Genomic DNA, 47,853 nt, shown 5'->3' with positions numbered 1-47,853 from the left:
ACCAGGGCATGCATGGTGCGGGCATGTTAGGCGCTGGGGGCGCATCGCGGAAGTGACGAAAGTCACCCCGGCCGGTGGACACCGACGCCGCCGGTCAATTGGACTCATGGGCGGTACCGGCGGGGGGTATCTTCTGGCACCCTGTTCACCGAGGACGTTTTCATGGCCATGGGTCAGTTCGCCTACGCCAGCAACACCAACCGCTTCCTCGCCTGCGCCCCGCTGGCCGACCAGCCTTTTGCCGTCGCGGGCGTGCCATTCGACGGCGTGGTGACCAACCGGCCGGGCGCGCGCTTCGGCCCGCAGGCGATCCGCGCGGCCAGCCTGATGCTGTGCGACGGCATCCACCCGGTGTTCGACGTCTCGCCCCTGGCGCACCTGGGCGACGCGCTGGACCTGCGCCTGCCCAACGCCTCGCCGCTGCCCGAGGTGCGCCGCCACATCGAGGAACAGGCGGCGGCGCTGATGGCGAAGCACCATTGCGTGTTCCTGGGCGGTGACCACTCCGTGACGCTCTCGCTGCTGCGCGCCGCGAAGGCCCGGCACGGCGGCGAGCCGCTGGCGCTGGTGCACTTCGACGCGCATTGCGACACCTGGGCCGACCACTTCGGCGAACCGGCCGGCCACGGCACCTGGACCTACGAGGCCCTGCAGGAAGGGCTGGCGAGCCCGGCGCACACGGTGCAGATCGGCATTCGCTCCAGCGGCGAGCGCGCGGCGCGCGAGTACGTGGCCGACCAGGGCGGCCAGATCTTCACGGCGCGCGCGCTGCGCGGGCTGGACGGCGCGGGCCTGCAACCCGCCATCGAGGCGATCCGCGCGCGCATCGGCCAACGCCCCTGTTACCTCACGCTGGACATCGATTGCCTGGACCCGGCCTTCGCGCCCGGCACCGGCACGCCCGAACCCGGCGGCATGACGAGCTCGCAGGTGCTCACCTTCCTGGAAGCCTTGGCCGACCTGAACTGGATCGGCATGGACTGCGTGGAGGTGGCCCCGGCCTACGACCACGCCGAGCTCACCACCAACGCGGCGGCCACCTTCGTCTGGACCTACCTCAGCGGCCAGGTCGCCAAGCGGCAGAGGGGAGCCTGATGTCGCTCATCGGTTCGGACACCCAGCTCAACCAGAAAAGTTACTACGAGGCCAGCGTGCAGCGGCCCGAGGCGCTGCCGCCGCTGGAGGAAACCATCGAGGCCGACGTGGTGGTGGTCGGCGCCGGTTTCTCCGGCCTGAGCGCGGCGCTCGAACTCGCGCAGCGCGGCCTCTCGGTGGTGGTGCTGGAGGCCGATCGCATCGGCAGCGGCGCGAGCGGGCGCAACGGCGGTCAGGCCATCGTGGGTTACGCGAGTGGGCAGGGCCCGTTCGAGCAGCAGCTCGGCGCCGAGGACGCCAGGCGCGCCTGGGACATGTCGCTGGAGGCGCTGGACCTGATCGACGCGCGCATCGCCGAACACGGCATCGAGTGCGACCGCGTCAACGGTTATGTGTACGTGGCCGACTCGGCGCGCAAGGCGCAGGAGCTGCACGAGGAGATGGAGGGCCTCAAGCGGCGCGGCCTCGCGGTGGACTGGGCCGAGGGTGCCGACCTGCCGCGCCTGATCAACAGCCCGCGCTACGTGGCGGCCGCGCGCGAGCAGCGCTCGGGCCACCTGCACCCGCTGAAGTACGCGCTGGGCCTGGCGCGCGCCGCGCAGGCCGCGGGCGCGCGCCTCTTCGAGCACTCGCCCGTGACCGGCCTGCAGCGCGGCGCCACGCTGGTGGCGAGCACCGCGCGCGGCCAGGTGAAGGCGCGTTTCGGCGTGCTCGCGGGCAACTGCATGCTGCCCGAGTACGGCCCGCGCGTGGCGCCCGAGATCGCGCCGCGCATCATGCCGGTGGGCACCTACATCCTGGGCACGGCGCCGCTGGACCCCGAGCTGTGCGCGCGCCTGATCCCGCGCAACGCGGCCGTGTGCGACAACAACTTCGTGCTCGACTACTTCCGCTTCAGCGCCGACCACCGCATGCTGTTCGGCGGGCGCGTGAGCTACACCACCCGCACGCCGGTGAACCTCGAGGCCCTGATGCGCCAGCGCATGGGCGAGGTGTTCCCCGCGCTGCGCGAGGTGCCGATCGAGCACCTGTGGGGTGGCTTCGTGGACATCAGCATGAACCGCGCGCCCGACTTCGGCCGCCTCGGCGACAACCTGTATTACCTGCAGGGCTTCAGCGGCCACGGCGTAGCGCTCACCGGTCTGGCCGGCCGGCTGGTGGCCGAGGCCGTGGCCGGGCAGGCGGCGCGTTTCGACGTGTACGCGCGCCTCAAGCACCGCCGCTTCCCCGGCGGCGCGCTGCTGCGCACCCCCAGCCTGGCGCTGGGCATGTTGTGGCACCGCCTGCGCGATGTGATCTGAGTCAGCCGGCGAGGACCTGCCGCACGGCGTTGGCCAGCAACGGCCCGCAGCGCTCGATCTCGGCCAGCGGCGCGTAACCGTACCCGATCACCAGGCCGCGCAGGTCCTTGCGCTGCAGGCAGTAGGCCGAGAGCGGGCGCACCGTGAGGCCGTGCTGCGCGATGCGCTGCGCCAGCGCCCGGTCGTCCACCTCGGGCGGCAGGCGCAGGCACAGGTGCAGGCCCTGCTCGGCGCCGCTGATGCTGGGGCCGTCGGGCAGGTCGTCGCGCAGCACCGGTTTCAGGGCTTCGAGCAGGCACTGGCGGCGCTCGCCGTAGTTCTGGCGCGCGCGGCGCAGCGCGCTGGCGAAGTGGCCCATCTCGATGAACTCGGCCAGCGCGGCCTGCACCGGCATCTGGCCCGGGCGGTTGAGGTCGTAGTGGGCTTGCTTGAAGGCCGCCACCAGCGGCTTGGGCACCACCAGGTAGCCGATCTTCAGCCCCGGGTAGAGCACCTTGGAGAAGGTGCCCATGTAGAACACGCGGCCATCGGTGTCCAGGCCTTCCAGGCTGGAGATCGGCGGGCCGCTGAAACGGTACTCGCTGTCGTAGTCGTCTTCCAGCACCCAGGCGTCGTGCGCGCGCGCGGTGGCCAGCAGCTGGTGGCGCCGGGGCAGCGACATCACCGCGCCGGTGGGGTACTGGTGCGAGGGCGTGACGTAGATCAGGCGCGGCGGGCGCGCGTTGTCGGCCGTGCTGGGGTTGATGCCCTGCTCGTCCACCGCCACCGGGTGCAGGGCGAGGCCGGTGGCCATGAAGGCCTTGACCGCGCCCCAGTAGGCCGGGTCTTCCACCCACACCGTGTCGCCGTGGTCGGCCAGCAGGCGCGCGCAGAGCTCGAGCGACTGCTGGGTGCCGCTGGTGATGACGACCTGGTCGGCCTCCAGGTGCACGCTGCGGAACACGCGCAGGTAGTCGGCCACGGCGCGGCGCAGCGGCGCGTAGCCGCCCGAGTCGTTGTAGTCCAGCATGTCCGGGTAGGTCATGCGCCAGTGCTTGTTCTGCAGGCGCTGCCAGAGCGTGAGCGGAAAAGCGCTGAAGTCGGCGATGCCGGGCGTGAAGGGCTGCACCTCCAGTTCGGTGGCGCAGAAGGTGCTGGACAGCGCCAGGCCGCGTGTGGACAGGCGGGCGGCTTGCACCGTGGCGGCCGCCCGGCCCGGCCCCGGGCGCGCCGAGCGCCCTGGCGTGGTGCGCGGCACGTTGTCGTTGACGAAGGTGCCACTGCCCACGCGGCTGGCGAGGTAGCCCTCCACGCTGAGCTGGTTGATCGCGGCCACCACCGTGTTGCGCGAGAGGCGCAGGTCCTGTGCCAGATCGCGGCTGGACGGCAGGCGTTCGCCCGCGCCCAGCTTGCCGTCCAGCATGGCGCGGCGCAGCGCCTCGTAGAGCTGCCGGTGCAAGGGCAGGGCGTCCTGCGAGCCCAGGCGGCTCATTTCAGCCAGAAGAAATTCAGACAGCATGCAAAGCCTTATCCGGAGCGAAATCCCCCATCCAGGCGTACCGTGGAACCGGCTTGGCCGGGCCACAGGTGCGGTCCCCCCTCCGGGGGGAAGCCGCGTCAGCGGCGCAGGGGGGGGAGCCATTGGCACCATAACATGGGGCCAAATGGCCCTCTTTCCAATCCAATTGGCCCCCCACAATGAATGCCATTGTCTGGAGTCTTCATGAACAAGCCACCTTGCATGGTCTGGCTGCCTGCCGACCACCGCCTGATGGGCGATCACGGGCATCAGATGCCCTTTCTGTTGCTGGGTGACAAATACGCCCGGGCCGTCAAGGTCGGGGCGGACGCCCAGCCGGTGATGTTCCCGCTGGCCGACACCGGCCAGATCAGCGAACTGCTGGCCCTGGTGGACGGCGTGATGCTGACCGGCTCACCCTCCAACGTGCACCCCTCCCATTTCGACGAGGACGTGGCCGACCCCAGCCTGCCGCTGGATGCCGACCGCGACCTGCTCACGCTGGCGCTGGTGAAGGCCTGCGTGCACGAGGGCGTGCCGCTGCTGGGCATCTGCCGCGGTTTCCAGGAGATCAACGTGGCCCTGGGCGGCACGCTGCACCAGCGCGTGCACGAGGTGCCCGGCATGATGGACCACCGCGAACCCAAGACCGCGCCGCCCGACGAGCAGTACGCGCCGCGCCACGCCATCCGCTTCGCGCCGGGCAGCGTGTTCGAGGAGTGGGCCGGCGGCCCCGAGACGCAGGTCAACTCGCTGCACGGCCAGGGCATCAACCGCCTGGCCGCCGGGCTCGACGCCCTGGCGCACGCGCCCGACGGCCTGGTGGAGGCCTTCGGTGTGCGCGGCGCGCGCACCTTCGCCTACGCCGTGCAGTTCCACCCCGAGTGGCGCTGCTGGGAAACCCCTTTCTACGCCGCGATCTTCGAGGCCTTCGGCCGTGCCTGCCGCCAGCGCATGAACCTGCGCCTGCAGCACGCCGACCTCGCGCGCAGCGCCGCCAGCGCCAGCGCCTGACCCCCTTTTCGCTCTGCCGACCGCCTTACCCGAACGACAACACACCCACAGGAGATGGCACATGACAGCCCCCCAAAAGATGAGCTTCAACGATCTGGAGAACTGGCTCAACCAGAACCGCGTGACCGAAGTCGAGTGCCTGGTGCCCGACCTGACCGGCGTGGCGCGCGGCAAGATCCTGCCGCGTGAGAAGTTCACCGAGGACCGGGGCATGCGACTGCCCCAGGGCATCGTGGCCATGGGGGTGACGGGGGAGTTTCCGGCCAGCGGGCCGTACTACGACGTGATCGAGCCGACCGACCGCGACATGCAGCTGCGCCCGGACCCGACCACCGCGCGCATCGTGCCCTGGGCCACCGACCCGACGGCGCAGGTGATCCACGACTGTTTCGACCACGCCGGCAAGCTGGTGCCGTTCGCACCGCGCAGCGTGCTGCGCCACGTGTGCGACCTGTTCGACGCCGAGGGCCTGGACCCGGTGGTCGCGCCCGAGCTGGAGTTCTACCTGACCGCGCGCAACACCGACCCGAACACGCTGCTCAAGGCCCCCATCGGGCGCAGCGGCCGCGCCGAGACCTCGCGCCAGTCGTACAGCATCGACGCGGTCAACGAGTTCGACCCGCTGTTCGAGGAGATCTACGACTACTGCGACAAGATGAAGCTCAACGTGGACACGCTGATCCACGAGGCCGGCGCGGGGCAGATGGAGATCAACTTCTTCCACGCCCACCCGCTGGGCCTGGCCGACGAGGTGTTCTTCTTCAAGCGCACGGTGCGCGAGTCGGCGCTGCGGCACGACATGTACGCCACCTTCATGGCCAAGCCGATCGCGGGCGAGCCCGGCTCGGCCATGCACGTGCACCAGAGCATCCTGAACAAGGCCACCGGCAAGAACATCTTCAGCAACGACGACGGCACGCCCTCCGAGGCCTTCTACCACTACATCGGCGGCCTGCAGCGCTACATCCCGGCGGCCATGGTGCTGGTGGCGCCCTACGTGAACAGCTACCGCCGCCTCTCGCGCCACACCGCCGCGCCGATCAACATCGAGTGGGGCCACGACAACCGCACGGTGGGCATCCGCTCGCCGATCTCCAGCCCCGAGGCGCGGCGCGTGGAGAACCGCGTGATCGGCGCCGACGCCAACCCGTACGTGGCGATGGCCATGACGCTGGCCTGTGGTTACCTGGGCCTGAAGAACAAGATCAAGCCCAAGCCCGAGATGAAGGGCGACGCCTACCTCTCGCCCTACTCGCTGCCGCGCAGCCTGGGCGAGGCGCTGGACTGGCTGCGCCGCGAGACCGACCTGCACGACGTGCTGGGCAAGGAGTTCATCACCATCTACACCGAGATCAAGGAGCTGGAGTTCGACGAGTTCATGAAGGTGATCTCGCCCTGGGAACGCGAACACCTGTTGCTGCACGTCTGAGTTTGAAAGAAGAGCCCCGCATGAACACCTCCACCCTCATCGCCCCACCCGCGCTGGTCCGCCGCGCCGAGCAGCAGGACACCAAGGCCATCCAGGCGCTGGACAGCGCGCACTTCATCCACCCCTTCACCGACCACGGTGACCTGGCCACGCGCGGCTCGCGCGTGATCACGCGCGCCGACAACATCTACATCTGGGATTCCGAGGGCGCGAAGATCCTCGACGCCATGAGCGGCCTGTGGTGCGTCAACGCCGGCTACGGCCGCAAGGAGCTGGCCGACGCCGGTTACCAGCAGACCATGACGCTGCCGTTCTACAACGCCTTCTTCCAGACCACCAACGTGCCGGCGGTGCAGCTGGCGACCAAGCTGGCGCAGCTCGCGCCGCAGGTGGGCGGGCGCAAGTTCGAGCACGTGTTCTTCAGCTCCAGCGGCAGCGAGAGCAACGACACCAACGTGCGCATGGTGCGCCGCTACTGGGACCTGCTGGGCCAGCCGCAGCGCAAGGTCATCATCAGCCGCCACAACGCGTACCACGGCAGCACCATGGCGGGCGCCTCGCTCGGGGGCATGAGCGGCATGCACGCCCAGGGCGACCTGCCCATCCCCGACATCGTGCACATCGAGCAGCCGCATTTCTTCGAGAACGCCAACCCCGGCGAGAACGAGGCCGACTTCGGCCTGCGCGCGGCGCGCTGGCTGGAGGAGAAGATCCTCTCCATCGGTGCCGACAAGGTGGCGGCCTTCATCGCCGAGCCGGTGCAGGGCGCCGGGGGGGTGATCATTCCGCCGGAGACCTACTGGCCGGAGATCCAGCGCATCGTGGACAAGCACGGCATCCTGCTGATCTCCGACGAAGTCATCTGCGCCTTCGGCCGCCTGGGCCACTGGTTCGCCTACGAGAAGTTCGGCATCCGGCCCGACCTGGTGACCTTCGCCAAGGGCGTGACCAGCGGCTACATCCCGCTGGGCGGCGTGATGGTGGGCGACCGCGTGGCCAAGGTGCTGATCGAGAAGGGTGGCGAGTTCAACCACGGCTACACCTACAGCGGCCACCCGGTGGCCTGTGCGGTGGCGCTGGCCAACATCGAGCTGATGGAGCGCGAGAAGCTGGTCGAGCGCGTGAGGGACGACACCGGCCCCTACCTGGCCGAGCGCTTCGAGGCGCTGGAAGACCACCCGCTGGTGGGCGCGGCCCAGACCTGTGGCTTCGTCGCCGGCCTGGTGCTGGTGAAGGACAAGGCCAAGAAGCAGATGTTCGACGAGGCCCTGGGCGTGGGCATGCGCTGCCGCGCGCACTGCTTCAGGAACGGCCTGATCATGCGCGCCGTGGGCGACCGCATGATCATCGCGCCGCCGCTGGTGATGACGCGCGCCCAGGTCGACGAGATGATGGACCTCATCCACCGCTGCCTGGATGCGACCCTGGAAGAGTTGCGCGCCGAGGGCCTGCTGGCCTGACCAGGGCCCGTTCGCGCCTGAAAAAGTCGTGTGAACAGGCCCTAGAATGTTTTCCGGATATTCCACCAGCCCTGTGCCTGGTGGCGCTGTCCGGCGCTGGGTCTGAATATTGCTAGCACGTTCAGCCATGTCGGCCCCGCCCGGTTGAGTTCTTTCGGTCAATTACCTCCCTGGAGTGAGCAACACCATGAAAAAGCAAGTCCTGGTTCTGGCGATGTCGGCGATCCTGCTGGCCGCCTGTGGCAAGAAAGAGGAGCCCGTGGCCGCGCCCGCGGCACCGGCGCCTGTGGCGGCCGCCCCCGCCGCACCGGCCGGCCCGGTGCTGGACGATGAAAAGGTCGTCAACGTCTACAACTGGCCCGACTACATCACCGAGTCCCTGATCGCCGACTTCGAGAAGGAATACGGCGTCAAGGTGAACTACGACACCTTCGAGAACAACGAAGCGCTGCACGCCAAGCTGGTGGCCGGCAACTCGGGCTACGACATCGTGGTGCCCACCGCCGACTTCGGCAAGCGCCAGATCGAGGGCGGCCTGTACCAGCCCATCGACAAGAGCAAGCTCAAGAACTACGGCAACCTCGACCCCGACTTCATGAGCAAGATCGCCGGCGTGGACCCCGAGAACAAGTACCTGGTGCCCTGGGCCTGGGGCTTCACCACCGTGGGCATCAACAAGCAGAAGGTCGAGAAGGCGCTGGGCGGCATGCCCATGCCCGAGAACGCCTGGGACCTGGTCTTCAAGCCCGAGTACTCCAGCAAGCTCAAGTCCTGCGGCATCGCCTACCTGGACTCGCCCAGCGAGATCCTGCCGGTCGCGCTGCACTACGTCGGCAAGCCGGCCTACAGCGAGAAGCCGGAAGACTTCAAGCTCGCGGGTGAGATGCTCAAAAAGGTGCGCAAGGACGTGCGCCTGTTCTCCAGCACCATGATCGACGACATCGCCGGCGGTAAGGCCTGCGCCTTCATTGGCTGGTCCGGCGACATCAACATCGCCGCCGGTCGCGTGAAGGAAACCGGTGGCAAGGACGAGATCGTGCCGCTGCTGCCCACCGGCGGCGGCCGCGTGTTCATCGACACCATGGCGATCCCCAAGGACGCCAAGCACGTGAACAACGCGCACGCCTTCATCGACTTCTACCTGCGCGCGACCAACGCCGCGGCCATGGCCAACGAGATGAACTACCCCACCGGCAACAAGGCCGCGCTGGCCGACATCAAGGACGAGGTGAAGAACAACAACACCATCTTCCTGGGTCCGGAAGACACGGCGCGCCTGATCCCCACCGGTGGCTTCTCCAACGACTCCCTGGGCGTGGTCAACGAAACCTACAACGCCTTCAAACGCGGCAAGTAAGCCCCACCGTTCCCTTACTCAGGTAGAAGGGCCGCTCATCCTCCCCGGTTGAGCGGCTTTTTTTGTTGGTCCAGCGAAGAAGAAACGGACATTCACATGGCAGACACAACGGGTTTTCTGGTGACCGAGAAACTGGTCAAACGCTTCGATGAAGCGGTCGCGGTCGACGAGGTGTCGCTATCGATCGGCAAGGGCGAGATCTTCGCGCTGCTGGGCAGCTCGGGCTGTGGCAAGTCCACCCTGCTGCGCATGCTCGCGGGCTTCGAGAAGCCCACCTCCGGGCGCATCCTGCTCGGCGGCCAGGACGTGGCGGCCATGCCGCCCTACGACCGCCCGGTCAACATGATGTTCCAGTCCTACGCGCTGTTCCCGCACCTGGACATCTGGGAGAACGTGGCCTTCGGCCTCAAGCGCGAAGGCCTGCCCAAGGCCGAGATCCAGCAGCGCACCGACGAGATGCTGGCCCTGGTGCAGCTCACGCCATATGCCAAGCGCAAGCCGCACCAGCTCTCGGGCGGCCAGCAGCAGCGCGTCGCGCTGGCGCGCAGCCTGGCCAAGCGGCCCAAGATGCTGCTGCTCGACGAACCGCTGGGCGCGCTGGACAAGAAGCTGCGCGAGCAGACGCAGTTCGAGCTGGTCAACATCATCGAGAAGGTGGGCGTGACGGTGGTGATGGTCACGCACGACCAGGAAGAGGCCATGACCATGGCCAGCCGCATCGCCATCATGAGCAAGGGCCGCGTGCTGCAGGTGGGCACGCCCGAAGAGATCTACGAGCACCCGAGCAACCGCTTCGTGGCCGACTTCATCGGCAACGTCAACCTGTTCGAGGGCCGGCTCAGCGTGGACGAGACCGACCGCTGCGCGGCCACCACCGGCATCGGGGAAATCCACGTCGGCCATGGCGTGAGCGGCACGCTCAACATGCCGGTGGCGATCGCGGTGCGGCCCGAGAAGATCGAGATCGGCAAGCGACGACCGGACGGCGCCGGCCCCAACCTGTTCACCGGCAAGGTCAAGGAGATCGCCTACTTCGGCTCCTACAACACCTACATCGTGCTGGCCACCGACGGCAGCAAGGTCAAGATCACCGAGGCCAACACCTCGCGCCACGACCTCTCCGACATCACCTGGGAAGACGACGTGTACTTCTGGTGGGACGACCGCGCCGGCGTGGTCTTGCGCGATTGACCCCCTGCGCCGCTTCGCGGCTTCCCCCTGAGAGGGGGATGGCGCGAGAGGCCCGGCGAAGCCGGTTCCTCCGCACCCCTGGACAGCGTGTTTGGTTCGCTTACTTTTGCAGGAACTTCGTATGGCCTCAATACCCCTTCCCGGCAAGCGCTTCGTGATCGGCGTGCCGTACGGCTGGCTGATCCTGTTCTTCTTCCTGCCCTTCCTGATCCTGCTGTACATCAGCTTCGTGGACATGAGCGGCGACATCAGCCCGTTCAAGCCCATCTGGGACCCGGTGAGCGGCATCCTGAGCCTGAAGTACGAGAACTACCTCTCGATCTTCCGCACCGAAGAGGGCGCGCCGCTGTTCCGCACGCTCTACATCGACGCCTACCTGCGCTCGATCTGGTACGCGCTGTGCACCGCCATCCTGTGCCTGATCATCGGCTACCCCTTCGCGTACTTCATCGCGCGCTCGCCCGCCAGCGTGCGCCCGGCGCTGCTGCTGATGGTGATGCTGCCGTTCTGGACCTCGTTCCTGCTGCGCGTCTACGCCTGGAAGGGCATCCTGGCCGACCAGGGCGTGCTCAACCGCCTCCTGATGTCGATCGGTCTGACCAGCGAGCCCATCCCCATGCTGTACACCAACGTCTCGATGCTGATCGGCATGACCTACGTGTACCTGCCGTTCATGATCCTGCCGCTCTACGCCAACCTGGTGAAGATGGACTTCCGCCTGCTGGAGGCCGCCTACGACCTGGGCACCTCACCGTTCAAGGCCTTCTGGCTGATCACGGTGCCGCTGTCCAAGGCCGGCATCGTGGCCGGCTTCATGCTGGTCTTCATCCCCTGCGTGGGTGAGTTCGTGATCCCCTCGCTGCTGGGCGGTCCGGAGAACCTCATGATCGGGCGCGTGGTGTGGGACGAGATGTTCACCGCCAACGACTGGCCGCGCGCGACCGCGCTGGCCGTGGTGATGATCGCGCTGATCGTGATCCCGCTGGCGCTGTACTACCACTACAGCAGCGATCCCGCCGAGAAGCGCTGAGGAGTCGGACCATGAAACAAGTCCTTGAAAAACACTTCGGCAAGTTCTGGCTGGCGCTGGTGTTCGCCTTTCTCTACCTGCCGCTGGTCTTCATGATCGTGTTCTCGTTCAACAGCACGCGGCAGGACGCGCGCTTCACCGGCTTCTCGCTGCGCTGGTACGAGGCGCTCACGCGCGACACCAAGATCGTCGAAGGTTTCTGGCTCTCGCTCAAGGTGGCGGCCATCACCGGCGTGCTCTCGGCGGTGCTGGCCACCTTCGCGGCGTTCGTGCTGGTGCGCTACCGGCGCTTCCTGGGCCGCACCGTCTTCAGCGGCATGGTGAACGCGCCGCTGGTGATGCCCGAGGTGATCATCGGCCTGTCGCTGCTGCTGCTGGCCGTGGGCGCGCAGAACCTGTTCGGCTGGCCGCAGCGCGGCATGCTCACCATCATCCTGGGCCACACCCTGCTGGGCATGGCCTATGGCGTGGTGGTGATCCAGTCGCGCCTGCTGGAGATGGACCGCTCGATCGAGGACGCCGCCATGGACCTGGGCGCCCGGCCGCACCAGGTGTTCTTCCTGATCACGCTGCCCAACATCTTCCAGGCCCTGCTCGCGGCCTTCCTGTTGGCCTTCACGCTGTCGTTCGACGACGTGGTGATTTCCGAGTTCCTCTCCGGCCCGGGCGTGAACACGCTGCCGCAGGTGATCTTCGGTTACGCGCGGCGCGGCATCAACCCGACCATCTACGCGGCGGCCACGCTGCTGATCGTGACGGTGACCATCGTGATCGTGAGCTATGCGATCTGGGTGGCGCGCGCCACGCGGCGGCGCGAGCGGGAGATCGCGGCGGCGCTCAAGAGCTGACGCGGCCCCGCTGCCGATGTCCAAGGCCACCTTCGGGTGGCCTTTTTGTTGGCCGGCCGGCTGAACTTTCATGGGATGCCCCTCACTTGCCTCTGGTCCGTCTTCATCCCAGAGGAAACCATGAACACCGAGGACTACCAGAACCTCATCCGGCGCTTCTGTGAGCAGGAGCGGCTCGACCCCGACGATCTCTTGCGCGATGGCCTGCTCACCGTGGACGGGCGGCGCGTGGCCATCCATTTCGAGCCCGGCATCAGCGCCGATCACATCCTGGTCCGGGCCGAGCTGGGCGAGATCCCGGCCTTCCTCCGGCCTCAGTGCCATCGGTCCATGCTCACAGCCAACCATCGGTGGGGACTGGGCGGGACCACATTCAGCGTGCCGCCGGATTCGGAGGAAGCCGTGCTGACCTCCCGGTTAGCGGTCCATCCCTCCATGGCCGCGCCCGAGCTGCGCCACGCATTCGATGCGCTGGGTGTCTTGTTCAGGCATTGGTCCAACACCGTCGAAGACCTCCACCGCAACCTCTCACAACCCTGAAAAATCCCATGAACAGCAGCTTCCACATCGATCGGTCCGCCGCTCACATTCCCCATGCCATCGATCTCAATGAGGTGGCCTTGGAGGTGCCCCGGAATCTCACGGAGCCCCATAGAGAGGTCTCTCGGGAGGAGGTGGTGTCTCAACTGAGCCACTTGCCGGTCGACAACCCGCCGCGGTCGGGGATTGGCCTGTCGAGCGGTGCGGGGATCGTCCGCCATGAAACCCAGGTCAACCCGCCTGGTGGGTCGAGCGGACTTCCTGTGGTCATCGCCCAAGCGCGCAGCGATCAGCCGCTTGGCATGCCAGTCCTCACGAACAACCAATTGTCGGAGCGCCCGCGGGCGCGCAATGACGATTCCTACGAGGATCTTAAGAACAGCTGCCGCGAGTACTGGCAGTGCGTGGAAACGGACGATCGATGCGTTCAAAGAGCGCGCTGTTTGACGTTTCACGGCACATCCCTGGGACTGACCGTGGCCAGCGGCGGCGTGTACGCCGTGGGGCTCGGCGTGGTTTATTGCTGTGCGCTTTTCTGTCTCAGTGGAGGAAACCAGGGCGGCGGGAAAAATCCGTGCTTGCCCAAGACCTTCTCGAAGAGCTGTCTTCCGAGCTGCTGATCGGTTGAAGATGCCGGGTTCGGCCACCTTAGGGTGGTCTTTTTTCGGGTGACGCACTGGATCGTTGCCAGCTCGAAAAAGTGGATACGCAGTTCGTCGCGTTTCGGGCGTAGCATGGGGCCAATCCTTGGCCCAGCAACCCCGGAACCCGCTTCATGACCGACCTCTCCTTCGACGGCCGCGCCTTCATCAACGGCGAGCGCATCGCCGCGCGCGACGGCCAGGCCTTTGACTGCATTTCGCCGGTGGACGGCCGTTTGCTCACCGCCGTGGCGCGCTGCGGCGAGGCCGACATCGACGCGGCCGTGGCCGCCGCCCGCGCGGCCTTCGAGGACCGCCGCTGGAGCGGCATGGCGCCCGCGCAGCGCAAGCGCGTGATGATCAAGTTCGCCGAGCAGCTGATCGCCCACGCCGACGAACTGGCGCTGACCGAAACCCTAGACATGGGCAAGCCCGTGAAGTACGCGCGCAGCGTGGACGTGAACAGCGCGGCCAATTGCATTCGCTGGTACGGCGAGGCGGTGGACAAGGTGTACGACGAGATCGCGCCCACGCCCAGCACCGCGCTGGCGCTGATCACGCGCGAGCCGGTGGGTGTGGTGGGGGTGATCGTGCCCTGGAACTATCCCATGATCATGGCGGCCTGGAAGATCGCGCCCGCGCTCGCGGCCGGCAACTCGGTGGTGCTCAAACCGAGCGAGAAATCGCCCCTCACCGCGCTGCGCCTGGCCGAACTCGCGCTGGCCGCCGGCATTCCACCCGGCGTGTTCAACGTGGTACCGGGCTATGGCGCCGAGGCCGGCAGCCCACTCGCGCTGCACATGGACGTGGACTGCATCGCTTTCACCGGCAGCACGCGCGTGGGCAAGCAGATCCACGTGATGGCCGGGCAGAGCAACCTCAAGCGCGCCTGGACGGAGCTGGGTGGCAAGTCGCCCAACATCGTGTTCGCCGACTGCCCCGACCTCGATAAGGCGGTGGAGGCCGCGGTGGGCAGCATCTTCTTCAACCAGGGCGAGAGCTGCAACGCGCCGTCTCGGCTCTTCGTCGAGGCCTCGATCAAGGAGGCCTTCCTGGAGAAGGCCCTGAAGCTGGTGCCGCAGTACCAGCCGGGCAACCCGTTGGAGAAAAGCACCGTGATGGGCGCGATCGTGGACCGCACGCAGCTCGACACCGTGCTGCGCTACATCGACAGCGGCCAGCAGGAGGGCGCGAAGCTGCTCGCCGGTGGCGCGGCGGTCGAGCCCGTGAAGGGCGGTCTGTATGTGCAACCCACCATCTTCGACGGCGTGACGAACACCATGACCATCGCGCGCGAGGAAATCTTCGGCCCGGTGCTTTCGGTGCTCTCGTTCACCGACGCGGCCGACGTGGTCAAGCAGGCCAACAGCAACATCTACGGCCTGCAGGCCGCGGTGTGGACGCGCGACATCAACAAGGCGCACGGCGTGGCGCGCGCGCTGCGCGCGGGCACGGTGCACGTGAACTCCTACGACGAGGACGACATCACCGTGCCTTTCGGTGGCTTCAAGCAGAGCGGCGTGGGCCGCGACAAGTCGCTGCACGCCTTCGACAAGTACACCGAGACGAAAACCACCTGGATCCGGATCGACAGCCCCCTCTGAGGAGACCTGACATGAACGCACCGCAGAAAGCCGCCAACCTGAACGCCCCGCACACCAACGCCAGCTGGCACGCGCGCCGCCAGGCCGCCACGCCGCGCGGCGTGGGCGTGTTCGGCGACTTCTTCATCGAGCGCGCGAAGAACGCCGAGTTCTGGGACATCGAGGGGCGCCGCTTCATCGATTTCGCCGGCGGCATCGCCGTGCTCAACACGGGTCACGTGCATCCCAAGGTGCAGGCGGCGATCGCCGCGCAGCTGCAGCGCTTCACGCACAGTTGCTACCAGGTGGTGCCCTACACCGAGTACGTGGCGCTGGCCGAGCGCATCAACGCGCTGGTGCCGATCGACGGGCCGGTGAAGACGGCCTTCTTCTCCACCGGTGCCGAGGCGATCGAAAACGCGATGAAGATCGCGCGCTCGGCCACCGGGCGCACCGGTGTCATCGCTTTCGGCGGTGCGTTCCATGGCCGCACCATGTTCTCGGTCGCGCTCACCGGCAAGGTGCAGCCGTACAAGGCCGGTTTCGGCCCGTTCCCGCCCGAGATCTACCACGTGCCCTTTCCGGCCCAGGGCGCCTCGCTCGACGAGACGAAGCACGCGATGGAGCAGCTCTTCAAGTGCGACATCGAGCCCTCGCGCGTGGCGGCCATCGTGTTCGAGCCGGTGCAGGGCGAGGGCGGTTTCAACGTGATCCAGAAAGAGGCCGTGCAGTGGCTGCGCGCGCTGTGCGACCAGCACGGCATCCTGCTGGTGGCCGACGAAGTGCAGACCGGCTTCGCGCGCACCGGCAAGATGTTCGCCATGGAGCACTTCGGCGTGAGCCCCGACCTCATGACCATGGCCAAGAGCATGGCCGGGGGCACCACCTTGTCGGCGGTGAGCGGCAAGGCCGCCGTCATGGACGGCCCCGCGCCCGGCGGCCTGGGCGGTACCTACGCGGGCAACCTGCTGGCGATCGCGGCCTCGCTCGCGGTGCTCGACGTGATGGAAGAAGAGCAGCTGCCCGCGCGCGCGCAGAAGCTGGGCGACCAGCTCATCGCCCACCTGATCTCGCAGCGCGCGCAATACAAGACGCGCATGGGCGACGTGCGCGGCCTGGGCGCCATGGTGGCCTGCGAGTTCGTCGATCCGGCCACCGGCGCGCCCGATGCCGACACCACCAAGCGTGTGCAGATGGCCGCTTTGAAGCGCGGCCTGCTGTTGCTCACCTGCGGTGTGTACGGCAACGTGATCCGCTTCCTGTTCCCGCTCACCATCGAGGACAACGTGTTCGCCGAAGGCCTGGCCGCGTTCGATGCCGCGCTGGCCGAGGTGCTCGCTTGAGCCTGGTGGCCACGCTGGAGGAACGCGTCGCGGTCCTGCGCGCGCAGGGCATCCATTCGGTGCTGGCCACCTTCACCGACCTGCTGGGTGCGCCCAAGGGCAAGCTCGTGCCGCTGGAGCGCCTGCAGCAGGCGGTGGAGCAGGGCGCCGGTTTCTCCGGTCCCAGCATCGCGGGCACCGGCCTGCCGCGCATGGGCGCGCGCAGCGAGTACATGGGCCGGGTGCGGCCCGAGAGCCTGCGGCCCATGCCCTTCATGCCGGGCGTGGCGCACGCGGTGTGCGACGGTTACGCCGGCGGCGAGCCGCTGGACACCTGCCCGCGCCAGGTGCTGCAGCGCCAGGTGGCGCGCCTGAAAGCCGAACGGGGCTGGACGCTGTGGGTCGGCATCGAGCCCGAGTTCTTTCTGCTGCAGCGCGAGGCGCAAGGCCAGTGGCGCGTGGCCGATGGGGAAGACCGGCTCGCCAAACCGTCCTACGACCTGCAGGCCATGGGCCGCAACTTCGGTTTTCTCGACGAGATGCGCCGCACGCTGGAGGCGCTGGGCTTCCAGCTGGAGCAGATCGACCACGAGGACGCGAGCGGGCAGTACGAGATCAACTACCGGCACGACGACGCGCTCGCCGCCGCCGACCGCTACCAGCTCTTCAAGCTCGCCGCGCAGGCGGTGGCGCGTCAGCACGGTCTGGTGTTCTCCACCATGCCCAAGCCGCTGGCGCACGCGCCGGGCAGCGGCCTGCATTTCCACCTGAGCCTGACGGATGAGCAAGGCCGGCCCGTGATGGCCGATCCGGCCGGCGTGCTGGGCCTGAGCGAGACCGGCCAGCGCTTCGCCGCCGGCCTGCTGCACCACGCCGACGCGCTGGCCGCACTGTGCGCGCCCACGGTCAACAGCTACAAGCGCCTGGCCGCGAGCCGCAGCGCCTCGGGCACCACCTGGTCGCCGGTGTGGAAGGCCCTGGGCGACAACAACCGCACCTGCCTCGTGCGTGGCGTGGCCGGGCGCATGGAATGGCGCCTGCCAGACCCGGCGTGCAACGTCTACGTGGCCATCGCCGCCACGCTGGCCGCGGGCCTCTCGGGCATCGACCAGGCGCTGCCACCGGTGGCGCCCTGCGAGGACGACCTTTACGAGCGCCACGCCATGGGCGATGCCCTGCCCGCGCGCCTGCCGCGCGACCTGCTCGCCGCGCTCGACGCCCTGGCGGCGGACGCGGCCTTGCGCGAGGCCGTCGGCCCTGCCTTCTGCGCGCAGTTCCTGGCGCTCAAGCACGACGAATGGGCGGCCTGGAGCCAGCAGGTGAGCGAGTGGGAGCTGCGGCGCTACGCCGACGCGCCCTAGCCGGCGCGGCCGGTTTCGGGATAATCGCGCCCTTGTGAGCCTGCCCGAACCGACCACCCCCCCCGCCAAGACCTGGACCAAGACCGCCGACCGGCCGCTGCGCAGCTGGTCCAAGTCGCTGGGCATCTGGGTGTTCGCGCATTTCGTGGACGTGCCCGTGCCCTGGCGCGCCGTGCGCCAGACCGACGCCCGGGCCTTGCTGGCGTATGAACACGAGCGCCTCGTGGCCCTGGCGGCTGCTGGTGAGCACGTGCCCCCGGTGCTGGCCTTCGACGGGTTCACGCTCACCACCGGCGACATCGGCGAGACGGTGGACCTGCAGCTGCACCGCCGGCCCGAGGGCGAGCGCCTGCCGCTGATGGTGGCGGCCAGCGCCGACCTCGCGGCCTTCCACGCGCGCGGCCAGTGGCACGGTGGGGCCCAGTTGCGCAACACCACCTGGGACGGCCGGCGCTTCGCGCGGCTGGACTTCGAGGAGCGCCTGCGCCCGGGCATGGCGCTGGAGACCGTGCAGGTCTACGACGTGCTGCAGATGCTGCTCTCGCTGGCGCGCTACCTGCAACCGCTGGGGCCCGGCGCGGTGCTCGCCGTGCTGCAGGCCTATGAGCAGGGCGGCACGGGCGGACCGGCGCTGCGCGCCTTCATCGCCCACCTGCTGCCGCGCTTGCAGCGCGTCTCGCGCATCGCGGCGTGGTCGAAGCGGCTGGACGGCTCGCGGGAGCTGATGCGTTTGCGCACCGTGCTCGAAGGCATGGCGGCGTTTGTGGCGTCGCCTACCTGATCTGCGCGCCGCTTCTGGGCCTCAGGTCTTGTAACCCGGATCGAGTTTGTCCACCTTGCGCAGCAGCGCCGGCCACGCGAGCTGCGCGCCCTGGCCGGCGGTGGCGATGCGCATCACGTCGGCCATGCCGGCGAGGATGCGGGGATCGACCTGCGTGAGTTCACCGCCGCCGGCCAGCGCGTCGATCTGGATGCGGCAGGTGTTCTCGAAGGTGTACATGGACAGGAAGGCGTCGGCGATGGTGCGGCCCACGGTGAGCAGGCCGTGGTTGCGCAGCACGAGGTAGTTGGCCTGGCCCAGGTCGGCTTGCAGGCGCGGCTTCTCCTCGGGGCGGAAGGCCACGCCCTCGTAGCCGTGGTACGCCAGCGAGGCCAGCACGAAGGTGCTCTGCTGGCTGATGGGCAGGATGCCGGCCTTCTGCGCGCTCACGCCCACGCCCGCGCGCGTGTGGGTGTGCAGCACGCAGCCGGCCTCGGACCGCGCTTCGTGCACGGCGCTGTGGATCACGAAGCCGGCCGGGTTCACCGGGAAGGGCGAGTCGTGCAGCTTGTTGCAGGCCATGTCGACCTTGACCAGGCTGCTGGCCGTGATCTCGTCGAACATCAGGCCGTAGGGGTTGATGAGGAACTGGTGTTCACCCCCGCTCACGCTGTCGGGCAGCTTGGCGCTGATGTGGGTGAAGACCAGGTCGCTCCAGCCGTAGGCGGCGACGAGGCGGTAGCAGGCGGCGAGGTCGCAGCGCAGCGCCCATTCTTCGTCGCTGACGACTTCTTTCAAGGAAGGGATGTGCATGCGAAGCGCTCCGTGGGGCAGGACGGCCATGCTATCGCGCGCCCTGCGGGGCCGCTGTCACCTGTGCGTGGCGGGCTTGCCACGCTAGTCCGTCTTCTCGTGCTGCTCCCGACTTTCCCCGTTCATGGAATCCGTCCGCTGATTGTGTTGCCCTTGTCCGCTTCTCGGCGTTGTCCGTTGACGTGCGTTGTTGTTGGACTCATTGCCGTGGCCGACGTGGAGCTGGGTTTCCGACTCAATGGCTAGCTCGATGTGCTGGTGCGAGGCCTTCATGGAGCTTTTCGTGCCGGCCGTATTCCCGGACTGGGTTAGCGAATCTGTCTCCTGCGGACTCTGCAGTTCTCCGTTCTCCCGACGTCGAGCGGAGGACGCCTCGATGCGTTCAAAGTGATCGCCCGCCTCACCGTGAATCGAAAGTCGGTGCCGGATGTGAACCATGTTTTCGGCAGGGTCGTTGAGGGCATTCCCCTCGGCGTCGTACATGACGGTGGTGCTTTCCCCATGCAGTGCGAGGGGGCGATTCAGCACCCGGGCCAGGCACGGAAGCACCCGCGTGGGCAGATAGCACCCGTCTTGTTCGTAGTAGCGGGCAACGGAGTGCAGCAAGGCAGCTCTTTGACTCTCCTCGTTCAGCCATCTGTTTGCCACCAAGGGGTGTTGTTCGGGCCTGGATGCTTCGAGTTCACTTCGCAGTGTCTCCGGCAGGGTTTCAAGCAGGCGGTTGCCGTCCAGAACCGCATATGCCGGCTCTCCGGCATCCGCACGCATCTGAGAGACGGCCTGTTCCAGGTGGTGCTCCACCAAGTTGAGACTTTCCGCAGAATCGGCGCTGTTCTGCGCCAATCGGCGGATCTGGTTGCACAGGGCTGCCCTGATGCGGGCGGCGTCGCACCTCCACTCGCCGCCATCGAGGACGTCTGCAGCGGCGTGCAGAAGACAGTCGCCGCCGCCGGCTGTGCCGGGCCACGTCGGTTCCAGGTTGAGCACGGCGCCGCGAAGCACCGTGACGCCCTGCAACGCCGCGAGGTACCAGTCTTTGGAAGGTATCAGTGATTGGATGGCGCTGACGGGCTGGTTCATGGCGACGCGCGAGCCACCCCGCCGCGCCACTTCTTTCACGGTGATGCCGGGTCCGGTGAGCCAGCCGTGTCCTCGCCGAAGATGCCCATGGAAGAAGCAGGCAAGCAGCATGACGCCGACGGCCCCGTCGATTCCCTCGTTGAGGCCGCGAAACGCGAAGGTCCTCCATGAGTCGCTCGAAAACATCCCAAGCTCCCGGTTCATGCCACTGTAGTCGGGGTGCAGGAGGTTGCGCAGGGCCACCCAACGGCTCAACGTGATGCTCATCCCCGCATACAACACCATGTGGGTGCCCAATCGCAGGAGGTGGGTTCTGGTGTTTGCATTCAATGCCCAACGCAGAGCGCGCTCTGGATGCAGACGAACTTCAGGAAAAATGCGGCCGGCCTGAGCCTGAATGAAGTCGCGCGTCAGTGCGGCGATGGCCATGCCGAGGTAGTTGGTCGCGGTGTCCGTCCTCGACAGGTCGCTTTCCTGCCTGTAGACGGAGGCAAGGGTGAGGGCGACGCCCACGGCGGCGGTCCCGACGCCGATCCAGGTTCTTGCCGAGCGCCGTTCCCAGGTGCCGGCCGAGCCGAAGAAAAAACCCGCGAAAGCCACCGCTACAACGCTGATGGCCGCGATGCCGTGATGCGCCCCCGGCACTCCCTCAAAGCGGTCTTGGTTTTCCTCCGTCCCCAGGATCTGGGCCAGTCTCTGGGCGGTGGACTCCTGCTGCACTTGCGGCACGCCGTGACACAGGATGCGGGCACTCAAGGTGACGGCAAACCCCACCCCAGAAGAGATGATGCTGGCGGACATGTCGCGCAAGCCCGTCCAGAGCGCCACCGCCAAGATGTCGCCGATCTCAATGGCACTGTGGGGGGAGACGGTGAGTGGATAGATCGGCCCGTAGATCGGATGTGTGAGGGGGGCAGAGACCTTGTTACCCATGCGCCAACCAGACCTTTCTCCAACCGATGGCCTGTGTCGCCAGGTTTTCCAGGCGTTGGGCAAGGTCTTCGGCGCGCAGGTCTTGCAGGTGCTCTTCCATGCACAGCAGCAGGTTGCGCTCGGCGTCCGCGCCAAAGGTGGGCGAACCGCGGCCGTACAGGGTCAGGTTCAACTGGAGCAGGCTGAGCAGGGCATCGGCGCTGCGCACCTCGGGCACTGGCCCGAACACGCAGTGGATGAACAAGGCCTCGGGGTCGATCGAGCGGTGGCTCACGAGGCACTCGACGCCGTCCACCTGGAAGGTGGCGCATCGGTAGTCTTTCATGGGCAGATCCAGCCACGCGGTGGCGGGCGCCACGCCCACCAGTTCGCAAGTGGCGTTGATGAGGGGGCCGAAGGCATCGGGGCCTTGTGGGGTTGCAGGAGGAGATTCGAGTTTCATCGCGACGAGGGGTCTGTCGAAGCTGCGGGTGCGCAGCGGGCTTGCGCACGGGGGGTGGCCTGGGTGCGCACTCAGCGCGCCACGGCCGGGCACGAAGGCTTGAGTGCGGGGGCTATCCCGGTGGTTCGCGATGCGGGCCGTTTTTTGCGCGTCCAGCACAGGGAGCGCGAAGCGCGCTTCAGCGCGCGGGCTGCGTCAGCCGTTCAAGTTCGCCCAGCCAGTGCATCGCGTGTTCCCGGCTGTTGCCGCACATGGCGGCCTGCGGTTGCAGCGAGCCGCACACGGCCGGGCGCTCGGGCCGGCCGAACAGGCGGCAGCGCAGCGCGGCATCGAGGTGCGGGCAAGGCATGCCGGAAGGCTTGCCATGGGGCAGACCGGGCAGGGGGCTGCTGATCGACGGCGCGGTGCAGCAGGCGGCGCAGCCGGGCCGGCAGGCCATGGCGGAAGCAGGGGGGAGCATGGGTGGCATTGTCGCGCGCGGGCAGGGGCTTACACTGGTCCATCGCTGGTGCCCCTGGGTGCCCTTGCCTTTCACCGGAACACGTTCATCCCTTCATGCCCGTGACCACCGCCACCCCCGAGACGCTGGTGTCCCGTCTGAGCCAGTGGCGCCTGTGGGTGTATGCGGCGCTGGCCGTGCTGCTGGGTGCGCTGCTGCTGCAGGCCGGCCACAAGCTCATGACCGAGCTGAGCTACGGCGAGATCGTGGACGCGGTGCGCGCCACACCGGCCACGGCGCTCGCCTTGTCGGTGCTGGCCACCGCAGCGAGTTACTTCGCGCTCACGTTCTACGACCGCACGGCCCTGGCCTATGCGGGCGCGCAGCTGCCGCAGCGCGTGGTGGCGAAGACCGCGTTCATCGCCTATGCGCTGTCCAACACCATCGGCCTGGGCGTGCTCACGGGCGGCGCGGTGCGCATGCGGCTGTACGGGGCGGCGGGGCTGGAAGCGGGCCTGGTCTCGCGCGCCATCGTGTTCAACGCCTTCGGGTTCGGCATCGGCATCGTGGTGGTGGGTGCGGGCGCGCTGGTGTGGGGCGCGGGCACGGTGCAGTCGGTGTTCGGCACGCCGCCGGGCCTGTTGCGTGGGCTGGCGGTGGCGGTGTTGCTGGCGGCGGGCGCGTTCATCGGGTTCTGCCGGCGCGGGGGCGAGACGGTGTTCCGGGGCGTGGTGCTGCGCCTGCCGAGCGCGTCGCTGGCGCTGCAGCAGTTGTTGATTTCGGCCGTGGACGTGGTGGCCGCCGCGGCCGCTTTGTGGTTTCTGCTGCCGGCCGGGGCCATTGCCTTTCCGGCCTTCGTGGGCTTCTTCGCGCTGGCGATCGCGCTGGGCGTGATCAGCCACGTGCCGGCCGGCCTGGGGGTGTTCGAGGCGGTGATGCTGTTGGCGTTGGGCCACCATGTGCCGGCCGAGCAGCTGGCCGCCGCGCTGGTGATGTTCCGCGTGGTCTACCACCTGCTGCCGCTGGCGTTGGCCGTGGCGATGCTGGCGGGCGCCGAATGGCAGCGCGGCGCGGCCACGCCGGTGGTGAAGGCGGCGGCGAGCCTCTCGCCCTTGTTGTTGTCGGCCTTCACCTGGGTGGTGGGCGTGGTGCTGCTGGTCTCGGGCGTGACGCCGGCCACCGAGGGCGCCACCGAACTGCTCTCGCGCCACATGCCGCTGCCGGTGGTGGAGGCGGCGCACTTCCTGGGCAGCATCGCGGGGCTGGCGCTGCTGTTCGTGGCGCGCGGCATGTTCCTGCGGCTGGACGCGTCGTGGTGGGCCGGGCTGGGCCTGGCGCTGGTGAGCCTGGTGCTGTGCCTGCCCAAGGGCATCGCGGTGTCGGAAGCGGTGCTGCTGCTGGTGCTGGCGGGCGCGCTGGCGCTCTCGCGCAAGCAGTTCAACCGGCGCGCGGCGCTGTTCTCGCAGGCCTTCACCTGGGGTTGGCTGGCCGCGGTGGCGGCGGTGGTGATGGCGGTCACGGCGTTGCTGTTCTTCGTGTACCGCGACGTGGACTACGTGAACCAGGTCTGGTGGCAGTTCGAGTTCGACGGTTACGCGCCGCGTTCGCTGCGCGCCCTGGTGGCCGTGTGCCTGATCACGCTCGCGGTGGCGCTGAGCCGGCTGCTGCGCCGGCCGCAGGCGGTGCTGGTCAAGCCCGACAGCGGCGCGCTGGAGCAGGCCGCGCGCATCGTGCGCGCCCAGCCTTCGGCCGGTGCCGGGTTGGTGATGATGGGCGACAAGAGCTTGATGGTGTCGGACACGCAGCGCGCCTTCATCATGTTCGGGCGGCGCGGCCGCTCGTGGGTGGCGCTGTACGACCCGGTGGGACCGGTGAATGAATGGGCCGAACTGGTGTGGCGCTTCGTGGAGCAGGCGCGCGAATCGGGTGGGCGCGCGGCCTTCTACCAGGTGCGCCCCGAGGGCCTGCCGGTGTACCTGGACGCGGGCCTGCGCGTGCACAAGCTCGGCGAATGCGCGCTGGTGGACCTGCCCACGTTCACCTTGCAGGGCAAGGCGCGCGCGAACCTGCGCCACGGCGTGGCGCGTGCGCAGCGCGATGGCCTGAGCTTCGAGGTGCTGATGCCGGAGCAGGCGGTGGCCGTGTTCAGCCAGCTGCAATTGATTTCGGACGCCTGGTTGAACGAGCATCAGACGGCGGAGAAAGCCTTTTCGCTGGGCGCGTTCCGGCGCGACTACGTGCTGCGCCAGCCGGTGGCGGTGGTGCGACAGGGCGAACGCATCGTGGCCTTCGCGACGCTGCTGCGCACCGACCAGAAGCTGGAGGCCAGCGTGGACCTGATGCGCCAGCTGCCCGATGCACCGCGCAGCGCGATGGATTTTCTTTTCGCGCAGACCATCCTGCATTTCCAGGCGCAGGGTTACCAACGCTTCAACCTGGGCATGGTGCCGCTCTCGGGCATGGCGCAGCACCCGCTGGCGCCCAACTGGCACCGCCTGGGCCGGCTGCTGTTCAACCACGGCGAGAACTTCTACAACTTCCAGGGCCTGCGCGCGTTCAAGGAAAAATTCGACCCGGTCTGGGAGCCGCGCTACCTGGCCTCGCCGGGTGGGTTCGCGCCGTTTTTCATCCTGGCCGACGTGGCCGCGCTGATCGCGGGTGGCCTGCGCAAGGTGATCTCCAAATGAAGACCAGGACCTCGCTCATCGCGGCCTGTCTGCTGGCGGCCCTGGCGTTGCCCGGGGTGGCGCTCGCGCAGGCGAAGGCCGCTGCCACCACCGAAACACTTTCGCACGGCAACTTCAAGAACCTGTCGCTGTACCGGCCGCTGGGTGAGGCCAAGTCCTTCGTGCTGTTCCTCTCGGGCGAGGGCGGCTGGACGCCCGCGCTGGCCGCCCAGGCGCAGGCCCTGGCCGGGCAGGGCGCGCTGGTGGCCGGCATCCACACGCCGCGCCTGCTGGCCGCGCTGACCAAGGACGGCGGCGACTGCCTGCTGCCCGATGGCGACCTGGAAAACCTCTCGCACTTTCTGCAGGGGTATGCGCGCCTGCCGGCCTACTTCCCGCCGCTGCTGGTGGGCGAGGGGCAGGGCGGTACGCTGGCCTACGCGATGCTCGCGCAGGCACCGGACCAGACCTTCGGCGGCGCGGTCTCGATGGGTTTTTGTCCCACGCTGTCGGTGAAGCGGCCGCTGTGCAAGGGTGAAGGCGTGCACTTCACGCGCCGGGCCGACAGCTCGGCCCTGACGCTGCTGCCGTCACCGCAACTGCACGCGCCCTGGACGGTGTTGCGCGACAGTGAAGACAAGGCCTGCGCGCTGGCGACGGCACAGGATTTTGTGGCCCAGGTGCGCGGTGCCCAGCTGGTGAACGTGGCCGGCCCGGATGCCACGTCCTCGCTGCTCGATGCGCAGCGACAGCTCAGCCGCGCGCCCGCTGTCGCGGCGCTCCCGCCCGACACCGGCGTGGCCGACCTGCCCCTGGTGCCCGTGCCCTCCGCTGGCACCTCCGACACCTTTGCCGTGCTGCTTTCGGGCGACGGCGGCTGGGCCGGCATCGACAAGGAGCTGGCCGCGAAGTTCGCGGCGGCGGGCGTGCCGGTGGTGGGGCTGGACTCGCTGCGCTACTTCTGGTCGGCGCGCACGCCCGAGGGTCTGGCCAAGGACCTGGACCGCGTGCTGCGCAGCTTCGCCGTGCAATGGAAGAAGAGCCGGGCGCTGCTGATCGGCTATTCGCAGGGTGCGGACGTGCTGCCCTTCGCGGTGCCGCGCCTGCCCGCGAGCTCGCGTAGGCTGGTGGCGCACACGGTGCTGATCGGGCCGGGCGAGAAAGCGTCGTTCGAGTTCCGTCTGAGCAACTGGGTCAAGCGCGACAGCGGCGGCCTGCCGCTCAAGCCCGAGCTGCAGAAGCTCGCGGCAGCCGACACGCTGTGCGTCTACGGCACCAACGACCGCGACACGGTCTGCCCGCGCGTGCCCACCACACAGGTGACGCCGGTGCCGCTGCCGGGGGACCACCATTTCAACGGCGAGTACCAGAAGCTGGCCGACGAGATCCTGCGGCGCACGCGCTGAGCGCATGCGGTGGTCAGCTGTTGAAGCGCTGCGCGGCCCAGAGCGCCTGGTCGACCACGCCCTGCACGCCCAGGCGCGCGGGCTCGGCCAGTTGCCCGCTGGCATCGAAGGCCTCGCCCGCCCGCGCCAGCGCGAACTGGCGCGGGGTCAACCAGCACTGCAAATTCAATAGCAACGGAGACAGGTGGGACAGGCTTCTCAGGCCACCCAGACCGCCAGGCGAGGCGCTCAGCAGGCCCACCACCTTGCCGGCGAAGGGCTTGAGTCCGTCGCCCCACTCGGAGTCGCCCTTGACGGGGCTGGAGACCCAGTCGATGGTGTTCTTGAGCAGGCCGGTGTAGCTGCCGTTGTACTCGGGTGAGCAGATCACCCAGGCCGGGTGGGCGCAAAAGATTTCCTTGAGGCGGATCGCGGCGGCCGGCGTGCCGCGCGCTTCCAGGTCGGCGTTGTACATCGGCAGGTCGAAGTCGGCCAGTTCGAGGTGGGTCACCGGGGCGCCGGCGGCGCGAGCGAGGTCGGCAGCGACCTGGGCCAGGCGGCGGTTGTGGGACTGGGCGCGGGTGCTGCCCGCGAAGACGAGGAGGGGTGGAAAGGTGCTCATGGCCGGGATTCTGGCACCGCCGCCGCGCAGCATTCCTGCGTTCCGTGAGAGGGTGGAAGGGGCAGGAAATCCCCAACGGTGGGACAATCGCAGGTTGCCCGGGCGCACCGGGCCTGCATTTCCCCGGAAGAAGCACCATGTTGTACCCACAGGAATTCGATGTCATCGTCGTTGGCGGCGGGCACGCCGGCACTGAAGCCGCGCTGGCCGCCGCGCGCATGGGCTGCGCCACGCTGCTGCTCACGCACAACATCGAGACCCTGGGCCAGATGAGCTGCAACCCGTCGATCGGTGGCATCGGCAAGGGGCACCTGGTGAAAGAGGTGGATGCGCTGGGTGGCGCGATGGCGCTGGCCACCGACGAGGGTGGCATCCAGTTTCGCATTCTCAACAGCTCCAAGGGCCCGGCCGTGCGCGCCACGCGCGCTCAGGCCGACCGCGTGCTCTACAAGGCCGCGATCCGCCGCACGCTGGAAAACCAGCCCAACCTCTGGCTGTTCCAGCAGGCGGTGGACGACCTGATGGTCGAAGGTGACCGGGTGGTGGGGGCTGTGACGCAAGTGGGCATCCGCTTCCGCGGCCGCACCGTGGTGCTGACGGCGGGCACTTTCCTGGACGGCAAGATCCATGTGGGCCTGAACAACTACGCGGCCGGCCGCGCGGGCGACCCGCCGGCGGTGTCGCTCTCGGCCCGCCTGAAGGAGCTGCAGCTGCCGCAGGGCCGCCTGAAAACCGGCACGCCGCCGCGCCTGGACGGCCGCAGCATCGACTATTCCAAGTGCACCGAGCAGCCGGGCGATGGCGTGCCCGGCGGCATGAATCCGGACCGGCCAGTGCCGGTGTTCAGCTTCATGGGCAGCACGGCGATGCACCCGCAGCAGGTGCCGTGCTGGATCACGCACACCAATCAGCGCACGCACGACATCATTCGCTCGGGCTTCGACCGCAGCCCCATGTTCACCGGCAAGATCGAGGGCGTGGGCCCGCGCTACTGCCCGAGCGTGGAAGACAAGATCAACCGCTTCGCCGACAAGGACAGCCACCAGATCTTCCTGGAGCCCGAGGGCCTGACCACGCACGAGGTCTACCCCAACGGCATCTCGACCAGCCTGCCGTTCGACATCCAGTACGCGCTGGTGCGCAGCATGCCGGGGCTGGAGAACGCGCACATCCTGCGCCCGGGCTACGCCATCGAGTACGACTACTTCGACCCGCGCTCGCTCAAGAACAGCTTCGAGACCAGGCAGATCCAGGGCCTGTTCTTCGCCGGCCAGATCAACGGCACCACGGGCTACGAAGAGGCGGCGGCGCAAGGCCTGTTCGCCGGGCTGAATGCCGCGCTGCAGTGCCGCGGCGAAGCGGCCTGGCTGCCGCGCCGCGACGAAGCCTACCTGGGCGTGCTGGTGGACGACCTCGTCACCCAGGGCGTGACCGAGCCCTACCGCATGTTCACCAGCCGCGCCGAGTTCCGCCTGCAGCTGCGCGAGGACAACGCCGACATGCGCCTGACCGAAGCCGGCCGCCGCCTGGGCCTGGTGGGCGACGCGCAATGGGACGCTTTCTGCCGCAAGCGCGACGCGGTTTCACGTGAAACAGAGCGCCTGAAGGCGACCTGGGTGAACCCGCGCAACCTGCCGGCGGAAGAGGGCGAGCGTGTGCTGGGCAAGGCGATCGAACACGAGCACAACCTGTTCGATCTGTTGCGCCGGCCCGGTGTGGCCTACGCGGACCTCGTGGGCATGGACGGCGGCAAGCACGCGGCGCCCGAGGTTTCACGTGAAACACTGGCCGAGTTGCTCGAGCCGGTGGTGGAGCAGCTGGAGATCGCCGCCAAGTACTCGGGTTACATCGACCGCCAGAAGAACGAGGTGGAGCGCGCCGCCCACTACGAAGGCCTGAAGCTGCCGGCCGACCTGGACTACCTGCAGGTGACGGCGCTGTCGTTCGAGGCGCGGCAGAAGCTGGCCAAGCACCGGCCCGAGACCCTGGGCCAGGCGTCCCGCATTTCGGGCATCACGCCGGCCAGCATTTCCCTGTTGTTGATCCACCTGAAAAAGGGTGGCTTCAAGGGCTTTGCCACCTTGCCTGCCGACGCCGCCGCATGAGCGATCTGCGCACCACCCTGCAGGCCGGGCTGCAGTCGCTTCGGCTCGACCTCGATGCCCGTCAAGTGGACCTGCTGCTGGACTACCTCGGCCTGCTTCAGAAATGGAACAAGGTCTACAACCTCACGGCCGTGCGCGACCCGGCCGAGATGATGACGCACCACCTGCTCGACAGCCTGGCCGCCATCGGCCCGCTGCAACGACAGACGCAGGGCAGGGCGCTGCAGCTGCTGGACGTGGGTTCGGGCGGCGGGCTGCCTGGCGTGGTCATCGCCATCGCGTGTCCGCAGATCCAGGTGACCTGCGTGGACACGGTGGCCAAGAAGGCGGCCTTCATCCAGCAGGCGGCGGCCACGCTCAAGCTGCCCAACCTGCGGGGCCTGCATGCCCGGGTGGAGAGTCTCAACGCCCTCTCCGGTCAAGGCTATGACGTGGTGTGCTCGCGGGCGTTCGCGTCCTTGGTTGACTTCACGAACTGGTCGCGCGGCGCCCTGGTCGAGGGCGGCATCTGGATGGCCATGAAAGGCAAACACCCGGCGGATGAACTCGATGCCCTGAACGCCGCCACCCCCGGGGTGGATGTGTTTCACGTGGAACAGCTGCAGGTGCCCGCCCTGGAGGCCGAGCGCTGCATCGTCTGGATGCGCCCGGGCCCCGCCGCTGTTGCCTGAACATCACAGCCGGCGCGTGGCGGGCGCTTAAACTCGACCCTCCACTTCTCGGGGTTCCTCCATGTTCGGCATCGCAGATTACGGCGCTTTCGTGGCCGCCATCGTCCTCTTTTTGCTCATTCCCGGACCCGGGAACCTGGCGCTGATCACTTCCACCAGCAAGGGTGGGGTGAGCGGCGGCCTGGCCGCCACCTTCGGCGTGATCGCGGCGGACCAGGTGCTGATGTGGCTGGCCGTGGCCGGTGTGGCGGCCTTGCTCGCGGCCTACCCGGCGGCCTTCAGCGCGGTGCAGTGGCTGGGCGCGGCCTACCTGGCCTGGCTGGGCTGGAAGATGCTGACCGCCAAACCCGGCGACGCCCCGGTGCTCAACATCCGCCCGCGCCAGTATTTCCAGCAGGCGGCGGTCATCACCCTGCTCAACCCCAAGGCCATCGTGTTCTACATGGCCTTCTTCCCGCTGTTCGTGGACCCGGCCCGCCACCAGGGCCTGATCACCTTCGGCGCCATGGCCGTCACCGTGGCCGTTCTCACCTTCCTCTATGGCCTGGTGGCCGTGCTGCTCACCCACTTCCTGGCCGCGCGCCTGCGCGCCAACCCGGTCATCGGCCGCACGCTGGAGAAGCTGGCGGGGGTCTTCCTCATCGGCTTCGGCATCAAGCTGGCCCTCTCCAAATAAGAAGCAGCACCATGGCGAAAATATTTTGTGTGGCGAACCAGAAGGGCGGGGTGGGCAAGACCACCACCACCGTCAACCTGGCTGCCGGCCTGGCCAAGGTGGGCCAGCGGGTGCTGATGGTGGACCTGGACCCCCAGGGCAACGCCACCATGGGCTCGGGCGTGGACAAGCGGCAGATGGCGCTGTCGGTGTACGACGTGCTGCTGGAGTCGGCCTCGGTGGCCGAGGCGGCGGTGTATTCGGAGAAGTGCGGTTACCACGTGCTCGGCGCCAACCGGGAGCTGGCCGGGGCCGAGGTCGAGCTGGTGGAGGTGGAGCGGCGCGAGAAGCGCCTGAAGACCGCCTTGGCCGAGGTGGGCGATGCCTACGACTTCGTGCTGATCGACTGCCCGCCCAGCCTGTCCATGCTCACCCTCAACGGCCTGTGCGCGGCGCACGGCGTGATCGTGCCCATGCAGTGCGAGTACTTCGCGCTCGAAGGCCTGACCGATCTGGTGAACACCATCAAGCAGGTGCACGCCAACCTGAACAAGGACCTGGCCATCATCGGCCTGCTGCGCGTGATGTTCGATCCCCGCATCACCTTGCAGCAGCAGGTGAGCGACCAGCTCAAGGCCCACTTCGGCGACAAGGTGTTCGACACCGTGATCCCGCGCAACGTCCGCTTGGCCGAAGCCCCGAGCTACGGCCTGCCCGGCGTGGTGTTCGACCCGGCGGCCCGCGGCAGCCAGGCCTTTGTGGCCTTCGCGCAGGAGATGGTCGCGCGCATCGGCAAGCTCTGAGCGGAGGGTGTTTCACGTGAAACCTCAGAACATCCTCATCCTCCCCGGCTGGCAGAACAGTGGCCCCGACCATTGGCAGAGCCGCTGGGAGGCCAGCCACGGCTACCGCCGGGTGGACCAGCACGACTGGATGCGCCCCAAGCGCGGTGACTGGATCGCCCGCCTCGAGGAGGTGCTGCTGGGCTGCGACGAACCCGCCGTGCTGGTGGCGCACAGCCTGGGCTGCCTGCACACGGCGGCCTGGGCCTCGCACTCGAAGAACACCGATCGCGTGAAGGCCGCGCTGCTGGTGGCGCCGGGCGATGCCGAGCGGGAAGAGATGCGCCCCGTGTTGCCGAGCTGGTCACCCATCTCCCTGCAGCGCCTGCCCTTCCCCAGCGTGCTGGTGGGCAGCCGCAACGACCCGTACTGCAGCTTCGAGCGGGCCCAGGCGTTTGCCATGGCCTGGGGCTCGCGCTTCGTCGATCTGGGCGAAGCCGGTCACATCAACGCCGAGTCCGGCCTGGGCGACTGGCCGACCGGCCATGCCGTGCTGGCCGAACTCATGAACCTCTGATTTTCGAAAGAAGAAGACCCATGGTCACCAAGAAACCCAAGGGCCTCGGCCGCGGACTCGAAGCCCTGTTGGGCCCCAAGGTGGAAGAGGGCGCCGCCGCGCCGGCCGCCGCCGAGGGCGCGCCCAGCAGCCTGCCCGTGACCGAGCTGGTGGCGGGCATGTACCAGCCGCGCACCCGCATGGACGAGGGCGCGCTGTACGAGCTGGCCGAGTCGATCAAGGTGCAGGGCGTGATGCAGCCCATCCTGGTGCGGCAGCTGGCCGATGGCCCGAACGCCGGCAAGTACGAGATCATCGCGGGCGAACGGCGCTTCCGCGCCTCCAAGCTGGCCGGCCTGGACAGCGTGCCGGTGCTGGTGCGCGACGTGCCCAACGAGTCCGCCGCCGCCATGGCGCTGATCGAGAACATCCAGCGCGAAGACCTCAACCCGCTGGAAGAGGCCCACGGCCTGCAACGCCTGGTGAAAGAGTTTGGGCTCACTCACGAGCAGGCGGCCCAGGCCGTGGGGCGCTCGCGCAGCGCCGCGAGCAACCTGCTGCGCCTGCTGCAGCTGGCCGAGCCGGTGCAGACCATGTTGATGGCGGGTGACCTCGACATGGGCCATGCGCGCGCGCTGCTGGCCCTGGACAAGGCCCACCAGATCACCGCCGGCAACCAGATCGCGGCCAGGAAGATGTCGGTGCGCGAGGCCGAGGGCCTGGTGAAGAAGCTGGGCGCCGAATTCGCGCTGGCGCCGCAAAAACTCAAGAAAGAGAAATCGCGCGACATTCGCCGGGTGGAAGAAGAGCTGGCCGACCTGCTGACGGCGGACGTCGAGGTGCGGGTCAAGAAGCGCGTGAAGCGCCACGGCCGCTTCGAGGACATGGGCGAGGTGGTGATCCAGTTCGGCTCGCTGGAGGCCCTCAACGGCATCATCGACCGGCTGCGCGGCACCGCTGCCCACTGACGGCCCCGCCTGCGCCGGGAGAAACAGGCCTGTTTCTCCCGGCTTTTTCCCGCATTGCACCACTTGACAGCCGCATAACCTGAGCTGGCCCGGTCTTGCGGCGTTGTGCCTTGCTCTGAAAGTTGCCACTCGACTTGGGCCACCTGAGGAGGTACCCATGTCGCAACGCTTGAATCTGGGGCAGCGGCTGCTGCTCATCAATGCCACGCTCGTCGTGCTGCTGCTGGCCGTCGCGGCCACGGTCTGGATCATGATGGGCCGGGTGGTGGATGCCGCCGAACGCATCAACGAAACCAACGTGCCCCAGCTGCAGATCATTGCCGAGCTGGAGCTCAACGTCACCCGCACCTCGTTGCAGGTGCGCCACGCGATCCTCTCGCGCAACCCCCAGGAACTCGACGCCACGCTGGCGGACATCGGCGAGAAGAAACGCCTGCTGCTCGACGCGCTCAAGGTGTTCGGCGAGGGCATGATCGACGACGCCGGGCGACAGGCCTTCGCGCCCCTGCCGGCCCTCATGACCGAGTTCTGGCGCATCGGCGAGGCCAACGTGAAGCTCATCCAGGAAGGCAAGAAGGACGAAGCCTTCGCCTACCTGGTGGACCACACCATCCCCGCGCGCAATGCCCTGTTGAAGCCCTTGGCCCAGGAGAAGAAGCGCCAGGGCGAGCGCCTGGCCTACCGCATCGACGAGATCGAGAGCCTCTCGAAGCTCGACCGCAACATCGTGGTGGTCTCCGTGGTGGTCGTTGCCCTGGGGCTGGCCGGGCTGGCGATCTACCTGCGCAAGGTGGTGCGCTCCCTCGGTGCCGACCCCGATGAACTCAAGCGCATCGCCGACGCGGTGGCGTCTGGCGACCTCGGTGTGTCCATGCGGGTGCGCGAGGGCGACACGCACAGCGCCCTGGCCAAGCTGCGCACCATGACCGAACGGTTGGCCACGTCCGTGCACGCCGTGCGGCAGGGCGCCGAGGCCGTCTCCAACGGCAGCGCGGAAATCGCCTCGGGCAACAGCGACCTCTCGCGCCGCACCGAAAGCCAGGCCAGCGCGCTCGAGCAGACCTCGGCATCGATGGAGCAGCTGGGCAGCACCGTGACCCAGAACGCGGAACACGCGCGCACCGCCAACCAGCTCGCGCAGGGCGCCTCCAGCGTGGCCCAGCAGGGTGGCGAGGTGGTGAACCAGGTGGTCGACACCATGAAGGGCATCGAGAACAGCTCGCGCAAGATCGCCGACATCATCGCGGTGATCGACGGCATTGCCTTCCAGACCAACATCCTGGCGCTCAACGCGGCGGTGGAAGCCGCGCGCGCCGGGGAGCAGGGCCGGGGCTTCGCGGTGGTGGCCGGCGAGGTGCGCAACCTCGCGCAGCGCTCGGGGCAGGCCGCGAAGGAAATCAAGGACTTGATCGGCGAGAGTGTGGAGCGCGTGGAACGCGGCGTCACCCTGGCCGACAAGGCCGGCACCACCATGCAGGAGGTGGTGGGCAGCATCCGCCGCGTCTCCGACCTGGTGGGTGAGATCACCAGCGCCAGCGCCGAGCAGAGCGCCGGGGTGTCTCAGGTGGGCGAGGCTGTTCTGCAGATGGACCAGACCACCCAGCAGAACGCCGCGCTGGTCGAGCAGATGTCCGCCTCGGCCACCAGCCTGCGGCAGCAGGCCGAAGACCTGGTCCGGGCGGTGGCGGTGTTCCGCCTGGGCGCGGCGGCCTGAGCCCGGTTGCAGGCTTTCACAGGCGGAGCGGGCACTTCTGAGCACAATGGGGTGGCTGTCCCGCACACCATCCCTTTTTTCAGGAGCCTCCCGATGACGATGTCGAACCTCTCCAGCCCACGCGTGTCCCGCCGTCCCCTGCTGGGCGCCCTGGCCACCGGCCTGCTGCTCACGGCCTGCGGCACGCCCGTCACCAACCCGCCGTCCTACACGGTGACCGGCACGGCCCGCTTCGAAGGGACGATCGCCCTGCCGCCCAACGCGGTGCTTGACGTGTCGGTGGCCGACGTGTCCCGCGCCGATGGTGGCTCCGTCACGCTGGCCCACTTCGCCGGCCCCGCCAGCGGCCCGCAGCCGCTGCGCTTCAGCCTGCCGGTGGAGCAGCGGCGGGTGCAGGAGAAGGGCAGCTACTCGGTGCGCGCCGAGATCCTGGTGGATGGCAAGGCCTTGTACGTCACCGACAGCGCCTACCTCGTGCTCGGTCACTCAGGCACGACCCATGCCGACGTGCTGCTGCGCCCGGTCGACACCCGCGCGCAGCCCGCCGCGCCCAGGATCGAGAACGTGCGCTGGGTGCTGGTGTCGCTCGACGGTCAGCCCCTGCCCGCGCAGGATCCGGCCAAGGCGCCGCACTTCGTCCTGAACAGCGATGGCCGCCGCGTGACCGGCTCGGGTGGCTGCAACGAACTCATCGGCACCTACACCCTGAACGGCCAGGCCCTGCAGATGCTGCGCGGCCCACGCCGCGAACTGCAAACCTGTGCGGCCGACATGGAGCGCGAACGCGCCTTCATGTTCGCGCTGGCCACCACCGAACAGTGGGCCATGCAGGGCCCGCGCCTGCGCCTGCTGGACCGGCTGGGCGCACAGGTGGCGGTGCTGGAGGCGCGCCCGGCGCCCTGACGCCCACCGATCGACGCCCCCGGGGTACACGCATCGGGGTGCCGGTGCGTCGATTCGTTCCCTGAACAGAGTCCTTCAATGACTCATGACGCGAACTCGTGCGTCATGTGCGTTGTGGTGCGCGCGCCGAAATAGATTGCGCGGCTGAGCGTTCTTGAGCCCAGGCCCTCTTTCAGAAGGGCCCATACGAACCAATCAAGAGCCAGGGACTGGGAGGACATCCACCATGGGTTCGCCGTTCGCGCCTGATACACGAGCCTACACGCCGGCTCCCTTCGAGATTCTCGTGGTCGAGGACCATCCGATGATGATCCGTTCGATCACGGCTGGTCTGGAGGCGATGCACGCCAATGTCCATGCGACCGATTGCATCGCGACCGTCAGCTCCCTGATGCAGGCAAAACACCGGCTGCGCCGAAGCGAGCCGCCCGGGTTGATCATCACGGACCTCCATTTGCCCGACTCAAGAGGGTTGGACACCTTGCGAGCCCTGCTCCACGCGGCGCCCGGCACGCCCATCGTTGTCTTCAGTGCCTGTGATGACCACGCTACCGAGCGGGCTGTCCTGGCGCTGGGCGCGTACGCCTTCGTTTCCAAATCGGCACTGCCGCAGAACTTCGTCCAGCAGATCAGGCCCTTCCTGGCGCCCCTGCGAAGGGGGCGGAAAACCCCGCTCGTATCGCCACCAGGGGCGCCGCATCCCATCGCCCTGCTGACGAAGCGTCAGCGCGACGTGCTCGCGGAAGCGGCCAGTGGATACCGCGACCGCGAAATCGGGTTGCGCCTGAAGATTGGCCCACACACGGTCCGCAGCCATTTGAGAGTCATCTTTCTGCGGCTGGGGGTGCAGAACCGGACGCAGGCCTCGAGTCTGTACATCGCCTGGGCCAAAGCGAATGGCATGCTGGTTTAAGTGGCTGGCCCTCATGGCCTTGTTGTTGGGGGCCCATTCCCTTGCCGCAGCAATGCCCTTGGACCCTGGCGCGGATCGTGTCCCCCTTTGGGCCGCCCTGCAAACCGTGGCCGACCCGCAAGGCGAACTCACTCCTGGGCGGGTGGGTGCCCTTGTCGCGGCGGGCGATGCCATCCCTCTGCCGCATGCCAACCATGCGTTTGGCAAGTGGCTGCCCTACCCCTACTGGGCACAACTCACCCTCAGCAACCCCGGCCCCGACCCCCAGGCCTGGCTGCTTACCTACGAGTTGCCGACCCAGGACGAAGTGCGCCTGTGGATTCAGGACGATCAAGGGCAATGGGTAGAGCATCCGCAACTCGAAAACCTGCGCCCCTTAGCGCCCTCGTCGGGTCTGCTCTACCCCGCGTGGCGGCTGAAACTGCAGGGTGGGCAGAAAGCCAGCCTGATGCTGCGGCTCGATGGCTACAACCTCATGCGCTTCCCGCTGTTCGCGGTGCGCGACGACGCCTTCGTGCTGACGCAGGGCAAGCTGCATCTGTGGATTGGTTTGGTGCTGGCCGTGCCCCTGGTGGTGGTGCTCTATGTGTTGACGCTGATCCCCGTGGCGGCAGACCGATCCTTGCCGCTGTTCCTTGCCATGGCCGCCTGCGAAATGCTGGGGGCCATGTGGGTCTCAGGCGTGATGCACCAGCTGCTGCCGTGGCTGGACCGCTGGCAGGCAGGGTGGCTGGGTTGGGCGGGGTATGTCGGTTTGCTCGGCCTGAGCGCCCTGCATGCCCGCGTCTTTCTCGGTACGCGCGAAGACGACCCGGTGGCGGACGCGCTGCTGCGCGCCGGCGCGTGGCTCTGGCTGGTGGTGGTTCCCGCGATCGCCATCCTCCGACCCGAGACCTCGCGCCTCATGCTGGTGATGGGCGGCACCGTGTACGCCTTTGCCATGGTGTACCTCGCCGTGCGCCACGCCATCAGGCGTGCCGAAACGCACCGCTTGTTGTTTCTCGCCGTGTGGGGCGTCTATGCGTTCTCCGGCCTGTTGTACGTGCTCTACCGGCTGATCGCCTTGCCCATCCATGTCACCCTGATCTCCAACTTCGTGCAGGGCTCCCTGGTCGCGGCCTTGCTGGGCTGCGCGGTCAGCGTGCAGATCATCCGCAAGCGCAACCAGCTGCAGGCCAGCGTCAACCGAGCGCAAGACCGCAGCCTGCTCTACGCCGCCGCGCAGCACGACCTTCTGCAGCCACTGCAAAGCGTGAACCTGTACGTGCAAGCCTTGCGGGACGCGCCGCCGCGCAAACACGAGGGGCTCCTGCTCGGCATTGATGAAGCCATGAGAGCCGTCAACGACTTCATGGTCAGCATGCGCCAGATGAGCACGAACGAGCAACCCGTGCTGGACCTCAAGGTGGTCAGCCTGCACGCCGCGCTTGATCCCGTGGTGCAGGAATTCCGTCAATGGACGAGGGCCCGCCACGTCACGCTGCGCTACCTACCCACGCACCGACTGGTCCGCACCGACGTGCTGATCCTGCAGCGCATCGCACGCAACCTGCTGTCCAACGCCCTGCGCTACACCGATGAAGGCGGTCGCATCCTCATCGGCTGCAAGCGCAGGCAGGGCCGCCTGTGGCTCATGGTGATCGACACCGGCATCGGCATGACCGAGGCCGATGCCGCCCGGTGCTTCGAGGCATTCCAGCGCGGCGGCGAGTTGGAGCGCGTGCCCGAGGGCATGGGCATTGGCTTGTACAGCGTCAAGCGCATGGCGGCCTTGCTGGGGCAGTCGATCACGCTCGCGAGCGTGTCGGGCAAGGGAACTGCGGTGGGGGTTTCGCTGGCGGCGTGGGTTGCGTGAGAGAGGTTGGAGTCCAGCCCATCGCGGGTCTGGAGTGGCAAGCCCGATCGCTGAATTTCACTGTTTTGTGGGATGGGCAGATCTTGAGGGCTTCCGCAGAATCGCGCCTCGTTCAATTCACAAGGACTTTTTCTATGCGCACTTCTTCAAAATCGCCATTACCTTGTTGCCCCTTCTGCTCGCAGCGTGCGGCGGTGGGGGTGGCGACGCCAACACCAGCGCCGCACCCTCCACCTCAGCCATGTCCGATCCTGTGGACAAGTACCTCGGGCGCTGGGTGGACGCCTGCGACGTGGTGTGGGCTGTAAGCGCACACCCGTCTTACCCCAACGGTGTGTCGGAAGCAAAAGACATCACGATTGGCAAGATCAGCGCCAACCAGTACGGAATCGTGACCGTCGAAAGAACGTATCACAACACCACATGCGCAGGTTCACCAGCTACCGAGGGAACCATTCTGGGTACTGCACAGATTCGAGGCACCAAGACCGTCGCCTTCGGAGCGGTCGACAAGGTGATCCTTGAGCAAGGCGACACCCCTCTGAAGCTGATCACGCAGGTGGTGGATGGTCGCCTCTACAACACCAGTGCCACCAGTCCGGGCATCGCGCTGGACGCAGAAGGCTATCCAACGTCTGTAGTTCCTTCCGAGTTCTGGACCCCGGTTTCGCACTGACCCGAGAAGCCTGATCAACACCAACGCCATGCAGACCTGGACGCCTTTGCCGCAGTCGGGGCAAGTGCTCAACACGCGCACGGCGAACGACGGTCGCTATGTGTGCGCAGCTTGAAAGAAGCATCGCTTCGCGTGCTCCATACGCCGCGCGGATGAAGAGCGCAAGACGCAAATGGAGAACGCATCTCACTGTTTTGTGGGATGGGCAAAGTTTGCGCGCTCAACAGAATCGACCGACATCGAAAGATTTGCATAGGAGCCTCGTTGCATGAAGACAGTACGTAGCCTTCGCCAGTTCTCTAAAGAGGATTGGAAGAACCCCTTCGGTCTTGCACTGATCGGGTACTACCTTGTGATGGCAGTCGTGGGACTGCTGATCCCCGATGACATCTTGATCAGCAACGCCTGGGCGCGGGAGTTCAGTGACTTCATGGCATCGATCGTTCCGCAGATCGATCGCATCACTGCGTTGGGTATCAAGCCCGAGGTGAACCGGTTTTACTTTTCGCTTTTAGGGGGGGCAAGTTGCATCGCCTTCCTCCTTGGGGTCGCGCTGGTTGTTGAAGGGCGCAAGAAAGACTACCCAATGTGGACAACTCCAATTTTCGAAACAGCGTGGCGTTCGGTGGGTATGTCAATGCTCGTGCTTTGGAGTCAGATGCTGTGGGTGGTTGACCCGTCACTTCGACTGACGAAGCTTATGTTTTCAACCGGCGTCGGTCGAGGGCTTTTGGGGCAATTCGTTTTTTCTTTTGCACCAATGCTGCTTTTTCATTGGTGGTGGTAGTGATCGGTGGATGGTTGTCGGGGTATATCCCCCGTCGGATACAGGAGCAAAAGAATGGCTGAATCGACCAAGGTTCAAACCGGCAAAGTCTTTGATTTCGACAACGGGGTAATTTCTGAAATAGAGAGCACTGGTAGCTTTGAATTCAATACGGACGTTCTCACCACGGCTGGACCACGCGCGCGCGTTCCGACCATAGAAATCCTGTCGGATGGCCCTTCAGCTGTTGCCGCCGGTGTGGAGAAAGGCGCAGAAAAAGCCGTCGTAGCTCTTCCCACAACGGGCGGCATCACAGGCCGTATCGCGCCGGTTGCTGGCTATGTCGGCATGGCCAATGACACGATCAATGTCGGACAGCATGTCGCTCAGGGCAACGGGGCCGAAGCCGCGACAGAGGGGCTCGGCGTTGCGGGACAAGCTAGCGGCGCATGGGTAGGGGCGGAGATTGGAGCCGGACTAACTTCCTTTTACCCACCCTTGGTTCCAGTTGGAGTCCTTCTAGGTGCCGCGGTTGGCGCCCTAGGTGGCGCCTCCGGTGCCAAATCCCTAGGCACGTACCTCACCGGAGGAGACACACCCGACAAGATGGGCCCGCCCCAAACGCTGCCGGCAGGCACGCCGCTGGAGCCGACCATCACCACCGCCGATGGCGACCGGTACGCGCTCGTGCAAGTCGATGGCAAATACACGTGGTTTGCCATGCTGGACAACAGCAACCTGAACCTGTCCAGCTTACATCGAAGTCGTCAGCGGCGCCAAGATGGCCGAACTCACTGGCGCGTATCTGGAGGCCTCGGACTTCCCTGCACAGTTGGCCGAGTACGGCGCCAAGATGGCCGAGGCTCAGCGTGCGCAACTGCAAGACGCCTTTACCAGAAGCGAGATCGAGTACGCGAACTCCATTGGCCCTGATGGCAGGAGTTGGGGCACACCCACGCCCATCAACACCAACGCCACGCAGACCTGGACACCTTCGCCGCAGTCCTGGCAAGTGCTCAACACGTGCGCAGCGAACGACTGCCGCTACGTGAGCGCAGCTTGAAGGAAGTATCGACTCGCGCGCTGCATAAGCCGCGCGGATGAAGAGTGTGAGACGCAAATGGATAGTGCATCTCATTGTTTTGTGGGATGGACGAAGTCTGGGCGATCAACAGAATCGGACCGTTCCGATGAGGAGAGAAGGACGTGGAAATGAAGAGCAAAAGATGGTTGTTTTGGCTGTTGGCGGTGGTTCTGATGCCTGCCCTGGTGCTGGCCGCGATGCTGACCTATGAAATCAAGAGCCCGTGGTTTCCGCGCATCGGACTGCCTGCGTTCGATCACGAGAAAGCCAAGCTGCTGACGCCAGAGAAGCGGGCGGCCTACGAGCAAGAGCTGTTCAGCGAGCTGCAGATGTGGAACACCGGCAGTCGCAAGTACCCAAAGCTGGAAGACATTCGCAAGCGCGAGCAGCGTTGGATGGAAATGGCCGAGGACGGCTTCGAGCTGGCCCACATTACCTTGAGTGTGTTGCAACCTGGCGCTGGACGGGTGTTCAGCTTGCGAGGACCGATGCATCGACTTGAAGAGTTGGCGCAGCAGGGAGACGTGGGCGCAATGTGCTTGATGCCTGGGCTGGTGGGAAAAGCGACCGCTGCAAAAAACACGGACTCTTATGAGTCTTCCTACAAAAAATGGTTGGAGGTCGGGGCGGCGAAGGCCCATCCCGAGTGCATGAAGGCATTCGGTGGGCGACTTCTCTTGGGTACAGATGGCTACACCCAAAACACCGAAGTAGGTTTGAACCTCTTGTTCAAAGCTCGTAGCGCAGGCTATTCGCATGACCTGGGGGCTCTCATCCTTCACTACAAGAATAAGGGACTTTCAGATCTAAGGGATATCCGGCGACTCTACTGCTGGACATCTGTCGAAGAGGACCAAATTTGGCAGCGAAATGAGCCGGAGAAACTTGTAGAAAAAATACACGAGGAGGGGGAGCTTCGCAAGCGACCAGAGCTTGTTGCGCTAAGCGATGAACTGCGCGGCAAGCGCATGAGCTTGGGTGATTGTTTGAAGCTTGGAAGGTGATCTAAATGCGAAACTCCTCGACGACTCAATATCTCGCACAACTTAACCATCAATGGACGACAAAGAACTCAGCGCTGAGCGGCGCTTATCAACAAGCAAAAGCGAGTGCAGTTGAGCTTCAGCGGAGGGCAACGGTAGACCGCTCGTTGGAGCCACAGCTTGATCAGGCAAGGCTCGTCGAACTCAAAGCAGCTCAAGCCTACAACCAGTTTCTAGAGACCGGCAACGCGGCGTATCAGCTCTCCCGCGACATAGCGAACAAGCTCAAGAGCGGCCAAAATCTCAGCGCGCTCGAGCGGCATCAACTGCAGGTTGAACAGGCCAAGCTCGAATCGGCCTTCGAGGCCTTCAACGATTTCAAACAGGGCCAAGGCCTCAAGCCCGCGACGACCTCTCCGGTCTACACCAATGGTCGCGCCTACTACGACGACGGCCGGGTGGAATGGGACACCAGCACCCTGCACGGGCAAGCCGGTTCGATGTGGGATGCTGCCAAAGAGGCCATGCCCGACGTCCTGCGCGCGTTCACGCTCTCGCAAGAAGATCAGTACACGGCGTGCGTCGGTGTCATCTCAAGCTTCACGGGGGCGCTCGCAGGCAAGGCGCTGCCCGCTGGCGGATTCGCCTCTGGTTTCTCTGCCGACGTGTGGGACCAGATGGCCGGTGCGGCTTTCCCTACTTCACCAGCCGAACAGACCTGCCGCCTGATCTACCCCGCCAACAAGGCGCCCGATTGGTTGCAGAAGCATGGCAGCGCCGTCGAAGGTTTCGACGAAACATTGGGCGAGCTCATCGCTTTCGATGTGGACGCTTCGGTGTTGGCCCAGTACGGTTTGGCCGATGTGCTCTCCGAAAGCGTAGGCGCTGGGCAGTTGAATGCAGACGATGCGCAGCAGTGGCTCGGCGACGCCACGGGTTCGGACATCCTCAGCATTGCCACCCTGCCAGAGCTGCCTACACACGCCTATCAGGTTGCTAGCGCCGTGCTTCCCGACGCCGATGCGGGTATTTGGAGCGATGGTGGCCTCATGGGTGGCGTGCCCTGGGTGCCCGAACCTATCACCAGCAACCCCTACAGCTTCGACGCCTACCTGCAAGGCGCGGGCGCCGCGCTGAGTCCCGCCCAGCAGGCCGCACTGGCCGCTGCGCTGGGCGACCTGGGCACCGGAGGGCTGGACTTCGTCACGCTGCCCGGCGGTGGCGGCACGCTGATGACCAACGCCGATGGCGAGGTGATTGGAGAGATCCACACCGACGCATCCGGCGCCACACGCTTGAAGACCCACCGCATCAATGCCGACGGCAGCGTAGACGCCGTGGACGACTACGTGCTGTCCAACGGCGAAGTGGTGACCTCAGAGCAATACACCGCTGCTCAAGCCACCCAGGCCGCCGGCGCGGTGGGTCTGATGAACAGCATCATCGGCCTGCAAAGCTGGCCATTGCCCGCGCGCTGGCGGTCGATCCGCGCATCCTGCTGTTGGACGAGGCCACGGCCGCGCTCGATTACGAAAGCGAAAAGGCCATTCACGACAACATGGCCCGCATTTGCGAAGGCCGCACGGTCTTCATCGTGGCGCACCGTCTCTCGACGCTGCGGCTGGCGGACCGCGTGTTGGTGCTCGACGGCGGGCGGTTGATCGAAAGTGGCCACCATCGGGACCTGTTGCGGATCAACGGGCGGTATGCGTCGCTCTACCGCGCCCATCAAGTGCTGGAGGCCGCATGAGCGCCGCCATCTCCCTCGTGCCGGCGCCCGCCGAGCCCACCTTGCACGCGTTCTCGCCGGACGCTCTGACTTTGCAACGGCCTGTGCCCTGGGCGGTGGCCCGCATGATCAGTCTGGGCATTTGCACCATGGCGCTGTGTGCGCTGGTGTTCGCATGGCTCGCGCCCGTGGACATCGTGGTTTCGTCGCAAGGAAGGGTGATTCCTTCAGGGCGCAGCAAGGTGGTGCAGCCGCTGGAATCTGGCGTGGTGCGGGTGATCGCGGTGCGCGATGGGCAGTCGGTGAAAGCCGGCGATCTGTTGGTGGAGCTCGACCCCACCAATGCGCAGGCGGACCAGAGCCGTGTGCAACGCGATTTCTGGGACGCCAATGCAGATGTCGCACGGTTGGAGGCCGAGCTGAGTGGTTCTTCGTCTGTTGCATGGCCCGACGGGGTTCCGGCCGATGTTGTGCAGCGGCAGGATGCGTTGCTGGTCAGCCAGCGTGCCGAGCATGCACAGCGCCTGGCCACGCTGGACGCTGACGTGGCACGCCGCGAAGCAGATCGCGATGCGATCGCCGTCAGTGTGGAACAACTCGGGCAGAGCGTGCCTCTGCTGCGCCAGAAGCACGCGATGCGCGAAGAGCTGGCCACCACAGGGCACATTCCACGCGCAGGCGTCATCGAATCTCGCCTCGAGCTGATGGCCATGGAGAAGGAGCTGGCGGTTCAGCGCAACCGCCAGCGGGAGGCCGCGGCTGGCCGTGAGGCCGCGCTGCAGCAGCGCGCGCAAGCGCGTGCCGAGTTTCGCGTGCGCGCCAGCGCGGAGCTGAGCGAGGCCATTCGCAAGCGTGAGACGGCGCGGCAGGAGTTGGTCAAGGCCACGTTGCGCGGCGATCTTCAGACGCTGCGAAGCCCCATCGACGGGGTGGTCCAGCAATTGGCGGTGACGACGGTGGGTGGGGTGGTGACGCCAGCGCAGCCGCTCATGACCATCGTGCCAGCGGGCAGCGGCCTGGAAGTGGAGGCGCAGGTGCTCAACAAGGACATCGGCCACGTTCGTCCTGGTCAGCGGGTCGTCAACAAGGTGGAGACCTACGATTTCACGCGCTACGGTTTCATCGAGGGCCGTGTGTCCTGGGTGGGCACAGACGCGGTCAACGACCCGAAGCTCGGACCGGTCTACCCGGTGCGCATCGAGCTGTCGCAGATGCACACGCCGAATGAGGTCAACGGCGCACCTGGGCGGATCGGCGCGGGCATGAACGTCGTTTCGGACATCCGGACGGGAGAGCGGCGCATGCTCGAGTACTTCCTTGCCCCGATGCTTCGCTACAAGCAGGAGGCAATCCGTGAGCGCTGAAGGCTTCTTCCGATTCTTTTGCGTGCAGGCCTTGTTCTGTGGCCTGGTACCCGCTGTGGCGCAGGCCGAGGATCTGCTGGATGTCGTGTGCCTAGCACGCGCCCACGACGCCACCTACCTCGCCGCGCGTCATGCGCTCGATGCCGCGGCCGAACGGCCTGTGCAGGCCCGCGCCGCGCTGCTGCCGGTGGTGAACGCGTCGGCGGCCAGCAATCGGCAGTCAGGGCAAGCCGCGTTTGCGGAGGCGGCGCCCCTGGATCGCAAGGTGCGCAACTGGAACTGGAATCTCCAGTTGACGCAGCCAATCTGGCGACCGGCGAACCACGCGGGTTGGCGCCAGGCCGAAGCCCTGCATGCCCAGGCACGTGAGCAGTTCCATCAGGCGGAGCAGGAGCTTCTGTTGCGTGCCGCTCAGTCCTATCTGGATGTGCTGGTGGCCCAGGAAGGCGTGCGCGCGGCGGGCTCTTATCGGACCGCCGTGGAGCAGCAACTGGCGTTGGCGACGCGAAACTACGAAGTAGGCACCGGTGCCCTCACGGACGTCCACGAGGCGCAAGCCAGGCGCGATGCGGTTCAGGCGCAGTGGGTGGCGGCTCAAAACGATGTGGAATTGCGCCAGGCGGAGCTGCAGCGGCTCTTGGGCGATGCGCCGGGCGCGCTGCAACCGATGGACCCTGTGGCCGCCTTGCCGCCGTTGCCTGAGGGTGGGCTCGACCGCTGGCTGGATGCCGCACGGGTGGGGCACCCGGGGGTGAGGCTCCAGCAGGCCGCTGTGGACGCCGCGCGTGCGGATGTGAAACGCCAGACGGCCGGCCACTCACCGTCGCTGGACCTGACGGCGAACTACGGCCCGGCCTACGCTTCGGGCAGCATGGGGTCGCCAGCGGACATTGCCAGCCGGGTGCGCACGGCCCAGCTGGGCGTGACCTTCACGTTGCCGCTCTACGCGGGTGGCGGCACCCAATCCCGCGTGCGCGAGGCCTTGGCGTTGTGCGACAAGGCGGAGGAAGAGCTGGAAGCCGCGCGGCGGCAGGCGTCCACGCTGGCGCGTCAGGCTTACGCCGGGCTGGCCAACGGGCAGGCGCAGGTGGAGGCACTGGCTTCGGCGGTGCGTTCCAGCGAGGCCGCTCTCGAGTCCAACCGCATTGGTTACCGCATTGGCACGCGCATCAACACGGATGTGCTCAATGCCCAACAGCAGCTGCACACCGCCCAACGCGACTGGCACAAGGCCCGGGCCGACAGCCTGATGAGTGCCCTGCGGCTCAAGGCCGCGGTGGGCGAACTGTCCGAGGCCGATCTGGCCGCCAGCAACGCGCTTCTTGCGCCCCGACTTCCATGACCACGCTTTCCAACCCATCGATGCACACGTCCATCCCAGGTTCGCCGGAGCCGGCCGACACCGTTCATGCACTCGCCGAACTGGCGCGAACTCAGGCCCAGAACACCTTGCAGAAAATTCCCATGCTGGGCGCTGTGACTTGGCTGATGCTGCAGCAGTCCGCTTTTCGGGCCTCCCTGTTGGCCGACCTGGAGTGGCGCGTTCTGCCCCCGCTGATGCTGGGGCAGGCGCGGCTCTTCATGCGCGGCGACGCGCCTGTGGGCTATGCGTCCTGGGCCCTGCTGTCGGAAGAAGCCGCCTGCCGCTGGCGCCAATCGCCGCACCGCTTGGCGCTGCAGGATTGGAACAGCGGCGAACAGGCGTGGCTGATCGATGTGTTCACGCCCTATGGCGGGGCGCGTGAAATGCTGGAGGAGTTGCGCAACACCCAACTCGCGGGGCGGGAATTGCGCCAGCTTGTGCCTTTGCCCGAACAATCCCCTCAGGAGCTGCGTTGGCCACCGGTGGAGGGCTTGGACGCCGGAGCGATCAAAGCGCGAAGATCTTCCCCGGGTTCATGATGTTGTCCGGGTCGAGCGCGCGCTTGATGGTGCGCATCATGTCGACCGCGCCGGTGCCGGCCTCGGTCACCAGGAAGTCCATCTTGTGCAGGCCCACGCCGTGTTCGCCGGTGCAGGTGCCTTCCAGGCTCAGCGCGCGCGCCACCAGTTTGTGGTTGAGTTCCTCGGCCAGCGTGTGCTCTTCGGGCTTGTTGGGGTCGATCAGGTAGCCGAAGTGGAAGTTGCCGTCGCCCACGTGGCCGACGAGGAAGTAGGGCAGGCCGGCAGCGTCGGCTTCGCTCACCGAGTCCAGCAGGCAGTCGGCCAGGCGGCTGATGGGCACGCAGGTGTCGGTGGAGATCGCGCGGCAGCCCGGCTTGCTCTGGATCGCGGCGAAGTAGGCGTTGTGCCGCGCCGTCCACAGGCGCGTGCGCTCCTCGGGCGTGTCGGCCCATTCGAAGGCGTTGCCACCGAACTCGCTGGCGATCTCCTGCACCGTCTCGGCCTGTTCCTTCACGCTCGCGGGCGAGCCGTGGAATTCCATCAGCAGCATGTTCTCTTCGCGCAGGCCGAGCTTGCTGTGCGTGTTGACCATGCGCACGGTGTTGTGGTCGATGAGTTCGCAGCGCGCGATCGGCACGCCGAGCTGGATCACCTGGATCACGGTGCGCACCGCGGCTTCGATGGTGGGGAAGGAGCAGGTCGCGGCCGAGATGGCTTCGGGCAGCGGGTAGAGCTTGAGCGTGATCTCGGTCATCACGCCCAGCGTGCCTTCGCTGCCCACCATCAGGCGCGTGAGGTCGTAGCCGGCGCTGCTCTTTCTGGCGCGTGTGCCGGTGCGGATGACCTCGCCGCGCGCGGTGACGACTTCGAGCGCCAGCACGTTCTCGCGCATGGTGCCGTAGCGCACCGCGTTCGTGCCCGAGGCGCGCGTGGCCGACATGCCACCGATGGAGGCGTCGGCGCCCGGGTCGATCGGGAAGAACAGGCCTTCGCTTTTGACCGCTTCGTTGAGCGCCTTGCGCGTCACGCCGGGCTGCACGGTCACGGTCAGGTCTTCAGCGTTGATGGACAGCACGCTGTTCATGCGGCTCACGTCGATGCTGATGCCACCCTGCACGGCCAGCAGGTGGCCTTCGAGCGAGGAGCCCACACCGAAGGGGATCACCGGCACGCGGTGCTGGGCGGCCAGCTTCACGGCATCGGCCACGTCCTGCGTGCTCTCGGCGAACACCACGGCCACCGGCGGCGGCACCTCGTACACCGACTCGTCGCGGCCGTGCTGCTCGCGCACCACCAGGGCGGTGGAGCATTGCGCGCCGAATCGCGCCTGCAGGGCCGTGAGGAACTCGGCCGGGACGGCGCGCTGGTGGACTTCGGGGGTGAGGTGGCTCAGGGCGGTGGGGGCGTTCATGGGGCTTGTCTCCGGCAGCAGTGG

Annotated in this window: 42 protein-coding genes; 35 read left to right on the top strand and 7 right to left on the bottom strand. The window is 67.0% G+C overall.

Going from position 1 to position 47,853, the window contains the following annotated elements; all coding sequences use genetic code 11:
- Positions 1-162 precede the first annotated feature (162 nt).
- Both speB and AC3WPZ_RS14940 read left to right on the top strand, forming a co-directional pair.
- The gene (speB, locus tag AC3WPZ_RS14945; protein ID WP_492440306.1) at positions 163-1,095 is read left to right on the top strand and encodes an agmatinase; all 933 of its coding nucleotides are present in this window, start codon (positions 163-165) and stop codon (positions 1,093-1,095) included.
- Positions 1,095-2,396, top strand: a complete 1,302-nt coding sequence (locus AC3WPZ_RS14940; RefSeq protein WP_492440304.1) for an NAD(P)/FAD-dependent oxidoreductase — start codon at positions 1,095-1,097, stop codon at positions 2,394-2,396. The genes speB and AC3WPZ_RS14940 overlap by 1 nt, the downstream gene beginning before the upstream one ends.
- A gap of 1 nt (position 2,397) precedes the next feature.
- Here AC3WPZ_RS14940 and pdxR read toward each other — a convergent pair whose 3' ends face one another.
- Positions 2,398-3,894, bottom strand: coding sequence for a MocR-like pyridoxine biosynthesis transcription factor PdxR (pdxR, locus tag AC3WPZ_RS14935; RefSeq protein WP_492434539.1), 1,497 nt, complete (start codon positions 3,892-3,894; stop codon positions 2,398-2,400).
- A gap of 204 nt (positions 3,895-4,098) precedes the next feature.
- Here pdxR and AC3WPZ_RS14930 point away from each other — a divergent pair, with 204 nt between their 5' ends.
- The 13 genes from AC3WPZ_RS14930 (at position 4,099) to AC3WPZ_RS14870 (ending at position 18,451) form a co-directional block, all read left to right on the top strand.
- The gene (locus tag AC3WPZ_RS14930; RefSeq protein ID WP_382163580.1) at positions 4,099-4,908 is read left to right on the top strand and encodes a gamma-glutamyl-gamma-aminobutyrate hydrolase family protein; all 810 of its coding nucleotides are present in this window, start codon (positions 4,099-4,101) and stop codon (positions 4,906-4,908) included.
- A gap of 61 nt (positions 4,909-4,969) precedes the next feature.
- Complete coding sequence (locus tag AC3WPZ_RS14925) at positions 4,970-6,337, top strand: glutamine synthetase family protein (protein ID WP_382163578.1); 1,368 nt, start codon at positions 4,970-4,972, stop codon at positions 6,335-6,337.
- 20 nt (positions 6,338-6,357) lie between these two features.
- Entirely contained in the window at positions 6,358-7,797 is a 1,440-nt protein-coding gene (locus tag AC3WPZ_RS14920; RefSeq protein WP_444687805.1) for an aspartate aminotransferase family protein, read from the top strand.
- Positions 7,798-7,984: 187 nt separating this feature from the next.
- Positions 7,985-9,154: an extracellular solute-binding protein gene (locus AC3WPZ_RS14915; RefSeq protein WP_492440302.1), complete on the top strand. Its 1,170-nt coding sequence runs from the start codon at positions 7,985-7,987 to the stop codon at positions 9,152-9,154.
- A gap of 96 nt (positions 9,155-9,250) precedes the next feature.
- Entirely contained in the window at positions 9,251-10,345 is a 1,095-nt protein-coding gene (locus tag AC3WPZ_RS14910) for an ABC transporter ATP-binding protein (protein ID WP_382322661.1), read from the top strand.
- A gap of 121 nt (positions 10,346-10,466) precedes the next feature.
- On the top strand, positions 10,467-11,375 hold the full coding sequence (locus tag AC3WPZ_RS14905; RefSeq protein ID WP_382322662.1) for an ABC transporter permease: 909 nt from the start codon (positions 10,467-10,469) through the stop codon (positions 11,373-11,375).
- A gap of 11 nt (positions 11,376-11,386) precedes the next feature.
- Positions 11,387-12,223, top strand: a complete 837-nt coding sequence (locus AC3WPZ_RS14900) for an ABC transporter permease (protein ID WP_382163568.1) — start codon at positions 11,387-11,389, stop codon at positions 12,221-12,223.
- Between the two features lie 120 nt (positions 12,224-12,343).
- Positions 12,344-12,763, top strand: coding sequence for a type III secretion system chaperone family protein (locus AC3WPZ_RS14895; protein WP_382322663.1), 420 nt, complete (start codon positions 12,344-12,346; stop codon positions 12,761-12,763).
- Positions 12,764-12,771: 8 nt separating this feature from the next.
- Positions 12,772-13,383, top strand: a complete 612-nt coding sequence (locus tag AC3WPZ_RS14890; protein WP_382322664.1) for a hypothetical protein — start codon at positions 12,772-12,774, stop codon at positions 13,381-13,383.
- Between the two features lie 155 nt (positions 13,384-13,538).
- Positions 13,539-15,008 (top strand): aldehyde dehydrogenase, encoded by a 1,470-nt coding sequence (locus AC3WPZ_RS14885; protein WP_444687807.1) that lies wholly within the window; start codon positions 13,539-13,541, stop codon positions 15,006-15,008.
- 11 nt (positions 15,009-15,019) lie between these two features.
- A complete protein-coding gene (gene gabT / locus AC3WPZ_RS14880) occupies positions 15,020-16,330 on the top strand; it encodes a 4-aminobutyrate--2-oxoglutarate transaminase (protein ID WP_492440299.1) in 1,311 nt (436 codons plus the stop codon).
- A gap of 5 nt (positions 16,331-16,335) precedes the next feature.
- On the top strand, positions 16,336-17,670 hold the full coding sequence (gene glnT / locus AC3WPZ_RS14875) for a type III glutamate--ammonia ligase (RefSeq protein WP_492440310.1): 1,335 nt from the start codon (positions 16,336-16,338) through the stop codon (positions 17,668-17,670).
- 34 nt (positions 17,671-17,704) lie between these two features.
- Complete coding sequence (locus tag AC3WPZ_RS14870) at positions 17,705-18,451, top strand: BUD32 family EKC/KEOPS complex subunit (RefSeq protein WP_492440297.1); 747 nt, start codon at positions 17,705-17,707, stop codon at positions 18,449-18,451.
- A gap of 21 nt (positions 18,452-18,472) precedes the next feature.
- On the opposite strand, the gene AC3WPZ_RS14865 is transcribed toward AC3WPZ_RS14870, so the two are convergent.
- The 4 genes from AC3WPZ_RS14865 to AC3WPZ_RS14850 form a co-directional block, all read right to left on the bottom strand.
- On the bottom strand, positions 18,473-19,243 hold the full coding sequence (locus AC3WPZ_RS14865) for a class II aldolase/adducin family protein (protein WP_492440295.1): 771 nt from the start codon (positions 19,241-19,243) through the stop codon (positions 18,473-18,475).
- A gap of 84 nt (positions 19,244-19,327) precedes the next feature.
- Positions 19,328-21,256, bottom strand: coding sequence for an OTU domain-containing protein (locus tag AC3WPZ_RS14860; RefSeq protein ID WP_492440293.1), 1,929 nt, complete (start codon positions 21,254-21,256; stop codon positions 19,328-19,330).
- A complete protein-coding gene (locus AC3WPZ_RS14855; RefSeq protein WP_492440291.1) occupies positions 21,249-21,698 on the bottom strand; it encodes a CesT family type III secretion system chaperone in 450 nt (149 codons plus the stop codon). The genes AC3WPZ_RS14860 and AC3WPZ_RS14855 overlap by 8 nt, the downstream gene beginning before the upstream one ends.
- Before the next feature lie 178 nt (positions 21,699-21,876).
- Complete coding sequence (locus tag AC3WPZ_RS14850) at positions 21,877-22,137, bottom strand: YkgJ family cysteine cluster protein (RefSeq protein WP_492440308.1); 261 nt, start codon at positions 22,135-22,137, stop codon at positions 21,877-21,879.
- A gap of 116 nt (positions 22,138-22,253) precedes the next feature.
- On the opposite strand from AC3WPZ_RS14850, the gene mprF reads away from it, so the two are divergent.
- Together mprF and AC3WPZ_RS14840 are read left to right on the top strand one after the other, a co-directional pair.
- On the top strand, positions 22,254-24,824 hold the full coding sequence (gene mprF, locus AC3WPZ_RS14845) for a bifunctional lysylphosphatidylglycerol flippase/synthetase MprF (protein ID WP_492440289.1): 2,571 nt from the start codon (positions 22,254-22,256) through the stop codon (positions 24,822-24,824).
- Positions 24,821-26,209 (top strand): virulence factor family protein, encoded by a 1,389-nt coding sequence (locus AC3WPZ_RS14840; RefSeq protein WP_492440287.1) that lies wholly within the window; start codon positions 24,821-24,823, stop codon positions 26,207-26,209. Before mprF ends, AC3WPZ_RS14840 begins: the two co-directional genes overlap by 4 nt.
- Before the next feature lie 13 nt (positions 26,210-26,222).
- On the opposite strand, the gene AC3WPZ_RS14835 is transcribed toward AC3WPZ_RS14840, so the two are convergent.
- Positions 26,223-26,810, bottom strand: a complete 588-nt coding sequence (locus AC3WPZ_RS14835) for an NADPH-dependent FMN reductase (RefSeq protein WP_492440285.1) — start codon at positions 26,808-26,810, stop codon at positions 26,223-26,225.
- A gap of 137 nt (positions 26,811-26,947) precedes the next feature.
- Here AC3WPZ_RS14835 and mnmG point away from each other — a divergent pair, with 137 nt between their 5' ends.
- From mnmG to AC3WPZ_RS14745, 18 genes are all read left to right on the top strand, one after another.
- Positions 26,948-28,915: a tRNA uridine-5-carboxymethylaminomethyl(34) synthesis enzyme MnmG gene (gene mnmG / locus AC3WPZ_RS14830; protein ID WP_382163535.1), complete on the top strand. Its 1,968-nt coding sequence runs from the start codon at positions 26,948-26,950 to the stop codon at positions 28,913-28,915.
- Positions 28,912-29,586 carry a 16S rRNA (guanine(527)-N(7))-methyltransferase RsmG gene (gene rsmG / locus AC3WPZ_RS14825; protein ID WP_492440283.1) on the top strand — a complete coding sequence of 225 codons (675 nt, stop codon included), beginning with the start codon at positions 28,912-28,914 and terminating at the stop codon, positions 29,584-29,586. Before mnmG ends, rsmG begins: the two co-directional genes overlap by 4 nt.
- Positions 29,587-29,647: 61 nt before the next feature.
- On the top strand, positions 29,648-30,262 hold the full coding sequence (locus AC3WPZ_RS14820; RefSeq protein ID WP_382322675.1) for a LysE family transporter: 615 nt from the start codon (positions 29,648-29,650) through the stop codon (positions 30,260-30,262).
- A gap of 11 nt (positions 30,263-30,273) precedes the next feature.
- Positions 30,274-31,044, top strand: a complete 771-nt coding sequence (locus AC3WPZ_RS14815; protein WP_297399002.1) for a ParA family protein — start codon at positions 30,274-30,276, stop codon at positions 31,042-31,044.
- 16 nt (positions 31,045-31,060) lie between these two features.
- Positions 31,061-31,600 (top strand): RBBP9/YdeN family alpha/beta hydrolase, encoded by a 540-nt coding sequence (locus AC3WPZ_RS14810; protein ID WP_382322676.1) that lies wholly within the window; start codon positions 31,061-31,063, stop codon positions 31,598-31,600.
- 20 nt (positions 31,601-31,620) lie between these two features.
- Complete coding sequence (locus AC3WPZ_RS14805) at positions 31,621-32,547, top strand: ParB/RepB/Spo0J family partition protein (protein WP_382322677.1); 927 nt, start codon at positions 31,621-31,623, stop codon at positions 32,545-32,547.
- 157 nt (positions 32,548-32,704) lie between these two features.
- Positions 32,705-34,261, top strand: coding sequence for a methyl-accepting chemotaxis protein (locus AC3WPZ_RS14800; RefSeq protein WP_492434548.1), 1,557 nt, complete (start codon positions 32,705-32,707; stop codon positions 34,259-34,261).
- Positions 34,262-34,354: 93 nt separating this feature from the next.
- The gene (locus tag AC3WPZ_RS14795; RefSeq protein ID WP_492434549.1) at positions 34,355-35,164 is read left to right on the top strand and encodes a YbaY family lipoprotein; all 810 of its coding nucleotides are present in this window, start codon (positions 34,355-34,357) and stop codon (positions 35,162-35,164) included.
- Positions 35,165-35,390: 226 nt separating this feature from the next.
- Positions 35,391-36,077 (top strand): response regulator transcription factor, encoded by a 687-nt coding sequence (locus tag AC3WPZ_RS14790; RefSeq protein WP_492440281.1) that lies wholly within the window; start codon positions 35,391-35,393, stop codon positions 36,075-36,077.
- A gap of 106 nt (positions 36,078-36,183) precedes the next feature.
- Positions 36,184-37,932: an ATP-binding protein gene (locus AC3WPZ_RS14785; RefSeq protein WP_492440279.1), complete on the top strand. Its 1,749-nt coding sequence runs from the start codon at positions 36,184-36,186 to the stop codon at positions 37,930-37,932.
- Positions 37,933-37,966: 34 nt separating this feature from the next.
- Positions 37,967-38,608 carry a hypothetical protein gene (locus AC3WPZ_RS14780; RefSeq protein ID WP_492440277.1) on the top strand — a complete coding sequence of 214 codons (642 nt, stop codon included), beginning with the start codon at positions 37,967-37,969 and terminating at the stop codon, positions 38,606-38,608.
- Positions 38,609-38,876: 268 nt separating this feature from the next.
- Positions 38,877-39,395 (top strand): hypothetical protein, encoded by a 519-nt coding sequence (locus AC3WPZ_RS14775; RefSeq protein ID WP_492440275.1) that lies wholly within the window; start codon positions 38,877-38,879, stop codon positions 39,393-39,395.
- Positions 39,396-39,449: 54 nt separating this feature from the next.
- Complete coding sequence (locus AC3WPZ_RS14770; protein ID WP_492440273.1) at positions 39,450-40,307, top strand: hypothetical protein; 858 nt, start codon at positions 39,450-39,452, stop codon at positions 40,305-40,307.
- A 273-nt stretch (positions 40,308-40,580) separates the two neighbouring features.
- Complete coding sequence (locus AC3WPZ_RS14765) at positions 40,581-41,462, top strand: hypothetical protein (protein ID WP_492440271.1); 882 nt, start codon at positions 40,581-40,583, stop codon at positions 41,460-41,462.
- A 5-nt stretch (positions 41,463-41,467) separates the two neighbouring features.
- Positions 41,468-43,102, top strand: a complete 1,635-nt coding sequence (locus AC3WPZ_RS14760; RefSeq protein ID WP_492440269.1) for a hypothetical protein — start codon at positions 41,468-41,470, stop codon at positions 43,100-43,102.
- Positions 43,103-43,187: 85 nt separating this feature from the next.
- Entirely contained in the window at positions 43,188-44,534 is a 1,347-nt protein-coding gene (locus tag AC3WPZ_RS14755) for an HlyD family type I secretion periplasmic adaptor subunit (protein ID WP_492440267.1), read from the top strand.
- Complete coding sequence (locus AC3WPZ_RS14750) at positions 44,524-45,876, top strand: TolC family outer membrane protein (protein ID WP_492440265.1); 1,353 nt, start codon at positions 44,524-44,526, stop codon at positions 45,874-45,876. Before AC3WPZ_RS14755 ends, AC3WPZ_RS14750 begins: the two co-directional genes overlap by 11 nt.
- Positions 45,873-46,436 (top strand): toxin-activating lysine-acyltransferase, encoded by a 564-nt coding sequence (locus AC3WPZ_RS14745; RefSeq protein ID WP_492440263.1) that lies wholly within the window; start codon positions 45,873-45,875, stop codon positions 46,434-46,436. Before AC3WPZ_RS14750 ends, AC3WPZ_RS14745 begins: the two co-directional genes overlap by 4 nt.
- On the opposite strand, the gene AC3WPZ_RS14740 is transcribed toward AC3WPZ_RS14745, so the two are convergent.
- Complete coding sequence (locus tag AC3WPZ_RS14740; RefSeq protein ID WP_382163518.1) at positions 46,405-47,829, bottom strand: FAD-binding oxidoreductase; 1,425 nt, start codon at positions 47,827-47,829, stop codon at positions 46,405-46,407. The genes AC3WPZ_RS14745 and AC3WPZ_RS14740 overlap by 32 nt on opposite strands.
- Positions 47,830-47,853 lie beyond the last annotated feature (24 nt).

This window comes from Hydrogenophaga sp. FW305-3-2-15-A-LB1 (assembly GCF_058787875.1).
This window is presented reverse-complemented; position numbering and strand designations above follow the sequence as displayed.

Excerpts from the sequence above, each read along its gene's own strand:
- speB (WP_492440306.1), top strand. The coding sequence starts at position 163 with ATGGCCATGGGTCAGTTCGCCTACGCCAGCAACACCAACCGCTTCCTC.
- AC3WPZ_RS14940 (WP_492440304.1), top strand. The coding sequence starts at position 1,095 with ATGTCGCTCATCGGTTCGGACACCCAGCTCAACCAGAAAAGTTACTAC.
- pdxR (WP_492434539.1), bottom strand. The coding sequence starts at position 3,894 with ATGCTGTCTGAATTTCTTCTGGCTGAAATGAGCCGCCTGGGCTCGCAG.
- AC3WPZ_RS14930 (WP_382163580.1), top strand. The coding sequence starts at position 4,099 with ATGAACAAGCCACCTTGCATGGTCTGGCTGCCTGCCGACCACCGCCTG.
- AC3WPZ_RS14925 (WP_382163578.1), top strand. The coding sequence starts at position 4,970 with ATGACAGCCCCCCAAAAGATGAGCTTCAACGATCTGGAGAACTGGCTC.
- AC3WPZ_RS14920 (WP_444687805.1), top strand. The coding sequence starts at position 6,358 with ATGAACACCTCCACCCTCATCGCCCCACCCGCGCTGGTCCGCCGCGCC.
- AC3WPZ_RS14915 (WP_492440302.1), top strand. The coding sequence starts at position 7,985 with ATGAAAAAGCAAGTCCTGGTTCTGGCGATGTCGGCGATCCTGCTGGCC.
- AC3WPZ_RS14910 (WP_382322661.1), top strand. The coding sequence starts at position 9,251 with ATGGCAGACACAACGGGTTTTCTGGTGACCGAGAAACTGGTCAAACGC.
- AC3WPZ_RS14905 (WP_382322662.1), top strand. The coding sequence starts at position 10,467 with ATGGCCTCAATACCCCTTCCCGGCAAGCGCTTCGTGATCGGCGTGCCG.
- AC3WPZ_RS14900 (WP_382163568.1), top strand. The coding sequence starts at position 11,387 with ATGAAACAAGTCCTTGAAAAACACTTCGGCAAGTTCTGGCTGGCGCTG.
- AC3WPZ_RS14895 (WP_382322663.1), top strand. The coding sequence starts at position 12,344 with ATGAACACCGAGGACTACCAGAACCTCATCCGGCGCTTCTGTGAGCAG.
- AC3WPZ_RS14890 (WP_382322664.1), top strand. The coding sequence starts at position 12,772 with ATGAACAGCAGCTTCCACATCGATCGGTCCGCCGCTCACATTCCCCAT.
- AC3WPZ_RS14885 (WP_444687807.1), top strand. The coding sequence starts at position 13,539 with ATGACCGACCTCTCCTTCGACGGCCGCGCCTTCATCAACGGCGAGCGC.
- gabT (WP_492440299.1), top strand. The coding sequence starts at position 15,020 with ATGAACGCACCGCAGAAAGCCGCCAACCTGAACGCCCCGCACACCAAC.
- AC3WPZ_RS14865 (WP_492440295.1), bottom strand. The coding sequence starts at position 19,243 with ATGCACATCCCTTCCTTGAAAGAAGTCGTCAGCGACGAAGAATGGGCG.
- AC3WPZ_RS14860 (WP_492440293.1), bottom strand. The coding sequence starts at position 21,256 with ATGGGTAACAAGGTCTCTGCCCCCCTCACACATCCGATCTACGGGCCG.
- AC3WPZ_RS14855 (WP_492440291.1), bottom strand. The coding sequence starts at position 21,698 with ATGAAACTCGAATCTCCTCCTGCAACCCCACAAGGCCCCGATGCCTTC.
- AC3WPZ_RS14850 (WP_492440308.1), bottom strand. The coding sequence starts at position 22,137 with ATGGCCTGCCGGCCCGGCTGCGCCGCCTGCTGCACCGCGCCGTCGATC.
- mprF (WP_492440289.1), top strand. The coding sequence starts at position 22,254 with ATGCCCGTGACCACCGCCACCCCCGAGACGCTGGTGTCCCGTCTGAGC.
- AC3WPZ_RS14840 (WP_492440287.1), top strand. The coding sequence starts at position 24,821 with ATGAAGACCAGGACCTCGCTCATCGCGGCCTGTCTGCTGGCGGCCCTG.
- AC3WPZ_RS14835 (WP_492440285.1), bottom strand. The coding sequence starts at position 26,810 with ATGAGCACCTTTCCACCCCTCCTCGTCTTCGCGGGCAGCACCCGCGCC.
- mnmG (WP_382163535.1), top strand. The coding sequence starts at position 26,948 with ATGTTGTACCCACAGGAATTCGATGTCATCGTCGTTGGCGGCGGGCAC.
- rsmG (WP_492440283.1), top strand. The coding sequence starts at position 28,912 with ATGAGCGATCTGCGCACCACCCTGCAGGCCGGGCTGCAGTCGCTTCGG.
- AC3WPZ_RS14820 (WP_382322675.1), top strand. The coding sequence starts at position 29,648 with ATGTTCGGCATCGCAGATTACGGCGCTTTCGTGGCCGCCATCGTCCTC.
- AC3WPZ_RS14815 (WP_297399002.1), top strand. The coding sequence starts at position 30,274 with ATGGCGAAAATATTTTGTGTGGCGAACCAGAAGGGCGGGGTGGGCAAG.
- AC3WPZ_RS14805 (WP_382322677.1), top strand. The coding sequence starts at position 31,621 with ATGGTCACCAAGAAACCCAAGGGCCTCGGCCGCGGACTCGAAGCCCTG.
- AC3WPZ_RS14800 (WP_492434548.1), top strand. The coding sequence starts at position 32,705 with ATGTCGCAACGCTTGAATCTGGGGCAGCGGCTGCTGCTCATCAATGCC.
- AC3WPZ_RS14795 (WP_492434549.1), top strand. The coding sequence starts at position 34,355 with ATGACGATGTCGAACCTCTCCAGCCCACGCGTGTCCCGCCGTCCCCTG.
- AC3WPZ_RS14790 (WP_492440281.1), top strand. The coding sequence starts at position 35,391 with ATGGGTTCGCCGTTCGCGCCTGATACACGAGCCTACACGCCGGCTCCC.
- AC3WPZ_RS14775 (WP_492440275.1), top strand. The coding sequence starts at position 38,877 with ATGAAGACAGTACGTAGCCTTCGCCAGTTCTCTAAAGAGGATTGGAAG.
- AC3WPZ_RS14770 (WP_492440273.1), top strand. The coding sequence starts at position 39,450 with ATGGCTGAATCGACCAAGGTTCAAACCGGCAAAGTCTTTGATTTCGAC.
- AC3WPZ_RS14760 (WP_492440269.1), top strand. The coding sequence starts at position 41,468 with ATGCGAAACTCCTCGACGACTCAATATCTCGCACAACTTAACCATCAA.
- AC3WPZ_RS14755 (WP_492440267.1), top strand. The coding sequence starts at position 43,188 with ATGAGCGCCGCCATCTCCCTCGTGCCGGCGCCCGCCGAGCCCACCTTG.
- AC3WPZ_RS14745 (WP_492440263.1), top strand. The coding sequence starts at position 45,873 with ATGACCACGCTTTCCAACCCATCGATGCACACGTCCATCCCAGGTTCG.
- AC3WPZ_RS14740 (WP_382163518.1), bottom strand. The coding sequence starts at position 47,829 with ATGAACGCCCCCACCGCCCTGAGCCACCTCACCCCCGAAGTCCACCAG.